The following is a 57,671-nucleotide window of genomic DNA, read 5'->3' as shown; positions in this document are numbered from 1 at the left end:
ACGGCGCGACGGTGCGCGTCTACGGCAACGACCCGCGCGGCAGCGTTTTCGAAGTGACGTTTCCGCTTGCATAAGCTTTTCAGGGCCGGTTTCATGCCGGCCTTTTTCATGTTCGGCGTGCCACATCGCGTCTCGAACCGTCGATCTTTACGAAATGGCCGATGCCTGCCGACGCGTTGCTTTCGGTTGTGATATACACTTGCGCCTAAGTTCCATCCGCAGGGGTGTTTCGCGGGGCGCGGAGCTTGGCGGCGGCATGGGGCGAAAGACAGTTCGAGGAAAGGCGGGGCAGGGTGAAGCTTTTAGAGGAACGCATCGCGCGCGACGGCGTGGTCAAGGCCGAAGGCGTTTTGAAGGTCGATAGCTTTTTGAACCATCAGATGGATATCGATCTGTTCAACGAGATGGGCGCCGAGTTCAAGAGGCTGTTCGCCGACGCTCCCATCAACAAGATCTTGACCATCGAGGCATCGGGCATCGGCATCGCCGCCATCGCGGCGCAGCATTTCGGCGTGCCCGTGGTGTTCGCCAAGAAATCGCAGAGCATCAACCTGGACGGCGATATGTATTCCACGCGCATCCAGAGCTTCACGCACGGCAAGGTGTTCAACGTGATCGTGTCGAAGAAGTTCATCGGGCCGGACGACCGCGTGCTGATCATCGACGATTTTTTGGCCAACGGCTGTGCGCTGGACGGCCTGATCGAAATCGTCGAATCGGCGGGCGCCGCGGTGGAAGGCATCGGCATCGCGATCGAGAAGGGCTTCCAGCCTGGCGGCAAGAACCTGCGCGAGCGCGGCTACCGTCTGGAATCGCTGGCCATCGTGGAGTCGATGGATCCCGGCACGGGAACGCTGACGTTTCGCGACCAGTGGCCGAGCGAAGGCGACGCGCAGGTCTTCGGCGTGGTCGAGACCATCGAGGCATAGCAGCCCATGAAGCAATTCGATCACGCGGAGCTCTATAAGCTCGACGGCGACGTACCCCTGCTTCGTTCCGTTCCCTACGGCGTCCAGCATATCCTGGCGATGTTCGTGGCCAACCTCGCTCCGATTTTCATCGTGGCGGGCGTCGCGGGCCTCGACGGCGGCATGACGGGTTCGCTCGTCCAAAGCGCCATGCTGATCGCCGGCGTCGGCACGCTGATCCAGCTGTTCCCTCTGTGGAGGCTGGGTAGCGGCCTGCCGATCGTCATGGGCATCAGCTTCACGTTCGTTACGGTGCTGTGCGGCATCGCGGCCACGTACGGCTACAACGCCGCCATCGGCGCCATCATGGCGGGCGGCATCGTCGAAGGCGTGCTGGGCCTGTTCGCCAAGTATTGGCGGCGCATCATCTCGCCGATCGTGGCTGCCGTGGTGGTGACCGCCATCGGATTCTCGCTGCTCAACGTGGGTGCCGCATCGTTCGGCGGCGGCAACGGCGCGCCCGATTTCGGCTCGCCGCAGAATATCGCCCTGGGCAGCATCGCGCTGGTGTCGTGTCTGGTGTTCCAGGTTGCGGCGAAGGGTAAGACCAAACAGCTTTCGGTGCTGTTCGGCCTGGTGGTCGGCTATATCGCCGCGCTGCTCATGGGCGCGGTCGACTTGAGCGGGTTCGCGCAGGCCAAGCCCTTGGCGCTGCCGCAGTTCATGCCGTTCACGCCCGAGTTCGAGCCCTCGGCCATCATCGCGGTCACGCTGATCTTCCTGGTGTCTGCCACCGAGACGATCGGCGACACGTCGGCGATCTCGATGGTGGGCCTGCGCCGCGAAGTGCGCGAGAAAGAGCTTTCCGGCTCGATCGCCTGCGACGGCTTCGTCAGTTCGCTTTCGGCGTGCTTCGGCTGCCTGCCGATCACGTCGTTCAGCCAGAACGTCGGCCTGGTGGCCATGACGAAGGTGGTCAATCGCAAAGCCATCGCCACAGGCGCCGTCATCATGATCGCGGCGGGCTTTCTGCCGATCATCGGCGTGGCGTTCTCGTCGCTGCCCGAGGCTGTGCTGGGCGGCTGCACCATCATGATGTTCGGCAACATCATCGTGAGCGGCTTCCAGATGATCGCCCGCGCAGGGTTCACGCAGCGCAACATTCTGATCGCGGCGCTTTCGCTGTCGATCGGCATCGGCTTCACCCAGGTATCCGACATCTTCGTCCTGCTGCCCGAAATGCTGCGCAACGTTTTCGCGGACAACTGCGTGGCCGTGGTGTTCCTGGTGGCTGTCGTGGCCAACCTCGCGCTTCCGAAAACCATCTCGATCGACGGCGCCGAGCTTGCAGGCGAAGCCGCGCAGCAGCAGGCGGACGAGTCGGCCGAAGCCGCCGGCGGGCATTCGCCTGCTGCCGAAAGCGTGCCCGATGCCGTATGCGCTGCGCCCGCCGGCAAGGATCGCGGCTCGTCGGTCTAGCCGTTTCGCGCGCTATGCACGTCCGCCGGCAACGTGTCGGGCGGTTCGCTCTTTCCTTGTCGCCGGCCGTCGGCGTTTCGGCGCGCCGAAACGTTCGGGGGTGCCGAGGCGGAGGCGAGGCCTTCGGCCGTCTGGAGCTTCGCGCATGGAAAAAGCCCGCCGGGGTTTCTGGCGGGCTTTCGTTCGTTTGAACGTATGCGTGTCGGGGACGTGCAGTCCGATTCTTCGAACCGAGGCCGTCTCTGGATTTTTGTGTGCAAACGGTTACGTGCCGGCAATCAAACGGTGGAAAATTCGGGACGATCGGATACCCGTCTGTAGAATAAGGCGTTACGTCTTGATAGGAAAAACGCTTTTCAACAGGGGGTAACGTATGAGTTTCATGGGCCTTGCCCGCAACGACCTGGTCATCGTATCGGTGCTTCTTGCCGGCACGCTGCTCGCGGTTTTGAACCAGACGCTTCTTTCGCCGGCCTTGCCCGCCATCATGAGCGGCCTGCAGGTCGATGCGACCACCGTGCAGTGGCTCACATCGGGCTATTCGCTGGTCGAGGCCGTGGTCATTCCGCTTGCGGCGTTCCTTATCGGCCGTTTCACCACCAGGCAGCTGTTCATCACGGGCTTGAGCCTGTTCACGGCGGGAAGCTTCCTCGCGGCCATCGCGCCGCATTTCAGCGTGCTGCTGCTCGGCCGCGTGCTGCAGGCGGCGTGCACGGGTATGGTCATGCCTATGGTCATGACCGTCATCCTGCTGGTCATCCCGCGCGAGAAGCGCGGCCAGGCCATGGGCGTCATCGGCCTGATCATCGGCTTCGCGCCCGCCGTCGGCCCGTCCGTCGCGGGCATGCTGGTCGATTCGGTGGGCTGGCGCGCCCTGTTCGTGATCGTCACCGTGCTTTCGGTGTTCGTGTTGCTGCTTGCGATCAGGGTGCTGCGCAACTATGGCAGCTTCGAGCGTTCGAAGTTCGACGTCGTGTCGGTGCTGCTTTCCTCGGTGGGCCTGGTGTGTCTGCTCTACGGTCTCTCCACGTTCTCTTCGAGCGACAACCTGCTGGTCACGGGCTTGCTGGTGGCTGTGGGTCTCGTGGTCACGGGCCTGTACGTCCGCCGTCAGTTCACGCTGCCCGAGCCCATGCTCAAGATCGATATCCTGAAAACCCGCAAGTACGCGATCACCGTTTCCATTGTGGTGCTCATCCAGGTTTCGCTTGTCGGCGTCGGCGTGATCACGCCGCTGTATATCCAGGGCGTCTGCGGATATTCGGCCACCGCATCGGGCGTCGCCATGCTGCCCGGCGCCTTGATCGGCGCGGCGCTCGGCTTGGTCGCAGGTCGCCTGTTCGATCGCTGCGGCGTGCGCCGCGTGGCCATTCCCGGATTCGTCGTCACGATGCTCGGCGCGGCCGGCCTGGTGCTGTTGGGAATGGATAGCGATATCGTCGTCATCACCGTGGTGTATACGGTGCTGACCGCCGGCCTCCAGTTCGCCATGACGCCGATCAACACCTGGGGCCTCAATTCGCTCGATAACGGCGTGCTGCAGCATGCGCAGGGCCTGTCGAACACGCTCAACCAGGTGGCGGCTTCGTTCGGCACGGCGTTGCTCGTGTCTGTTTCCGCGTTCGGCCCGGCCGTCGCTCCCGCGGCAGAGCCGCAGGCTCAGGCGTTCGCCGGATACCATCTGGCGTTTTGCACCACGGCGTCGTTGCTCGCGGTGGCGTTCGTTGTGGTGATTTTCTTCGTGCGCGGCGACAAGAAGCGCGCCGCCGCGCCGGCCGCCGACCAGGCCGCTGTTTCCGAACCCACGTGGGAAACCGCCCATGTGGGCCATGTGAAGTCAACCGCCGCCTGGCGCGATGCCGCGGCACAGGTCGATTACAAAGACCTGGAGGTCCGTCACGCCATGACCACCGATCCGGCGTATGTGACGGTCGAGGCCTCGATGCGCGACGTGGTGCGTCTGCTGGCCGCTACCGAGACGAGCGGCGTGCCCGTGGTGGACGAATCGCATCGCGTGGTCGGCTTCGTGTCCGACGGCGACGTGGCGTCGTATCTGGGCCGCAATGAATCCTCGCTGTTCGACGCGGCGCTCAATCTGTACCGCTTCGCCGACGACGACGAGCCGCAGCTGCGTCTTGCGCGCATGCTCGACCTGAACGTTATGGATATGGCCGCGCGCCACGTCGTGGCCGTGGAGCCGGGCGATTCGCTTGACGAGGCGTGCCATATGCTGGCGGCCAAGCGCATCAAGAAGATGCCCGTCGTGGAGAACGGCGTGCTGGTCGGCTCGCTTTCGCGTCGCAACATCGTGCAGGCCGTCGCCGCAGGCCTGTAGGCTTCGGCCCCCGCGGCCTTCGTTCGAACGCACGGAGGCCGCGGGGGTTGCGATCCGGGCGCGCCTGCGGTTTCGTCGGGCTGTTTGCTTTTTCCCAGCCGTTGTCCATCGGCATTTCGACGCGACGAACCGCGCGGGACGCTGAGACGGAGGCGAAGCCCCGGCCGTCCGGAGCTTCGCGCATAGAAAAAGCCCGCCGGGGGTTCCGGCGGGCTTTCGTTCGTTCGGGCGTATGCGCGTCGCGCGCCTTCGCGCTATTCGCTCAGCGTGGTGAGGTCGATTTCCATCAGGCGCTTGAGCGTCAGAATGTAGGTGCGCATGGCGCGCTTGAGGGTTTCCTCGGAAATTCCCTCGTCGGCGCCGTGCATCGGGCCGACCCACGCGGGGTAGTCGTCGTGCGGGTCTTCGGGGCCGAAGCTCGCCGCGCACGGGAACTCGCGGGCGTAGGTGCCGCCGCCGATGGTGAAGGGCTCGCCGTCGAGGCCGGTGGCTTCGCGATAGGATTCGGCGAGCACCTGGATGGCGGGGCTGTCGGGCTTCATCAGGAACGGCTCCATGAGCAGCGTGTTCTCGATCGTGGCCTCGCCTTCCTCGGCGACGGGCGTAAGCTTGGCCATCAGGTCGTCGCGGCTCGTGGAGGTGGGGAAGCGGATGTCGATCGTCAGCTTCAGGCGGCCTTCCTCGAAGTGGATGGTGCCTGCGATGCAGGTCAGCGGGTCGAAGAAGCCGTCGCAGGTGTCGATGCCGACGGAGCTGCCGTCGGTGGAGTCCATGATGCGGCCGATCATGCGCAGGAAGACGTTCTCGTCCTCAGTGCACAGGTCGTTGGCCAGGGCGTATTTCACCAGCATGTCGATGGCGTTCACGGTGCCCTCGGGCATGGAGGCGTGGCCGCCGCGGCCGGTGGAGACCAGGCGCGCGTAGTCGCCTTCGGCGGAGATGTCGATGCCGGGGGCTGCGGGCAGCTCGGCGGCGTCGGCGCGCACGACGAGCGTGGCCTGGCTGGGCACGGCGTTGGTGGAGGCGTCGCCGGTGGTGAAGTCGATGATGTTGCCGCCGACGAACTGCTTCGAGGTGATCAGGCCGTCGAAGCCGCCCTTTTCGCCGTAGCAGACGGGGAACATGTCGTCGGGCGTGAACAGGAATGCGGGCGCGGGATAGTTCTCGAGGTAGTAGGCCACGTCGCGCATGGTGCCGGTTTCCTCGTTGGTGCCGATGAGCATGCGCAGCGTGTAGGGGAGCTTCCAGTTCTTCTCCTTGAAGAACTTCATGCAGTACAGCGAAACGACGAGCGGGCCCTTGTCGTCCAGGGTGCCGCGGCCGAGCAGGAAGCCGTCTTTGCGCAGAAGCGTCCACGGATCGAGCGTCCAGCCGACGCCCGGCGAAACCACGTCGGAGTGGCAGATCATGGCGAGCAGGGTATCGGTTTCGCCCTTCAGGTCGGCGATGCCGATTTCGCCCTTGTCGTCGAAGGCGTCGAAGCCCAGGCGGTCGGCCAGGTCGACGGCGGCGCGCAGGCCGTCGTGAGCCTCAGGGCCGCTGGGGTCTTCGGGCGTGGCGCGGTCGAAGTCGACCACGCTGGGAATGGCGATGAGTTTGCCGATCTCGTCGACGATTTCCTCCCAGTTCTCGTCGATGAACTCGTCGACCTCTTTCAGGAATTCGGTGTTAGACATGCGATCCCCTATCCTCTCTCTTGCATCGGGGATGGTACGGGCCTATTCTACTACAGCGTTTCCGCAGGAAAGGGCCCGTTGTCCGTTCGTTGCGCGCTTGGTCGGCGGCGGTGCGCGCGCCTTGCGTTTCGTCCGCTTGCGGCGGCGAAAACGCCGAGAACGCATTCTTGGCAGGACGGCTTCGTTCGTTTATAATGCACCTCTGCGCCCGAGTGACGGAATGGCAGACGTGGCGGTCTCAAAAACCGTTGTTGAAAGACGTGCGAGTTCGAATCTCGCCTCGGGCACCATCCGATTCATCAAGGCGCGCAAGCGCCTTTCTTTATATGCGAATACTTTTTTAGAATCTCATTGACCGCGATGCCCTTCGCAGGTAGAATACTTACCTGCGCAATCGCGCATATCATGAAGTGGGCCGTTAGCTCAGCTGGTAGAGCAGGGGACTTTTAATCCCAAGGCCGCGGGTTCGACTCCCTCACGGCCCACCATGCATGATTTTCGGAAGGCCGGGCACTGCCCGCCTTTTTTGTAGCGGCGCATTGGGCCATGGTGTAATGGCAGCACAAGGGTTTTTGGTGCCTTTAGTCTAGGTTCGAGTCCTGGTGGCCCAGCCAGTCCCGTCATGCGGCTTGTTTTGTCGGAGCACGAACATCGATTTCTCCGAAAATTCGAGATGTGCTGGACGAAACGGCAACAACCCGCTATAATTCTCACTCGCATTTACAAAATGCAGTGTGCCGATGTGGCTCAGTTGGTAGAGCAACGCACTCGTAATGCGTAGGTCAGCGGTTCGAGTCCGCTCATCGGCTCCACGAAATATCAGGTCGTCGCCTTCGGGCGGCGGCCTTTTTCGTTTTTCCGGGGCGGTCGAGGCCATTTTTGCGCGGTTTGGCACGAATTCGGCGTTATGCACGGCTGAATGCTTGGGTCGTGGGCGCATGTCCTTGCGTTTTCCCAGGTGGGCGCCGCTCGTCTTGCCCTTTGGCCACGTGAGCCGTGCCAAACCGGCAAAAAATCGGCACGCCAAGGCCCTAAAATACAAGGATGCTTTTACGAGTGCATAATTGTTGGATACTTTCGTTCATATTTGCAAATAAGCGCATATATGAAGAAAACGAGGGGTGCGGGCGCCTTCGGGGCCGTGTGAAGGAGGGGCTGTGTGCCATCGGTTCACCATGCTGACGTATGAAGAAACGCAGGACGTGGTTCGGGCGCTTTCCTGCGGCACGCATCCCGCCTGGAAGCCCGATTGGCCGGCATCGGCGCCCCGCGTCGATGCGTTTCCCGGCTCGCGTGTCGGCATCATCGTGCCGAATGCTTCGGGCGGCGTCGAGACGGTCGAAGCGACCTGGGGATTCGCGGCGCCTTGGGCGAAGCGCCCCGTGTTCAACGCGCGGATCGAAACGGCGTTGTCGCCCGAAAGCGGCATGTGGGGCCGCGCTCTGGCGCAGGGGCGCTGCATCGTGCCGGCCGTGCGTTTTTTCGAAGCGCAGAACCGGCCCGACGTCGCGGGTGTTTCGGACGGCGCTGCGAAGGGGCGCCGTCGCAGCCTGTATTCGTTCGGCATGCCCGACGGCGATCCGGTGCTGTTGGCGGGCATGCGCCAGGATGGGTGCTTCTCGGTGGTCACCACGCAGCCCAATGCAAGCGTCGCACCTGTTCACGACCGCATGCCGCTCGTGCTTTCGTGGTATGAGGCATGGCGGTGGCTCGGCGACGGATTCGCATCGCTGGCCGATCGGGGCGCCGTCGTTCTGGACTCGCGCCTCGAACAGCAACCCGCCCGCCGCTCTCGCGCCGTGGTCGACGGTCAAATGAGTCTGTTCTGAGCTGCGATGCCCGCGATTGCGTCGGGTGCGCGCCGACAAGCGCGAGGCTTTTCGGGCCGGGCGGTTTTCCCGATGGCCTGCGTCGTTCTTTCGGGCCTTGCGGCGGCTTCCGTTTTTCATGACACGGAATCGCTGACCGGGCCTTGTCTGACCGAAGCGGCCGGGCGGGCAAGGGGCTTCGGGTCCGGTGTCGGGCGCCCGGCCGTGGCTCCGTGCGAGGCGCAGGCCGCCGCGGCCGGGCGCGCCGCTGAAACGCGGAAAGGACGCCTCGGCGTCCTTTCCGTTCGTTCGCTATGCGTGGGGTGTCGCGGCGCTAGTCTTTCTTGATCCAGCTGAACATGGAGCGGATCTTCTCGCCGGTCTGCTCGATCTCGTGGCCGTTGATGGCCTCGCGCTGCTCGAGCAGCCACTTGTGGCCGTTCTCGCAGTCGGCCACGAACTCGCGGGCGAACTCGCCGTTCTGGATGCGCTCAAGGATGAGTTTCATGGCCTCGCGGCTCTGCTCGTTGATGACTTTGGGGCCCGCGTAGTACTCGCCGTACTCGGCGGTGTTGGAGATGGAGTAGTTCATGAAGTGGATGCCGCTCTCGTACATGAGGTCGACGATCATCTTCATCTCGTGATAGCACTCGAAGTAGGCCAGCTCCGGCGGATAGCCCGCCTCGGTCAGGGTCTCGAAGCCGGCCTTCACCAGCTCGACCAAACCGCCGCAGAGTACGGCCTGCTCGCCGAAGAGGTCTTCTTCGGTCTCTTCCTTGAAGGTGGCCTTGATGATGCCGGAGCGGGCTCCGCCCACGCCCCAGGCGTAGGACAGGGCCAGATCCCAAGCGGTGCCGGTGGCATCCTGGGCGACGCAGGCCAGGCAGGGAACGCCGGAGCCTTCGGTGTACTGGCGACGCACGATGTGGCCGGGGCCCTTCGGCGCGCACATGATCACGTTCACGCCTTCGGGGGCGACGATGTAGCCGTAATGGATGTTGAAGCCGTGCGCGAATGCGAGCGTGTTGCCCGGCTTCAGGTGGGCCTCGATATGCGCCTTGTAGATCTTGGGCTGCAGCTCGTCGGGAACGAGCATCATGATGAGGTCGGCCTCTTCGGCGGCCTCATCCATCGTGGTCACCTTGAGGCCCGCCTCTTCGGCTTTGGCCCACGAAGACGAACCTTCGCGCAGGCCGACGCGCACGTCGACGCCGGAGTCCATGAGGTTCAGCGCATGCGCATGGCCCTGGGAGCCGTAGCCGATGACGGCGACCTTGGCGTTCTGGATGATCGAGGAATCGCAATCCTGCTCGTAATAGATAGTGACGGCCATTGTGAAATCTCCTTCTCTTATATCTTCGGCGCCTGGTCAAGCCCCGAAAAATCCTTGTTGCACGCTGCGGCCGAAGGGTCGGGCGCAGCGCTGCCCGGCGCGCGTTTCGCCGTGGGGCGGGTTCGCAGGTCGGGCGTCGTTGCGGGCGGCGCGCCTGCTTCTTGCCTGGCGCGCCGCCCGATTCGCGAACGGCGGCTTTACGCTCCGCGCGACATGGCGATCTTGCCGGTGCGCGTGAGCTGCTTGATGCCGTAGGCGCGGAACAGGTCTTCCAGCGCGCCCAGCTTGTTTTCGTCGCCGGTTGCTTCGATCGTGAGCGTGGCTCTGCCCACGTCGACGATCTTGGCGCGGAACAGGTTCGCGACCTCGATCACCTCGTGGCGCTTCTCGGCGGGGGCGCACACCTTGAACAGCACGAGCTCGCGCTCGATCGCGTCTTCGTCGGTGAGGTCGCTGATCTTGTAGACGCTCACCAGCTTGTGCAGCTGCTTGGTGATCTGCTCGAAACCCGTTTCGTCGGCGTTGACGATGACGGTCATGCGCGACATGGTGACGTCTTCGGTCGGCGCCACGGTGAGCGACTCGATGTTGAATCCGCGTCGCGAGATGAGTCCGGTGACGCGCGAGAGCACGCCCGGCTTGTTTTCCACCAAGACGGAGAGGATGTGCTTCATTACTCTTCGCCTCCTTCGGCGTCGGGTTCGGCGGTCTGGGCGTCTGCGCCCTTCTGGGTGACGCGCACGCCGCCGACGGTCAGGTCGATCGCGCCGATGATGTCGTCGAGCGCGGCGCCCGGGGCCACCATGGGATAGACGTTCTGCTCGGGCGAGATGGCCACGTCGAGCAGGTAGGGTCCGTCGCTTGCGAGCATGCGGTCGATCGCGGCGCCCACTTCGGCGGGGTCTTCCACGCGTTCGCCCTGCCAGCCGTAGGCGTCGGCCAGCTTCACGAAATCGGGGTTCGCGTCGAGCAGCGTGGACGAGTAGCGCTCGTGGTAGAACAGCTTCTGCCACTGGTGCACCATGCCCAGCGCGCGGTTGTCCAGGATGAGCACCTTCACGGGCGCGCCGTTGATGGCGGCCGTGGCCATTTCCTGGCTGTTCATCTGGAAGCTGCCGTCGCCCGCGACGCAGACGACCTGCGCGTCGGGGTAGGCGATCTGCGCGCCCACCGCGGCGGGGAAGCCGAAGCCCATCGTGCCCAGGCCGCCGCTCGAAAGGAACGTGCGCGGATGGTTGCGCTTGATGTGCTGGTGCGCCCACATCTGGTGCTGGCCGACCTCGGTGGTGACGATCGAGTTGTCGGGGTCGAGCTTCGCCGAAAGCGTGTCGAGCACGACTTCGGGGATGATCTGGCCCGGGAAGTCTTCGAAGTCGTCGTGGTAGAACGGCCAGCGGCGGCGCCATTCGTCGCAGCGGGCGAACCATTCCTCGCCCACGGGGGCCAGCTGCATCTTCTCGATCAGCGCGTTCATGCCTGCCAGGATGCCCTGGGCATCGCCGACGATCGGCACCTTCGGGTCGCGGATCTTGCCGATTTCGGCCGGGTCGATGTCGATATGGACCACGGTGGCGTGCGGGGCGAACTCGGAGAGCTTGCCGGTCACGCGGTCGGAGAAGCGCGCGCCCACGCAGATGAGCAGGTCGCATTCGGTCATGGCCATGTTGGCGTATTTGGAGCCGTGCATGCCCACGGGGCCCAGGTTCAGCTCGTCGGCGGCGGGGAAGGCGCCCTTCGCCATGAGCGTGGTGACCACGGGGATCTTCATGGAGTGCGCCAGCTCTGCCAGCTCGGCGCAGGCGTGCGAGGCCACCACGCCGCCGCCCACGTAGAGCAGCGGGCGCTTCGACTGCTCGATCAGCGAAACGGCCTGCTTGACCTGCTTGACGTTGCCGCGGTAGGTGGGGCGGTAGCTGGGCAGGTTCACGCTGTCGGGGTATTCGAACACCATTTCGGTGCTGGCCAGGTCGCTCGGAATGTCGATGAGCACCGGGCCCGGGCGTCCGGTGGACGCGATATAGAAGGCCTCGCGGAAGGTGCGGGTGAGGTCGTCGGTGGACTGCAGCAGGAAGCTGTGCTTGACCACGGGCATGGTGATGCCCACGATGTCGGATTCCTGGAACGCGTCGGTGCCGATCACGCCGCGGGTCACCTGGCCCGTGATGATCACCATGGGCACGCTGTCCATGCAGGCGGTGGCGATGCCCGTGACCGTGTTCGTGGCGCCGGGACCGCTGGTCACCAGCACGACGCCCACTTTGCCCGTGGCGCGCGCGTAGCCGTCGGCCATATGCGTGGCGCCCTGTTCGTGGCGCGCCAGCACGTGGCGGATCTTCTTGGAATCGTAAAGCGCGTCGTAGATTTTGATGGCCTGCCCGCCCGGGTAGCCGAAGATGGTGTCGACGCCTTCGGCCTCAAGCGATGCGATGATCGCCTGCGCGCCCGTCATGGTCTTGCCTTGTTTTTCCGTGGCGCTGCCCGGGCCGAAGGGTTGCCCCTCTACGGCGCGCTCTTTGCGGGCAAGCTGCGTTTCGCGGTTGTCGATCATGCCAGATACGCCCCCTTGTCTGCGCTCGTCACGAGTTTTGCATAGCGGGAAAGCACGCCGGTCGTGTACTTCGGCGCCGGCGGCTGCCAAGCCGCGCGACGGCGTGCGAGTTCCTCTTCTTCTACCTTCAGATCGAGGGTTCCTGCCTCGATGTCGATAGCGATGACGTCGCCTTCCTGCACGAGGGCGATCGGTCCGCCCGCGGCCGCCTCGGGGCTGACGTGCCCGATGGCGGGGCCCTTCGTGGCGCCGCTGAAGCGGCCGTCGGTGATCAGCGCCACCGACTTCGCCAGGCCCATGCCGCAGATGGCGCTGGTGGGTGTGAGCATTTCGCGCATGCCCGGGCCGCCTGCGGGGCCTTCGTAGCGGATGACCACCACGTCGCCTGGCTTGATTTCTCCGCCGAAGATGGCCTCGCAGGCCTCTTCCTCGCTTTCGAAGACGCGGGCGGGGCCGACATGGCGGTACATGTCCGGATCGACGGCGCTCTTCTTCACGACGCCGCAATCGGGCGCCAGGTTGCCGCGCAGCACCTTCAGGCCGCCCGTGGCGCTGTAGGCGTCTTCGACGCGGCGCACGACCGTGCCGTCGACGGCGGGGCATTCCTCGAGCCATTCGGCCATGGTGCCGTGGCAGGTGAGGGCCTGCGTGTCGAGCAGGCCTGCGCGGCCCAGCTCGCCGAGGATCGCGGGAATGCCGCCCGCGGCGTCGAGGTCTTCGATGTGCAGCGGGCCCGCGGGGGCGATGCGGGTGAGGTTGGGGGTTTTCGCGGAGACGTCGTCCCAGTCGTCCATGCTCACGGGGCAGCCCGCCGCCTGGGCGATGGCCGTCAGGTGCAGCATGGTGTTGGTGGAGCCGCCGAAGGCCATGTCGAGCGCCATGCCGTTACGGATGGAATGCTCGTTGATGATGTCGAGAGCCGTGGTTCCCGATTCGAGCAGCTCCATGACCTTCATGCCCGTGCGCTTGGCCAGGCGGATGCGCTCGGAGTACACGGCGGGAACGGTGCCGTTGCCGGGCAGCGCGATGCCGAGCGCCTCGGACAGGCAGCAGATGGAGTTGGCGGTGAACATGCCCGAGCAGCTGCCGCAGGTGGGGCAGGCGGTGTTCTCGAGCCAGTCGCATTCTTCCTGCGTCATGGTGCCGGCGGTCACCTGGCCCACGGCGTCGAAGAGCGTGTTGAGGTCGGTCTGGTTGCCGTTTTTGTCGCGGCCGGCCAGCATGGGGCCGCCCGAGACCAGCATGGTGGGAAGGTCGAGGCGGCAGGCCGCGATCAGCATGCCGGGGACGATCTTGTCGCAGGCGGGGATCAGCACAACGGCGTCGAACTGATGGCCCTGGACGGCGCACTCGACGCTGTCGGCGATCACTTCGCGGCTGGTGAGCGAGTAGTGCATGCCGTCGTGGTTCATGGCGATGCCGTCGCACACGCCGATGGTGTTCATCTGCATCGGGGTGCCGCCGGCCATGCGGATGCCTGCCTTGACGGCGTCGGCGATGGTCTGGAGATGCACGTGCCCGGGAATGACTTCGTTCTGGGCGGAAATGACCGCGACGAGCGGGCGGTCGAGTTCTTCGTCGGTCAGGCCGTCTGCCTTCAGAAGGCTGCGGTGCGGCGCACGTGCCAGGCCCTTCTTGATGGCATCGCTTCGGTGGTTCATCGCATGTCTCGCTTTCCCTCGTCGGTGCTGCGACTCAAGGTATGCGAGCGAGGATTCCCCGTCGATGCCCTGTTACGGAAGGCGTCCGGCGAAACGTACCCGGCGAACCGCGCCGACGGGGGTCGCCCGCGTGCGCGATGAGCGTTCTGCTTCGCTGCTCGAGGGGGTTTCGAGGCCCGTCCACCACAGGCTCGCATGGCCGCCTGCTTGCTGGAGATGGATTCGTCCTCACTCGCCCTGTCGTCGCATTTGTTGAGTACCCTGGATTATAGGCATCGTCGACGGGGGTTCAAGACGCTATCGCACTTTATTTCGGTAAAGTAATGAGATTTTACATTTTGGACATACTGACGGTATTCGTGGCGTATTGCGGGGGCTCTCTGTTGCGAAAAAGTAAAGGCCGCCTCCATCGCTCAGGGCGGAGGCGGCCTTCGGAGGCGTCCGGCGAAGCCCGTTTATTAGACCAGCTTACGGGGGTATTGAAGCATTTCGTCCATGGTGACGAAGCGGAAGCCCTGCTCTTTGAGGTAGGGGAGGGCGGTCTTGAGCGCTTCGGCCGTCTGCGAGCGGTCGCCGCCGCCGTCATGCATCAGGATGATGTCGCCGGGCGTGGCGGCCTTGATCTGGGACGCGATCTTCTCGGCTCCGGGGCGCTTCCAGTCGAGCGTGTCGATATCCCAGCCGATGTCGGCGTCCACCAGGTCTTCCACGTTGCGCCACACTTCCAGGGGGAAGTTGCCGCCTGGCGCGCGGATCACGCGGCTCGCTTCGGCGCCCGTTGCGTCGGAGATGGCTTTGAGGCCCTGCTCTATCTCGGCGCGCTGCTCGTCGACGCTCATGAACGAAAGGTTCACGCCCTGGCCGCTGCCGGCAGCATGGTCCCAGCTGTGCGTGCACACCTGGTGGCCTTCGTCATGTTCGCGTTTCACCAAGTCGACGCAGGGGCCGACGATGCGGTTGCCCACGGTGAAAAAGGTCGCCGCGGCGCCGTTGTCGCGCAGGATATCCAAGATTTTCGCGGTGCTGTCTTCCCAGGGGCCGTCGTCGAAGGTGAGCGCGACCACCGCTTCGCCGCCCGTGTCGGGGTAGGAGCGCAGGTAGACGCGGTCTTCGGCGGGCTGCTTCACCTCGAGCACGATTTCTTTGCCGGAGGTCTCGCCCGTCTTCACGGTGGACAGGCCCTCGTTGCCTTGCGCGCCGATGGCGTGGATCGGGCCGTAGCCGCTTTCTATGGGGTTGGGGCCGACCGCCTTGTCTTCGGTGACGGAGGGCTCTTCGACGTCGGCGCCGTCAGCGAATGCGAGCACGTCGCCATCGGAGACGTCTGCTTCGCCGTCGGCCTCCTGGCCGTTGATCGTGGCCCTGTAGGGGCTGCCTCCGCCTTCGGTTATGACCTGGCCTTCTACGTCCACGAGGTTGCCGGGGACCATCTGAAGGCCGCTTTTCTCGTATGCGGCGTGCAGGGTCTTTTTGCCCGACAGCTCGACTTTCTGGCCGTTCGCGGTGACCGAGATGGGCATGAGCGCGCGCACGGCGGGTACGCCGAACACCAGAAGCGCCGCCGCGGCCGCCGCGCCGCCTGCGATGAAGAGGCGTCGCGTGAGGCGCGGGTTCAAAAGCGGCCGGTCGTCCCAAAGCGGCACGAACGATTGCTGCTGGGACGGGGCCTTCTGCTGCTGATCGGCGCGCGCGGTCCCGCCCGCGTTTCGGGCGGGCGCCATGCTGCGGTCGGCGGGCTTGTCTTTGCGCGGATGGGGCAGGCGCGTGCCCGGCTGTTCGTTTTCGGCGCGGCGGACGTTGGAAGCTTCGGCGCCTGCCTGGACGGACGGGCGGTGCGCGTCGTTTTGGGCGACGGGACGCATGGAGCCCGTGGGCTGCGCGACGCGGCCGCGGTCGGCCGTTCCGCGCACGCGGCGGCTGCCCGCTACCGACGGACGGCTTGCGGGGCGGGGTTCGATATGCGGGAAAGAAGACGACGAGCCTGCACGGCCGCCGGTGCGGGGGTCGGGCGCGTTGTCGTTGTTCTGGGTGTTCATGGATGCCTCTCGTGTGCGTTTCAAGTGGGTCGGACATCGTTACGCGCAAGTCTAACCCGTGCTGCCGGTTTCTGAGGGACGATTTCAGGAATCGACACATCATCGGCGGTTTCTTCGCGAATCGGCCGTCGCCGCGTGCATGGCGGCGCCGCCCGCGTCTGGTGCGCGCCGCGCGGTTTCGGCGTTTTTCCCGAATGCGTAGGGTTTTGCATCCCAACTGCGGCGAATCGGGCATAATGCGTTGTATGAAGAAACAGAAGAACACTCAAAACGTCGAGCAGCCCGCGGAGTCCAACGCGGGCGTCGCCATCGTTCCCCTGGGGTTCGCCCCTACGGTTCCCGCGAAGGCGTCGGTCCATGCCTATTCGCGCGATGCCTATGTTTCGCGCAAGCCCAAGAGGCGCCGCGGCGCCAAGATCGCTTTGGCGGTGGTGCTGGTGCTGCTGCTTGCGGTAGGCGGCGTGGCATTCGGCGGCGTGATGTACGTGAATTCCATCACCGACAAGCTGCATAAGAACGTCGACCAGAATCTCATGCAGGCCCTTTCGGTCGAAAAGGCCGCGCCAGGCGAGCCTTTCTATATGCTGGTGATGGGCGTCGATCGCTCCGAGGAGCGGGTGGCGGCGGGCGATATGGACACCTTCCGCAGCGATTCCATGATCCTCGCGCGCATCGACCCGCAGCAGAAAAACGTCTCGCTCGTCTCGATCGAGCGCGATACGTACGTCTCGATCGAGGGCTACGGCCCCGACAAGATCAACGCCTCGGCGGCGCTGGGCGGGTCGGCTTTGGTGGTCGACACCATTTCCAAGTTCGCGGGCGTGCCGATCGACCATTACGTTGAAATCGACTTCGACGGATTCAAGGCTGCGGTCGATTCCCTAGGCGGCATCGAGGTGGATGTTCCCATCACGATCGACGACCCCATGGCGGGCGGCCGCGTGGAGGAGGGCCTGCAGACGCTCAACGGCGACCAGGCGCTCATCTTGTGTCGAAGCCGCCATTCCTATGACGATTACGGCAGCGGGGACTACTACCGCATGGCCAACCAGCGCATGGTGATGGGCGCGATCGCCAAGAAGATCCTGTCGTCCGACGTGGTCACCATGGCGAACACCATCAACGCCATGGCCGACTACATCACCACCGACATGGACGTTCAGACCATCGTGGAGGTGGCCACCGAGATGCGCGGCATGAACGCCGACGAAGACATCTACTCGGCCATGAACCCCACCGTGCCTACCTATGTCAACGACGTGTGGTACGAGTACTGCGACCTTGAGGCATGGCGCACGATGATGGGACGCGTCGACGCAGGCCTTCCGCCGTATGCCGACGATCGCCGCAATCTCAACGACGGCGGCACGCTCGACGGCACGATCACGGGCGTCCAGGAGCTCGGCGTGGAAGGCGCGGCGCCTGCGGGCGGGGCGTTGCTGCCCGACGCTGCGGCCCCCATGGGCGTCGACCCTAACGCGCCCGTTTCGTACTAGGCGTTTTCTCGACGATACGGCGGCCTCCGGATGGAGGCCGCTTTTCTGTTCCAGGAGGTTGCAATGCGGCCCGCAGCGCCTGTTTGGAGACGTATTGCCCGGGTTCCTGATGAAGATTCGCCGCTCGCGCCCTGTTCACGCGCGTGTGGCGATAGGATGGCGCATATTCAGATAGATGCGTCGGATGGGCGCGCTCGCTCCGGCCGCTTCGGGCGGGCGGATTTTTTTCGACGCCGCATCGTATTCGACGCATAGACCTGCCGCGCTGCGAGCATTCGTAGCTCGTGCCGGAGAGCAAGGAGATTTCCTTATGGCATCTCGTAGACCGAGTTCTCGCGATTCGCATCCTACGGGCGATTCCTCGCGACGGCCTTGCGCGCCGTACGGCAACGGCGCTCCGCGGCCGCGCAACAGCCGCGACGTGTCGTCGTATTCCCGCAGCTCGTATGCGCGCGGCAACGGCGTTCCGCGCCAGGCGGCGCCTTCGCCGTATTCCCGCCAATCCACGCAGGGCGAATACGCCCGCGCCCGCGCGAAGAAGAAGCGCAGGAACAAGGTCGTCGGCGTCGTGCTGGCGGCGCTTGCCGCGTTGACGGTCGGCGTCGGCGCGGCGGCGCTCGCGTACGTCGGCGTGCTCAACGGCAAGCTGACGGGTGATGTAGGCGCCGACCTCAGGGGCGTTCTGGCCGATGCGAAGGCTCCCACCGAGCCGTTCTATATCTTGCTGATGGGCGTCGACAAATCGCAGGAGCGCACCGAAAGCGCCGAATACGAAGGCGACAACTTCCGCAGCGACTCCATGATTCTCGCGCGCGTCGATCCCAAAGACAAAAAGCTCACGCTCATCTCGATCGTCCGCGATACGTACGTGGATATCGAAGGCTACGGCAAGAATAAGATCAACGCTGCGCACGCGCTGGGCGGCCCGGCGCTCACGGTGAAGACCGTTTCGAAGTTCGCTGGCGTTCCCATCTCGCATTATGCCGAAATCGATTTCGACGGATTCAAGGCTGCGGTGGACGCGCTAGGCGGCATCGACGTGAACGTTCCCGTTGAAATCGACGATCCTATGGCGGGCGGCTATGTGCCTGCCGGCGAGCAGACGCTCAATGGCGACCAGGCTCTCATCCTGTGCCGCGCCCGCCATGCCTATGACGAAATAGGCGCGGGCGATTTCTATCGCGCTGCCAATCAGCGTATGGTCATGGGCGCCGTAGCCAAGAAGCTGCTGGCTTCCGATGTGGGCACGATCGCCTCTACGGTCACGTCTCTGTGCGATTACATCGATACCGATATGAATGTGACCGACATCATTTCCGTGGCGTCGGCTATGCGCGGCATGGACACCGCCGCCAACATCTACTCCAGCATGAATCCAACCATTTCGACGTACGAGAACGGCGTGTGGTACGAGTACAGCAACAACGAGGCGTGGAGGGCTATGATGAAGCGCGTCGACGCGGGCGAGACCCCCACGGTGGACGCGGCCGATTCGGCCAACGACGGCGGCGTGATCGACGGCTCGATCAGCGGCGAATATGTCGCGCAGAGCGTTTTGAGCGGCGGAGGGTCCGAGTCGCATGCCGATGTCGAGATCGAGGTGCGCAACGGCAGCGGCATCGGCGGCGTGGCGGCCGAGGCGTCGAGCGTGCTTACCAACAGCGGCTACAACGTGACTACGGTGGGCGATGCGGAGTCGTACGACTACGCCACCACGCTCGTGGTCTACGACGCCGACGGCAATGCGGATACCGCTCAGGCCATCGCGAAGGCGATCGGCGGCGCGAAGGTCGTCCGCAACGACGGCACGTACAGCGTCGACGGAACTTACCTGGTGGTTGTGGGCTCGGATTACTAGGACGCCCTTTTCTCCATGAAACGCCATGCGGCGGCCGTGCTTTTCGCGAGGTGCGGCCGCCGTTTCTACGTCTGGGGGCGTATTCTGGGCCGCTGTCGTGCCAGGTTGCTGTTTCGCAAGCGTTACCAGGTGCGATGTGCATGCGGCGGGTATAATGGCCGAAACGTAAACCTCTTCGAATCGAGGACGAAATGAGCGATACCATCAATCCTTCGGGCGCCCCCCAGGTTCCTTCCGAGCCGCCCGCGAGCAGCTCGGTCCAGCCGACCGTCGCGCCGACAGCGCCCGTGCCGCCTGCGCCTCAGCCCGCCCAGGCGCCTGCCGTCGAACCCGGTTCTGCCGCGGGCTATGCGCCCCCTGCGGCCGCCGTGCCGCCCACGGGCCAGGTTCCTCCTGCGGGAGCCGTTCCGCCGCCGCCCGGCCAGATGCCGCCGTTTCAGGCCCAGCCTGAAATGCCGCAGAACATTCCAGGCATGCCGCTGTTCCAGCTGACGGGCGGCATGAAGTTCGGATGGGCCGCGCTCGGCTTGATCATGGGCCCTGTGGCCATTCTGATCGCATGGCTGACGAACGCGCATAATTTCCCCGAGGCGAAAAACGCCGCTGTGAAGTTCGCGCTGTTCGGTTTCTTGACCCAGCTGCTTTTGGGCGTCGCGCTTGCCAGCCTTGTGGGCTGCGCCACCTGCGCGGCGATGACCGGCATCTCCGGCTACTGCTACTACTAGGTTTCAGGCCGCCGGGCGCCCGCCGCGCCGCGGCGTCGCGGCCGATCGACCCAGACGCGTCCGACTATCGGGCGCGTCTATTCGTTTCGGGTGGGGGAGGTCCGGCGCCGGAGTTGCGAGCGCGGCTGCAATCGTGTTTTTCAAGGGCGCGTTGCCGTATCGTTGAGCGGCCGTTCGTCCAGAGTGCTAAACTGCATCACCGATACGCGAATCGAAGAAGGGCCATTATGACCGAGCAGAACACCGTTCTCGCCGCCGGCGAACGCGACCGGTACTTCGGCGACGACGACATCAAGGAAATTCTTTATACGCAGGAAGAGCTGAGCCGTCGCGTGCGCGAGATCGGCCGCAGCATCACCGAGGACTATCGCGATCGCGCCTCCGAGCGCGCGAGCGACGGGGCGCCGGGCCTGGTGGTCATCAGCGTTCTGCGCGGCGCTGCCATCTATATGAGCGACCTGGTGCGTGAAATCGACCTTCCTCTGGAAATGGACTATATGGCCGTTTCTTCGTACGGGTCCGGCACGAAGAGCTCTGGCGTCGTGCGCATTCTGAAAGACCTTTCGTCGCAGATCGAAGGTCGCCACGTGATCATCGCCGAAGACATCCTGGATTCCGGCCTCACGCTGAAATACCTGATGGGCGTGCTCGAATCGCGCAATCCGGCTTCGATCGAAATTGCCACGCTGTTGCGTAAACGCACCGAGCGTCAGGTCGACATCGATTGCAAATACGTCGGCTTCGAGTGCCCCGACGAGTTCATCGTCGGATACGGCCTCGATTATGCCGAGCACTATCGCAACCTTCCCTATATCGGCATTCTGAAACCCGAGATCTACCAAGGAAAATAATGAGCGACACTCCCAAAACCAACGATCGTCCGCTCGAGGATTCTCAGGCGCCTGCGCCCGAACCCGTTCCCGAGCCGACTGCCGCGCCCGCGCAGCCGGGCGATGCCGCCAAGGCGCCCGAGCCCCCCGCGGCTCCGAATGCTGCGAAGGACGAAGGTCCGCGCGGCCCTCGTTTGCCGTACGCGCCCAAGGCGCCCCGCGGCGCCGATCCGTCGGCTTACGAGGTCGACCCCAAGACCGGCAAGCCTGCCATGCCCAAGCCGCCGCAGCGAATCAGCGTGATTTCGGCCATCCTGCTTCTGCTGGTGGCCTTCTTCGTCGGCAGCCAGATGATCAACATGATGAATGCGAAGGAGACCGACGCGCTCATCACGTCCGAGTTCGTGCAGGCCGTCGAGCAGGATCGCGTGGTCGATGTGGTCTACGATGCGGGCGAATACACGGTCACGGGCACCTATTACCCCGCCGCCACCGCGGGCTCTACCGCAGGTGACGCCTATAACTCCGCGTTCGAGGCTCTCGACGCCAAGGCCGAATCGGTCATCGGCACCGACGCGCCGCAGGTTTCCACCACCGAAATCGACGAGCAGACCATCGGTGCCGAGCGCAAGTACACCTCCACGTACGTGGGCCAGGATTCGCTCATGCAGCTGCTTTCTGATCATCCTGGCATCCAGTACCAGGTGAAACTGCCTGATTCTTTCTTCCAGGCCCTGCTCAGCCTGCTGCCCATGCTGCTTCTGGCCGGTCTCATGATCTTCTTCTTCGTCCAGATGAATAAGGCGAACAACTCCCAGATGTCGTTCGGCAAGGCGAAGGCGAAAAAGACCGTCGAAGAGCGTCCCGACGTGCGCTTCGACGACGTGGCGGGCGAGGACGAGGCCGTCGAAGAGCTCCAGGAGATCAAGGACTTCCTGGTCAACCCCGAGAAATACCGCACGCTCGGCGCCAAGATCCCCCGCGGCTGCCTGCTGGTGGGCCCTCCGGGCACCGGCAAGACGCTGCTCGCACGCGCCGTTGCGGGCGAGGCGAACGTCCCGTTCTTCAGCATTTCCGGCTCCGAGTTCGTCGAGATGTTCGTCGGTGTGGGCGCGAGCCGCGTGCGCAGCTTGTTCGAGCAGGCCAAGGAGTCGGCCCCGTCGATTATTTTCATCGACGAGATCGACGCCGTGGGCCGTCAGCGCGGCACGGGCCTCGGCGGCGGCCACGACGAGCGCGAGCAGACGCTCAACCAGCTGCTCGTCGAAATGGACGGCTTCGAGAAGAACGACGCCGTCGTGCTGATCGCCGCCACCAACCGCGTCGACGTGCTCGACCCGGCGCTGCTACGCCCCGGCCGCTTCGACCGTCAGATCGTGGTGGACGCCCCCGACGTGCGCGGCCGCGAGAAGATCTTGGAAGTGCATGCTAAGAACAAGCCGATCGGTTCCGACGTCGACCTGCCTCGTATCGCGAAGCTGACGAGTGGCATGACCGGCGCCGATCTTATGAACCTCATGAACGAGGCCGCTCTGCTGACCGCTCGCCGCAACAAGCCCCAGATCGGCATGGCCGAGGTGAACGAGTCCATGGAGCGCTTGATGGCAGGCCCCGAGCGCAAGAACCGCGTCATGAATGAGAAGACGCGTCGCGTCATCGCCTACCACGAGTCGGGCCACGCCCTTGTCGGACACCTGCTGCCTAACGCCGATCCCGTGCATAAGATCACGATCGTGCCGCGCGGCATGGCGCTCGGCTACACCATGTCCATCCCCGACGAGGACAAGTTCCTGGTAAGCCGCAACGAGATGTACGATGATCTAGCCGTGTTCATGGGCGGTCGCGTGGCGGAAGAAATCTTCTGCGGCGACATCACCACGGGCGCGAGCAACGACCTCGAGCGCGCCACCAAGCAGGCTCGTAAGATGGTCACGAGCTACGGCATGTCCGACGCCTTGGGCCAGCAGACTTTCGGCCAGCCCAACCACGAGGTGTTCTTGGGCCGCGATATGGGCAACACCCAGGACTATTCGCCTGAAACCGCCCAGCGCATCGACGAAGAGGTCGCCCGCCTGATGAAGCAGGCGCACGATCTTGCCTACATGATCTTGTCCGAGCGCAAGGAGCAGATGCACCTGATGGCAAGCGTACTGCTCGAGCGCGAGACGGTGGACGGCGAGGCGTGCGAGGCCTTGCTGAACAACGAGTGGGACGCCTATCTCGAGCGCGAGCAGGAGGCCAAGAAGGCCGACACCAAGGCCAAGGCGAAGGCCTTGATGGTCGCTCCTTCCACGATGCCCGCATCGGGCGACGTGGTGATCAGCGGCGATCTGCCGAAAGACCCCGCCGGCGCCGACGACTCGTCGCGCGACATGGTGTCGTTCGACAACCCCAACGCCGTGGCGCGCCAGCGCGAAGCGGTTTCGTTCACCGACCCTGCCGCGGAAGACATCCCCATGCCCTCCGTCGGCCGCGAAACGACAGATGGCTTTTCTGAAGAAAGGAAGGACCACAACTAAATGATGTGGAACTGCTCTTCATACCGTTTCGATTCGAGGATGCCCGTTGTTATGGGCATCCTTAACGTTACGCCCGATTCTTTCTCCGACGGAGGAATGCATAACGGATACGAGGCCGCCTTGGCCCATGCCCGCGCCATGGTGGATGCGGGCGCTCAGATCATCGACGTGGGCGGAGAATCCACCCGCCCCGGTGCCGCTACGGTGTCGATCGAGGAGGAGCTCGCGCGCACCGTCGAGGTGGTGCGCGCCCTCGCCGCCGACGGTATCTGCGTGAGCATCGACACGCGGCACGCCGAGGTGGCCCGCGCGTGCGTCGAGGCCGGCGCGGCGATCATCAACGACGTGTCGGGCTTCCGCGACCCGGCTATGGTGGAGGCGGCCGTGTCGTGCGACGCCGGCTGCGTGGTCATGCATATGAAGGGCGAGCCCGCCACCATGCAGGACAACCCGGTCTATGACGACGTGGTGGCCGAGGTGCGCGATTACCTGGCGGGCCAGGCGGCGATGCTTGAAGCCGCGGGCGTGGCTCCCGAGCGCATCTGCATCGACCCGGGCCCGGGCTTCGGCAAGACGCCTTCCCAGACCATGGAGCTCATGCGCAATTTCCACGAGTTCTCGCGCCTGGGATATCCCACCATGTGCGCCGTGTCGCGCAAGCGCTACATCGGCGAGGCCTACGGCATCCCCGAGGCCCTGCAGCGCGACGAGGCCTCGGCGACCGAGGCCTTGATGGCGTGCGAGCTCGGCGCATCGGTGGTGCGCGCCCACAACGTGGAGGCCACCGTGAAGGCGCTTGCGGACCTGCGTCCGTACGTGCTGATCGCGCTCGGCTCCAACGTTGCGCTCGTTGCCAACCCCGGCGAAGAGACCGAAGGCAAGATCGCCAACCTGCAGCAGGCGATCACGGGCCTGTGCTCCATCCCCGACACGCAGATCATCGACATCTCGAGCTTCTACGAAAGCGAGCCCGCCTATTACGAAGACCAGGACACCTTCGTCAACGCGGTGCTTCTGGCCCGCACGGGCGTGCCGCCGAAGGAGCTTCTGCGCTACCTGCACGCGATCGAGAACAGCCTCGGCCGCGTCCGCGAGATCGAGAACGGCCCGCGCACGCTCGACCTGGACATCGTGGACTACCAGATGTATGTGGGCGAAAGCGATGAGCTGACCCTGCCGCATCCGCGCGCGACGGAGCGCGATTTCGTCGTGAAGCCTCTTCTCGAGCTTCTGCCGAACCACGTGCTGGCCGACGGCACGCCCGTGATGCTCGACAAGGCGGTCTATGGTGAGGCCCATGCGCTTTAGCGTGATTACGAAAGACGTCACGGGGTCGACCAACGACGACGTGTGGGAACTTGCCGCACAAGGCGCTCCTGCCGGGATCGTGGTGGCCGCCCGACGCCAGCGAACGGGACGCGGCCAGTGGGGTCGCGTGTGGATGAGCCCTGAAGGCGGCCTGTATTTCTCGGTGCTTATGCGTCCCGGCACGCCCGAGCGCACCTGGCCCGCATACAGCAAGGCCTTCGCCGAGGCCGTGGCCGCGGTGCTGCGCGCGGAATGCGGCGTGGACTCCGACGTCATTCGCGTGAAGGCCCCCAACGACGTGGTGTGCGACGCGGGCAAGTTGTGCGGCATCTCGCTCGAATCGCGCAACGGTGCGATCGTGGTGGGCGTGGGCGTGAACGTGTTCCATTCCGCGCGCCCCATCGTGACCGACGGCCGCAACGAGCCCGCCTACGTGTGCGACATCGCCGCCGACTACATTGCCCCTTCGGAGCGCGCCCTCGACGACCTGCTCGGGCGCCTGCTCGATTCCTTTGCGGTTGTTATGGAGGGGCCGGTCGAGTAGATGCGCGCCGCCTCGCCTCGACGCTACAATAAATTGTTTGCGTCGAATGAACGAAGGCGAGAAGGCGGTTTGAGCATATGAAACATGAAACTGAAGAGAACTGCGGCGCGCCCGGCGGAGAAAACGAATCCTCCTCGGGCGCGTCGGTGCGCCATGCCTCGAAGCAGGGCGAAAATCGCGCGATGGCCGATCGCGTGGGCAGGATGGGCACGGCGAGCATTCCTAAGCTTGCCGTGGAATTCGCTATTCCCGCCATTCTGGGCATGGTGGTCAACGGCGCCTACAACCTGATCGACTCGGTGTTTTTGGGTCATGGAGCGGGCGAGATCGGCCTGTCCGCCATCACGGTGGCTTCTCCCACCATGACGATCTTTCTGGCGTTGGCCATGCTGATCGGCGCGGGCGGCAATGCGCTATGCGCGCTGCGCCTGGGCGAGGGAAAGCATGACGAAGCCGAACATATCCTGGGCAACACGGCCATGATGGCCGTGCTGGTCAGCGCGGTGCTAGCCGTGTTGGCCCATATTCCGTTCATCGTGGAGCCCGTGCTCACGCTTTCTTCGGCCACCGACACGGTGCGCCCCTATGCGCGCGAATTCATTCAGATCGTCAGCCTGGGCTGCATTTTCCAGATCGTGGGCATGGGCCTGAACAACTTCATTCGCACGGCGGGCGCCCCGAACCGCGCGCTGGTCACCATGCTGATCGGCGCCATCGGCTGCACCGTTTTCAACGCGGTGTTCGTGCTGTGGTGGGGCTGGGGCGTGGCCGGCAGCGCATGGGCAACCGTGTGCGGCCAGGCCATCAGCTGCGCGACGGTGATCTGGTATTTCACGAAGACCCCGGGCGTGCCGCTGCGTTTGCGCCGCCGTTATTTCCCGGTCAAGGCCAAGCTCGCCCGCGGCATCCTGTCGCTGGGCGCGGCGTCGTTCGCCGTGCAGGCCGCAGGCGCCGTGGTGAACTTCTTCATCAACTTCATGCTTGTGAAATACGGCGCGCTCGACCCGATCGGCGCCGACGATGCGCTGGCGTCGGTCGGCGTGGTGCAGCGCATCGGCATGTTCGTCATTCTGCCGCTGATCGGCGTTTCGATCGCCATCCAGCCGCTGCTTGGCTTCAACTACGGCGCGAAGCTGTGGGACCGCGTGAAGACCACGCTCAAGGTGGGCTCGGTGGGCGCCACCGTCATGGGCACGGTCATGTGGGTGGCCATCATGGTTTTCGCCCCGCAGATCGTGGGGTTCTTCGGCATCAAGGAGCAGACGCTCGTCGATTTCACGGCGTTCGCCCTGCGCGTCGATCTGATTTTCCTGCCGCTGATCGGCTTTCAGATCGTGGGCGCGAACTACTTCCAGGCCACCGGCCAGCCGGCGAAAAGCATCATCCTTTCGCTCACGCGTCAGATCCTGTTCTTGCTGCCGCTGCTGTTCGTGCTGCCTGAAACCCTGCCGACGATCGCCCCGATGCTCGATTCGCTCGACGCCGTGTACTTCGCGGTGCCCCTGGCCGACTTCCTGGCCGTGTTCACCGTGCTGATTTTCGTGGGCATGGAGGTGCGTGAACTCAAGCGCCGTTCCGCCGAAGCGAAGGCGGCCGTGGCCGTGAAAGGGGCGAAAGCGCATGCATAGACACGACGCTTCCGACTGCGTGCCGAAGCTCGAGCTGCGCGCGGTGCGGCAGCGCTACCGCGGCTCGCGTGGCGAGACGCTCGCCTTGGACCGCATGGATTTGGCGGTGGCGCCGGGCGAATCGGTGGCCGTTCTGGGGCCTTCGGGTTGCGGGAAGTCGACGAGCCTTCTGGCGGCGTGCGGGCTGCAGCGCCCGACCGAAGGAGAAGTGCTGGTGGACGGCGCGCCGCTTGCCGGCCCGCGTCTCGAAACCGCGCTGATCCTGCAAGATTTCGGCTTGATGCCGTGGAAGACGGTCGAGCAGAACGCAGCGCTCGGCCTGCAGGTGCGCAGGATGCCCAAGAAAGAGCGCATGAGCCGTGCCCATGACGCGCTGCGTCAGGTGGGGCTCGACGAGTTCGCCAAGGCGTATCCCTCCGAGTTGTCGGGCGGCATGCGCCAGCGCCTTGCCATGGCCCGCGCCCTGGCGTGCGATATCGATTTGCTGCTGATGGATGAGCCGCTTTCGGCGCTTGATGCGCTGCTGCGCGAGGAGATGCAGAACATGCTGAAGCGCTGCTGGCGCGAAGAGGGCTACGCCCAGGTGCTCGTGACGCATTCGATCGAGGAGGCCGTCTTTCTGGGGCAGCGCATCGTGGTGATGACGCCGCGCCCGGGCCGCGTGGCCAAGGTGGTCGACAACGCGGAGATGGTCGCCGACGATTGGCGCGATACCCCGCTGTTCTTCGAGCGGTGCCGCCTGCTGCGCGACCTGCTGCGCGCCGAGGCGCAGGCCGGGCCTGCTGAAAAACCCGCCGCGCAGGAAGGAGCGAGCCATGCGTAACGGCCTTGTTCGCAAAATCGCCGGCTACGTGTTCGCCATCGCGATCATCGTGGCGGGCTGGCAGCTCACGGCCCTCGCCGTGGACAACCCCGTGCTGCCCGGCCCCTTCGACGCCATTCCCATGGTGGGAACGTATTTCTCCGACCTGTGGCCCGCGCTGCTCGTGAGCCTGTATCGCGTGGTGGCCGCCATGGCGATCGGTACCGTGCTGGCCATCCCGCTCGGCCTGATGTGCGGGCGTTCCCCGCGTGTCGACGCGGTGTTCGCGCCGGTGCTGTACTTCCTGTATCCGCTGCCGAAGGTGGTCCTGCTGCCCGTGCTGGTGGTGCTCATGGGCCTGGCCGACGCGCCGAAGATCGTCCTGATCGCGCTGACCGCGTTCTTCCAGGTGCTCGTCACCGTGCGCGACGCCGCGCAAAGCGTGCCCGAGGAAAGCGTGATGTCCATGCGCTCGCTCGGCGCCGGGCGCTGGGATATCTATCGCCACGTGATCGTGCCCGCCACGCTGCCCGAGCTGTTCACCGCGCTGCGCATTTCGAGCGGCACGGCGGTGGCGATCCTGTTCTTCGCCGAAAGTCTGGCCGGATCGACCGGCCTGGGCTACTTCATCGTGGACGCGTGGGCGCTGCTCGCGTATCCGAAAATGTTCGCGGGCATCATCGCCATGGCGGTTCTGGGCGTGGTGCTCTACGAGCTGTTCGACGTGGCCGAACGCCGTCTGACGCGCTGGAAGGCGCGCGGCGCGCGCTCCGAACTGTAGAAAGGATGCGGCGGCGCAGGCGCGTTTCCCGCGAAACGGAAAGCCCCTATCCTTCGGGCCGGAAGGATAGGGGCTTTTTCTATGGCTTCGTCCTGAGGATGCGCCCGCGCCGCCCGTGGCGGACGGCGCGGTTATGCGATGCGGGGTTCGCCCGCCATGCGTTCGATGCAGGCGCAGGGTGTGCTTTGCCGGGGTCGTGCGCAGAGCATCGGGCGCGCCACGGCAAAGCGCGCGTCCGGCGCGGCCTTAGTGCTTCTTGCCGCCTTCGCGCAGCTCGCTCATGGGGCGGATCAGGGTGTGCGTGAGGCCGAAGGCGAGTCTGTCGATCGCCATGGCGTAGCGGGCGGGGTTCTCGGGCTTTTCGCCGTCGATCAAGATCTCGAACAGGTCGCCGTCTTTGAAGCCGTAGCCGGTAGGCGTGAAGCCGTTCTTCAGATAGAACGCGCGGCGCGCCTCGCGCTGCTTGGCGTTGTCGGCGTTGCGCTTGCGCGACTCGATGTCGAGCGCCACGGGCATGCCGGGATGGCTCTGCTTGATAAGCTCGAGAACCTGGCTGCCGTAGCCGCGGCCGCGCAGCTCGGGGTCGACGGCCAGGTAGTAGATGTAGACCATGTCGTCGGTGACCACCTGGCACGAGAAGCCGCAGAACGTCCCCTCGTCGCTGTACGATACGATTTCCATGCCGTTCATGCCGGCGCGCAGCCTGAGCGCCCAGAAGGGGATGCGCTGCTCGACGGGGAAGGCCGATTCATAGAGCTTTTTGACGCGGCGCGTCGTGGCTCCGAACAGAGAAACGTGTTTTGCTTCAAGCATGGTTCGTACTCCTTGGATGTCGTTTCGATAAAGGCGGTGCGATTCATCGCGTCGGGACGAAGCGGAGCGTCGTTTCTCCCCGGCGCGATGAATCGAGGGGTATACGGCCGTCGGTCAGGCGCGGCGCGCCTTCTTCGTCGCGGCGATGCGCACGGCGGCCGTGGCGGCGAAGACGAATGCGGCGAGCGAGCAGAGCACCGGCAGCGAGAACGCCGCCTGAAAGCCCGCTTCCTCCACGGCGAGGCCCGCGAAGAAGGCGCCCGCCGAAACGCCGACGCTTGTGGCCGTGTTGAGCCACGAGAACATTTCCGCCTGGCGCTCCTCTGGCGCGAGCGTGCCGCTGATCTGGTAATACAGGTTGTCGCATGGCGCGCCTGCCATGCCGATGGCGAACATGACCAGGCACATCGCGCCGAACCCGTCGGCCATGGGCGTCATCAGCGTCACGGCGAAAAACACCGCGGCGAACACCGGCAGCTGCTTATGCACGGCTAAAGTGCGCGGCGAAGGCTGCAGGCGGTTGAAAAGCACCACGCCCGCTGCCGCGCCGATGGACCAGGCCGAAATGGCCGCCGAACCTAGAATCGCCGCTCCCTGGTCGGAATAGAACAGGGGGATGAGCGCTTCCATCCAGCCTGAATAGCACATCTTGCCCAGGCAGGTCAGCAGCACCAGCGCCACGGCGACCGTCAGCAGGGCGGGGCGGGGCAGCGGCGCGGCCGATTCCTTGCGCGTCAGCGTGCGCTTTCGGTTGCGCAGCGCATGGCTTTTCACCGGTTCGAGCGATGCGAGCGCGAGCGATCCTGCCGTGCACCCTGCGGTGGCGGCGATCAGGCCCCATTCGGGCGCGCCGAACGCGATGAATACGCCTGCCAGAAGCGGACCCATCACGTAGAGCAGGTCGACCACCAGCACCTCGAAGTTGTAGGCGGTCGAAACCAGGCCTATGTCGAGCATCACGGGCCATAGCGACCGGGTGACGCCCGCGATGGGCGGCGTGAGCGCGCCCGCCGCGAACGAGCATGCCGCGACCAGCGCCGGGTGCACGCCCGCTTCGACTGCGCCCACTAGGCAGACGATCGAGACGAGTTCGGCCACGCCGAGCGTGCGCAGCGCGGCGGGCCCGTGCCCCCTATCTACCAGGCGTCCGAACACCGGGCCGAAGCAGGCCATGCCCGCCGTGAAGGCCGCCGTGGCGATGCCCGACACGGCGGCGCCGTAATGCATGCTGACGAAGAGCACCAAGATCAGCGTGACCACGCCCATGGGCAGGCGTGCAAGGGTCATGGAGACGACGATGCCCGGAACATGACGCGTGGAAAGAAAGGCCCGATAGCCCGTTTCGCGCATGGCCGCCCCTCCTGCCTTCGATTCATTCATATCGAAGAGCCATTATAGAAGCGCCGCGAACGCCGCATCATCCCTATCTCTGGGGTATTTCGCGGCTAAATGGGCGATGTCGCCCGTCCGGCACGAGAACCGCTCGGTCCCGGACGCCGAGCAAGAAGCGCGCGGCCTAGTGCATGTGCTCGTGGATGCTGGGAAGCGCCACGATGAACGCCGCGCCGCCTTCGGCGCGATTGAAGGCCTCGATCGTACCGTCGTGCGCGTCCACGACGCTTTTCGCGATGGCCAGGCCCAGGCCCGTGCCGCCGGTGTTGCGTGCGCGGGAGTTGTCGCCGCGATAGAAGCGCGTGAAAAGCATCTTTGGGTCGACGTTGCCGAAGCCGGGACCGTCGTCGAGCACGCTGACGACGGAGCGGTCGGCCAGGCCTTCGAGCTTGACCACGATATGCCCCCCTTCGCCGATGAAACGCGAGGCGTTGGCTACCAGGTTGTAGATGACCTGCTGCAGGCGGTCGGGGATGCCCAGCACGTCGGGGGCTTCGCCCGTGACTTCGAGCGTGCCGCCGCGTTCTTCGATGAGCGGGCCGAGCGCGTCGGCCACGTCTTCGGCGATCGCGTGCAGGTTCACGCGCTGCATCATGACCTGGTCGGTTCCTTCTTCGATGTGCTGCAGGGTCAAAAGCTCGTTGGCCATGCGCGAGAGGCGCTCCGACTCGCTGATGATGGTGTGGCAGAAGCGCTCGCGCAGCTCTTGCGGCATGTCGGGGTCCATGAGCGTTTCGGCGTTGCCGCGGATGGCGGTCAACGGCGTGCGCAGCTCGTGGGCCACGTCGCTGATGAAGCGGGTCTGGCGCTTCTGCTGCACGGCCAGGTCGCTCATCTTGGTCTTGGTCTGCTCGCTTAGGGCGATGAAGTCGTCGGCCAGCAGGTCGGCTTCGTAGAGCTTGCCGTCGGGTTCGATCGTGACGCGCGTGTCGCCTTCGAGCACGGCTTTCGCCTTGCGGTGCAGGCTGGAAAGCGGGTCGGCCATGTAGTGGCCGATCACCAGGCTCAAGACGAAGGTGAACGTGCAGCCCATGAAGACGCACCAGACCAGGAAGGCGGGATGGTCGAATCCCGCGAACGCGATGATGAAAAGCATCGCCAGGGCGGATGCCATGGCGAAGATGGCCGTCAATACTGAGAAGTATGTTTGGAGTCGTTTCAAGGGAGGCGTTCCTCGGTCGTACATTTGGGTCGTGCGGCGCGTCCGGCCCGATGCGTCGGGCCGCGCCGGCCGGCATGGCTTCGTTCGCATGCCGCTATAAAGACGAAGCGCCCATGGCGGGCGCTTCCGTCGAAATTACGCGCGCAGGCGGTAGCCGTAGCCGCGGACCGTCTCGATGATGCCGGGGTCGAAGCCCGCGGCGGATATCTTGTCGCGCAGGCGCTTGATATGGGTGTCGACGGTCTTGGTCTCGGTGATGTATTCCCAGCCCCAGGCCTCGCGCAGCAGGTCTTCGCGCGTGACTACCTTGCCGGCGTCCTTCATAAGGGCGGCAAGCAATTCGAATTCGCGCGGGGTCAGGTCGATTGGGCCGCTTTCGCCTTCGGCGATGTGGCGGTCTTCGTCGAGGGTGATGCCCGCCGCGGTGAGGATGCTCGAATCGGCCGCGGCGTCGATCGAGCCGCGGCGCAGCAGGGCGCGCACGCGCGCGATCAGCTCGCGCACGCCGAAGGGCTTGGCCAAGTAGTCGTCGCCGCCGATTTCCAGGCCGACTACCTTGTCGAGCTCGGTGTCGCGGGCGGACAGGAACAGCACGGGCGCGCTCGTGCGCGCGCGCAAGCGGCGGCACAGCTCGTAGCCGTCCATGCCTGGCAGCATGATGTCGAGCACGAAAAGGTCGTAGTGCTTGCGCGTGGCCGCCTCGAGGCCCGCTTCGCCGTTCGAGGCGACGTCTACCTTGAAGCCTTCTTTCATGAGGCTGTAGGAAACGAAGTCGGTGATGGACTGTTCGTCGTCGACGACCAGGATGGATTCTGCTTCTTCGTTCACGGTCGTTCCTTTCGTCGAATGCCGCCCCGATGCCGTGCCGTGCGCATCGGGCGCCGATGCTTCGCGCATCGATTCGGTGGATTTCATCATATCACGCAGGAGAATAGACGCCGCGCCGTAGCCGAACAGTTGCCTTCGCGTTGCATGGGCGTTGCCGTTTCGCCGCCTGCCGTTCGCCGGCGTTCGGAGTGCCGGTTCTGGAGAGGATGGGGGCGTTCGTCAATGCCCGGCCGTTCCACGCGTCCGGGCGGTTAGAATGGCGGTATTTCAATTCCCATCGAGCAGGAAAGGAAGGGCCCGACGTGTTGACCGACATTGAAATTGCCCAGTCCGTGACCCCCGAGCATATCTCTGCCATCGCCGAGCGTGCCGGAGTTCCCGAGAAGTATCTTGAGCTTTACGGAAGCCATAAGGCGAAAGTCGACTACAACCTGCTGCTCGATGAGCCGCACACGCCCGGCAAGCTGGTTCTGGTGACCGCCATCAACCCCACGCCTGCAGGCGAGGGCAAGACCACCACGACGGTCGGCTTGGCCGACGGCATGCGCAAGATCGGCAAGAACGTGGTCGTGGCGCTGCGCGAGCCTTCGCTCGGCCCGGTGTTCGGCATCAAGGGCGGCGCCGCAGGCGGCGGCTATGCCCAGGTCGTTCCCATGGAAGACATCAACCTGCACTTCACGGGCGACTTCCATGCCATCGGCGCGGCGAACAACCTGCTGGCCGCGATGATCGACAACCATATCCACCAGGGCAACGCGCTCGGCTTCGACGTGCGCCGCATCACCTGGAAGCGCGTGGTCGACATGAACGACCGCCAGCTGCGCAACATCGTGTGCGGCATCGGCGGCAAGGTGTGCGGCGTGCCGCGCGAGGACGGCTTCGACATCACCGTGGCCTCCGAGATCATGGCCATCTTCTGCCTGGCCACCAGCATCACCGACCTCAAAGAGCGCCTGGCCCGCATCGTCGTGGGCTACACGCGCGACGACCAGCCCATCACCGCCGGCCAGCTCAACGCCCAGGGCGCCATGTGCGCGCTGCTCAAGGACGCCCTCAAGCCCAACCTGGTGCAGACCCTCGAAGGCACGCCCGCGTTCGTGCATGGCGGTCCCTTCGCCAACATTGCACACGGTTGCAACTCCATCATGGCCACCAACATGGCCATGGCGCTGGGCGATTACTGCATCACCGAGGCGGGCTTCGGCGCCGACCTGGGCGCCGAGAAGTTCCTCGACATCAAGTGCCGCCTTGCGGGCCTCAAGCCCGACGCGGTGGTCGTGGTTGCCACGGTGCGCGCCCTTAAGAACCACGGCGGCGTTCCCAAGGCCGAGCTCAACGAGGAGAACCTCGAAGCGCTCGAAGCCGGCCTGCCCAATCTGCTGCAGCATGTCGAAAACATCACCAAGGTCTACAAGCTTCCCTGCGTCGTGGCCATCAACGCCTTCCCGACCGACACCGAGGCCGAGCTCGACCTGGTCGAGGCCAAGTGCAAGGAACTCGGCGTGAACGTGGCCCTGTCCGAGGTGTGGGCCAAGGGCGGCGAGGGCGGCAAGGCCCTGGCCGAAGAGGTGGTCCGCCTGTGCGAAGAGCCCAACGAGTTCGAGTTCTGCTATGAGGACGAGGCCGGCCTGGCCGAGAAAATCGAGGCCATCGCCAAGCGCATCTATCATGCCGACGGCGTCGACTTCACGCCCGCCGCGAAGAAGGAGATCAGGCAGCTCGAGGACCTGGGCTTCGGCTCCATGCCCGTCTGCATGGCGAAGACCCAGTACAGCTTCTCCGACGACCAGACCAAGCTGGGCGCTCCGCGCGGCTTCCGCATCACGGTGCGCAACGTCAAGGTTTCCGCAGGCGCCGGCTTCGTGGTGGCGCTCACGGGCAATATCATGACCATGCCCGGTCTGCCTAAGAAGCCTGCGGCCGAAAACATCGACGTCGACGAGACCGGCCGCATCACGGGCCTGTTCTAGGATGGGCCGGCGCCGCATGCGGGGGTCCGCCCTCGCGTCAGGGCGCCGCGCCGCGGGGCCGCTTCGAAGTGCGGCCGCGAAGATCCGTCCGAGCGCTTCGGGCGCCGGTCGTTTCGAACGATCGGGCATGCGGCCTTCGATGGCTCCGGCCGCGGCGCGAAGCGGCATTTCGATCGTGCGCAAGGGGTTCGCTGCGGCGAGCCCCTTGTTTTTTGGAAAAAATCGCCCTCTCAAGTCGAAAAATCGTCGTTTTGGCACGAAAACGCGTGCGCCCCGCCTGTACGGTTTTCGCTGAGCTGGTCAAACGCGAGCGTTGTCGCTTTCAAAGGGCGCATAACGCGCGTTTTCGTCCCGTTTTCGTGCCAATCCTCGAAAAAATCGGCCTGAGACGCATGGATTCGTTGGAAAAGGGGAAGTTCCGATGCAGAAGGAGAGATACATGGTTGATACGACGTTTACCGACGCGCTTGCCAGCAAGGCGCCCACGCCGGGCGGCGGCGGCGCTTCGGCTATGGCGGGCGCGCTCGCGGCGGCCCTCGGTTCTATGGTTGCCCATTTGACCATCGGAAAGAAGAAGTTCCTCGACCGCGACGCCGAGCTGAAAGAGGCCCTGGCCGACTTCGAGGCATGCCGTGCGGAACTGCTGGCGTTGATCGACGCCGACGCCGAGGCGTTCGCGGCTTTGGCCGCCACGTGGAAGATGCCCAGGGAAACCGAAGATGAACAGGCCGTCCGCCACGCTGCGGAGCAGCAGGCGCTTCATGCGGCGTGCGATGTGCCCTTGCGCATCATGCGCGCGTGCGCCCGCGTGGTGGAAATCGATACCTACATGGCGCACAACGGATCGCATCTGGCGCTTTCCGATGCGGGCGCTGCGGCCGTGCTCGCGAAAGCGGCGCTCGAGGCCGCTTCGCTCAACGTGTACATCAACACGAGCCTCATGGACGACGAAGCCGCGGCGTGTGCGCTGGAGGAAGAGTCCGACGCCCTGATCGCCGAGGCGGGCCGCGCGGCAGACGAAGTGGCGGCGTTCGTCCGCTCGCAGATCAGGCGCTAGGTCGCGCGCGGCGCCTCGTCGCGTTCCGGGCGCGTCGGTTCCGTCGGCCCTCTTGACCGGCTCTTTATGCAGAAAAGGCCTGCGACATCGATGTGTCGCAGGCCTTCGTCGTTTCAGAAGCGCGCGTGCGGCGCTCGCTGTGTACGCGCTACTCGGTGAAGTAGCTCACGCCGCCCTCGATGAGGGGCTGGAACGTGTCGCCGGGAACGTTTTTGTACAGGCCGTAGCCGTTGCGCTCGGTGTGGCCCATCTTGCCCAGGACGCGGCCGTCCGGGCTGGTGATGCCTTCGATGGCCATGATGGAACCGTTGGGGTTCACGCTCAGGTCCATGGAGGGCATGCCGGCCTCGTCGACGTACTGCGTGGCGATCTGGCCGTTCTTGGCAAGCTCGGCCGCAAGCTCGGGGCTGGCGACGAAGCGGCCCTCGCCGTGGCTGATGGCCACGGTGTGAACGTCGCCCACTTCGCACTTGCTGAACCAAGGCGAGAGGTTGGACGCCACGCGGGTGCGCACGAGGCGGCTCTGGTGACGGCCGATCTCGTTGAAGGTCAGCGTGGGGCAGTCGGCATCCATCGGGCGAATGTCGCCGTAGGGAACCAGGCCCAGCTTCACGAGCGCCTGGAAGCCGTTGCAGATGCCCAGCATCAGGCCGTCGCGGTTCTGCAGCAGGTCGCGTACGGCCTCGGTGACCTCGGGGGCGCGGAAGAACGCGGTGATGAACTTCGCGGAGCCGTCGGGCTCGTCGCCGCCGGAGAAGCCGCCGGGCAGCATGACGATCTGGCTGTTGCGAATGGCCTCGACCAGGGCCTTGGTGCTTTCGGCGACCGCGGCGGGGGTGAGGTTGTTGATCACGAGCGTCTGGGCCACGGCGCCGGCGCGCTCGAAGGCGTGCGCGGTGTCGAACTCGCAGTTCGTGCCGGGGAACACCGGAATGATCACGCGCGGCTTGGCGATGGCGCCGCAGTAGGTCAGGGGCAGGGCGTCGGCGTAGCTGACGGCCTCGACCTTCGGCGCGGCTGCGCGCTCGGCCTCGGTGCTGCGGTACGGGAACACGCCCTCGATGCCGCTCTCCCAGGCTTCCTGGAGCTCGGCCATGTCGAGGGTCTCGCCTGCGGCGACGAACGCGTATTCCTCGGTGGTGCGGCCGATTTCCATGACGGAAAGCAGCTCGCCGTCTTCGGGAAGCTCGGCGTCGTCGGCAAGCTCGACGACGAAGGCGCCGTAGTTCAGCTCGAATAGCGAATCGGCCGCGAGGTTCTCGTCGAGCTCGATGCCGATGCCGTTGCCGACGCACATCTTGAACAGCGCCTCGGCAAGGCCGCCGAAGCCGGGCGTGGAAATGGCGAGCGCCTTGCCCTCGTCGACGAGGCCTTCGACCACATCGACGGCGTCGAGGAAGCCCTCGGCCTCAGGCATGGCGGTGCCCTGCTTGTAAGCGGGCTCGATCAGCACGACGCGGCTGCCCGCCTTCTTGAACTCGGGCGAGGTGACGCGGTCGACCTGGCCCACGGCGGTCGCGAAGCTGACCAGCGTGGGAGGAACGTCGAGGCTCTCGAAGCTGCCGGACATGGAGTCCTTGCCGCCGATGGCGCCCACGCCCAGTTCGACCTGGGCCTTCAGCGCGCCCAGAACAGCCGCTGCGGGCTTGCCCCAGCGCTGCGCCTCGTCGCGCAGGCGCTCGAAGTATTCCTGGAAGGTGAGGTAGGCGTTCTCACGCTCGAAGCCGGCGGCCACGAGCTTCGCCACGCTTTCGACGACGGCCACATAGGCGCCCTCGAACTGGTTGGCGGAGGACAGGTAGGGGTTGAAGCCCCAGGCCATGCCCGAGCACGTGGTGGTCTCGCCGTCGACGGGAAGCTTGGCCGCCATGGCCATGGCGGGGGTGAGCTGGTTCTTGCCGCCGAAGGGCATGAGCACGGTGGCCGCGCCGATGGTGGAGTCGAAGCGCTCGGAAAGGCCCTTGTTGGAGCACACGTTCAGGTCGCCCACCAGGCCGCGCATGCGCTCGGCCAGGGTGTCGCCCTTCCATTCGGGCACGTAGCTGCCGCCCTTTTCGATGTGGACGTCCTGGTGCTTGGGCGCGCCGTTGGATGCCAGGAAGTCGCGGCTGATGTCCACGATGTCGTCGCCGTTCCAGTTCATGCGAACGCGCGCCTCTTCGGTGACCTCGGCGATCGGGGTGGCCTCGAGGTTTTCCTCATGGGCCAGCTCGATGAACTTCTCGACGTCTTCGGCCGCCAGCGCCACAGCCATGCGCTCCTGGCTCTCGGAGATGGCCAGCTCGGTGCCGTCCAGGCCGTCGTACTTCTTGGGGATGCGGTTGAGGTCGATGGACAGGCCGTCGGCCAGCTCGCCCACGGCGACGGACACGCCGCCCGCGCCGAAGTCGTTGCAGCGCTTGATCATTTCGCAAGCGTCCTTGCGGCGGAACAGGCGCTGGATCTTACGCTCGACGGGAGCGTTGCCCTTCTGCACCTCGGCGCCGCAGGTCTCGATGCTGTCCAGGTTGTGGGCCTTGGAAGAGCCCGTCGCGCCGCCGATGCCGTCGCGGCCGGTGCGGCCGCCCAGCAGGACCACCACGTCGCCCGGAGCGGGAGTCTCGCGGCGCACGTGGTCGGCCGGGGTGGCGCCCACCACAGCGCCGATTTCCATGCGCTTGGCGGCGTAGCCCGGATGATACAGCTCGTTGACCTGGCCCGTTGCAAGGCCGATCTGATTGCCGTAGGAGGAATAGCCCGCAGCGGCGGTGGTGACCAGCTTGCGCTGCGGAAGCTTGCCTTCGAGGGTCTCGGACACGGGGGCCGTGGGGTCGGCCGCGCCGGTCAGGCGCATGGCCTGATAGACGTAGCTGCGGCCCGACAAGGGGTCGCGGATCGCGCCGCCCACGCAGGTGGCCGCGCCGCCGAAGGGCTCGATCTCGGTGGGGTGGTTGTGCGTTTCGTTCTTGAACAGATAGAGCCAGTCCTGCTCCTCGCCGTTCACGTCGCACTTGATCTTGACGGTGCAGGCGTTGATTTCCTCGGACTCGTCGAGGTTTTTCAGGATGCCCTTGGCCTTAAGCCACTTCGCGCCGATGGTGCCCATGTCCATGAGGCAGACGGGCTTCTCATCGCGGCCGAGCTCGTGGCGCATGGCCAGGTACTGCTCGAAGGCGGCCTTCACGGCCTCGTCGTCGATCTGCACGTTCTCGAGCACGGTGCCGAACGTGGTGTGGCGGCAGTGGTCGGACCAGTACGTGTCGATCATCTTGATTTCGGTGATGGTGGGGTCGCGCTGCTCGTCTTCGGCGAAGTACTTCTGGCAGAAGGCGATGTCGGCCTCGTCCATGGCCAGGCCGCGCTCGGCGATGAAGGCGGCAAGGCCGGCCTCGTCGAGCGCGCGGAAGCCGTCGATGACCTCGACGGCGCCGGGGGTGGGCTGGGCCATCTTCAGCGTGTCGCGCGCCTCGAGCGACGCCTCGCGCGCCTCGATGGGGTTGATGACGTAGTGCTTGATGGCGTCCACGTCGGCCTGGGACAGCTCGCCTTCCAGCATGTACACCTTGGCACTGGCCACCTCGGGGCGCTCGCCCTGGCTGATCAGCTGGATGCACTCGCTGGCCGATGCCGCGCGCTGGTCGAACTGGCCGGGCAGAGGCTCCACGGCAAAGACCACGGCGCCGTCCTCGACGGGCAGCTCGGCGAAAGCGTCGTCAGATTGGGGCTCGCTGAACACGGTGGGCACGCACTGCTGGAACAGCTCGTCGCTGGCGCCCTCCACGTCGTAGCGGTTGATGAGACGGATGCCCTTCAGGCCGTCGATGCCGAGGGTGCCGCGCAGCTCGTGCAAAAGCTGCTGCGCCTCGACGTCGAAGCCGGGCTTCTTCTCAACATAGATGCGAGAAACCATGGGTTTCCTACCTTCCCGGGAGTCTTGGTAGAAGTCGGTCGGTTGCGTCGTCCCGCGCGCCTGCGATCGGCCGATCGAGCCGCCGCGGGGTGAAAACGCGTATCAAACCTATCATAAAGCCTATGCCTGCGCATCGTGCGCATTTCTTGCATACAACGGGGAATCTATAGGAGCTGCTTTATTTCCAAAGCTGTCTTTCGTCTATTTTTATGCTCTTTAGCTTCGCTTCGATTTCAGGCAAGGAATGGACCTCGAGCTTGGTATGGATGCTGCGGATGTGTGCTCTTACGGTGTGGACCGATATGACGAGCTCTTCCGCGATGGCGGAGGGAGTTTTTCCTTGAGATAAGGCAAGTAAGATTCCGCTTTCTCGCGGAGTGAGCCCGTACTGCTCGGATGCGGTCTCGCATCGCTGGCGAAGCGATTTGTCGTAGAGGTATTTAGGGTCCAGTTTTTTGCGGAGACCCCATACCTTGTCGATGTCTTGGTCGGAGCCGACCCAGAACGTGGCTACGGCAAGAAGCCCTACGACAAGAACGGCCATGTTGAGATGCATGGCGCCAACGAGAAGGCGGCCTCCTTCAAGTCCTGTTATGGAGAAGAGACCCCCGAGGAATGCTCCGATGTTTTTCAGGAGAATTCCCTTGGCAACGATTGCAAAGGGCCGGGCCGAACTGATGCGCATGAGGATGAGACATGCGTGGACGAATACCATATCGTAAAGCAGCTCGGCTGAAGATATGGCCGTTGAAGCCGCGTTGCTGCTCAATGATGCGGGAACGAGCAGAAATCCTATTATCGTCAAAGGAAAGACAACGGCTCGAATTGTCTCCCATACCTTCCAGCGTCGTCCTTTTTTCATGAATAGATGCGAGAAGGCGACGCATATGGTCACCGATGCGAAAAGCGCAAAGGCGAAATCGGCGGTCGACCAGCTTTCGACGACGCCGCCGATCATATGGAGCATGCCGAATACGAATCCGTAAAGGACGAGATGCGATGCAAGGGGAAGCGGGAATTTCGCATGCAGGCGCCTCTCGGGCGCCGGGTTCTTTCTCATTTCTGCGTTCGATAGGGCTGATCTTTCGATGATTGTGAAGCTTGCGACCAGCGGAATGCAAAGGATGCAGCCCCGAATGGCGAGGGCGAGCATCGACGTGGTGTGGGCGGGGACGCTCTTTTCGACGAATACGGCAAGCGAGGCGACGAGAACGCAGCATACGATGGCGCTTGCCCCGAACTCGTATCCGAAGGGTTCGATCTTCCTTAAAAAGAGGCACGCTAGGATGGATGTGCAGAACGAGGTTGAGAACTGCACGGCAAACGCAATGGTCCAGCGGGCGTCGAACAGGCAAATCCCCAGCCATGAAACCACATGCGCGACGAGCTGGAGGAGGAAGATCGCACGGATGCTTCTGGTGGTGAAAAGCGAGCCGCTACGATTCATAGAGGCTATGGCGGCAAGTGCTCCTATGACAAATCCTGCGGGGCGAGCAAGGCAGACGAGTTGCGAATAGAGAAGGCCGTCTGCTTTCGAGGAGTACGAATCGAGGGCGACGAGCCACGGATAGGTATCGTGGATCGAGCCGAACCACACGACGTACAAACACATCGCGACGAGGAGAGGCATCGCGTGGGCCGGTAGGGATTTCAGGAAAGAGAAGTCTTTGCTCAACGCGGGCTCCTTCGACGTCAGGCGGGTTTATCGATGATATGCCGCCCTATGGATAATCGCCTAGTCAATCTTTGGGTAAATTGGCTTTCACTAGGGATTTCGTTCGATTTTTTAAACGAAGGAAACCTGCACGTATACCCAATGCATGACGATTCGGAAACGGGTGATTTCGCTAAACTCGAATTATCGGGCTCGATCGGGGAAAAGGAAACGAGCCTCTGGAAAAGGAAAGGAGGGGAAGGGTATGAGCGATAAGGGCGGCAAAACCGCAAGCCACAAGTCACGCACCTTGCGTCTTGTAATCGTTGTTTCGTGTGTCATGGCGATTGCTTTCGCGCTGTGCCTGGCCGCATGTGCCCCACAGGAAAACGAGGTCGTTCAAAAGGACGGCAAGCAGGAGGTGACGCAGCAGGACGGCAGCGAGTTCTCTGCGGTGAACGCGAAGGACTTCACGGTCAATGATGCGGGCGTCTTTACCGACACGTGGTATAACCGTGAGATTCTCAACGCAGGAAACCGCGGATGCGGTTCGTGCCATGAGAGCATGTACCAGACCATTCATAATTTGACCGCGGGCGATTACGTGCATGTCGTCGGGCAGCCTGGCTACGGCAAGGATTACACGTATCGCGACTGCACCGTTTGCCACTTCGGCTTCGACATGATGGCGACGGGCCCCAATCTCAAGGACTCGCTCCACTCGATACATATGTCTTCCCAGGAATTCAAAGACAACGGCAACTGCATGAGCTGCCATGCTCACAACCTTGCTGGTGATATGGTTCTTTGGGACGATTACAAGTATCAGGCTGAGATTAGCGGCTATGCCGATATCCGCAAGGAGATTTCCATGAAGATGGATAGCATCGGCATCGGCAACAGCAACCTTGCCGACGTCGTCTGGGACGATTCGTTCGTTCTCCAGGACATTGCTTTCGATCAGCCCATTTCGACGTTCGAAGACGGAACCCCGTATTTCTTCCATGCCGTGAATCTGGGCTTGCCCGAATACACTGAAGAGGAAATCGCCAACTGGACCGTCGAGGTTTCGGGCGTCAAGGGCAAAAATGTCTGGACGCTTGACGAAATCAAAGCCTTGCCTACCACCGAGAAGTTGCTCACGCAGAATTGCGACGGCAACATCAACAACGGCCCGTTGATTTCCACATGGGTTGCCAAGGGCGTTTCCTTCAAGGACTTCATCGACGCATGTGGCGGGCTTGAAGACGGCATGAAGGCTGTTCAGGCGGATACGTACGACGGCTGGAATTGCTTCGGCTTCAGTTTTGATGTCGAAACCATGCTCGAAGACGAGGCGATTCTCGCATATGAGTACAACGATGAGCAGCTCACCGAGGCTCAGGGCTATCCGCTCGTTCTTCTGCATCCCGGCGTCGGCGGCGCATACATGCCCAAGTACGTCACCGGCTTGCACTTCAATGACAGCGCCGAGGGTTTTGCCGACAACTGGCTTCCTGGCGCGACTAATTCTGCCGATAAGACCGCCGGTTGGATGTATCTAGAAGACGGCGCAGAGTTCAAGGTCGGAGAGACGGTCGATCTGAAGGGCTATGTGTACGAGCACATGGCAAAGGGACACAAGGTTTCCCAGGTCGCCTTCAGCGCGGACTACGGTCACACCTGGAACACCATCGATGTTCCTGCCGACCACGACCCTGCTGTTTGGCTGACGTTCGAAGGAACATGGACTCCCGAGAAAGCAGGCACGTACGTGCTCAAGGTGAAGGCGATCGACAACCTCGATCCCGCGCTTGAAACCACCGATGCTGCTGGGTTCCCGGATGAATGCGCGAACGTCATCGTCAAGGTGACCGAATAGAGGTGAAATCATGAGCGTTGTTAAAATGACGGGTTCCGTCATCGGGTCGGCTATCTTGTTGGGCGGTATCGCTGTGGCGCCCGCACTTGCCGAGTCGCCGGTCGACGTCGAACCTACGGCGGATTGCTCCATGTGGGAGGAATCCAGCAAGCAATCCGAATCTGCCGCGGCGATCGTGCAGGGAGAATTTTCGTACACTCAGGATGCCATTACGGCAAATGAGGCCATCAGGGGTGTATTCGCCAAGGCATCTTCGGCCGTGTGCGCATCGCTTCCTGCGTATGACCTGTCGCATATGGGCTTGAAGACGATCGTGAAAAACGGTTCGGCTGAGATGATCGCCTGTATAGAAGACATGCTTGACGGCAAGCCTTCGACCAAGATCGTTGGATGCGCCTGTTCGTCCAACATTGCTGGAGGTGGGGCGGTTGCCAATGCTGAGGTCTCCGGAATGAGCATTAAGTCCATGGCCGTCATGATGGGTGTCGAATAGGCGAACACCTTGTTTGAATCCAGGATGCAGCAGTCTGGATTTACGAAGGAGCGATGATGGCTGAAGGGAAAACGAACACATCGGTCGATGCTTCTTGCGACTATGTTGAAGGCGGAAAGAGGCCTGTTTCTAGGAAGATGGGTGTTGCGATCATCGTCGCGGTCGTTGTTGCGATTGCAGCGGGGTCGGGTCTTTGGGCTTGGCATGAACAGCCGAATTTCTGCGCGGCAATATGCCATGTTCCCATGGATGGATATCTGGCGACATACGAGCAAGAGCCCGGCGTTGGAGGTGTCGACAAGTATGGCGAGACGGTTGAAAACACGTCATCGATGCTTGCGGTATCGCATAGGCAGGCCAGTGGCACCACGTGTCTTGAATGTCACGTGCCTACGCTGACCGAGCAGATCGCCGAAGGCGTCGGCTGGATTGCAGGCAATTACAAATTCCCGCTCGACGAGACCTCTCTGGAAGACCTTGTCGAGGCGAGGGGAGGGCCTTCCGATTCATTCTGTATGAATGAGGATTGCCATGGATATGGCCGCGAAGGCCTTGTTTCAAAGACCGACGAATACGAAATCAATCCCCATGATTCGACGCAGCACGGAGAACTGCAATGTAGTGAATGCCATAAGGCCCATAGGGCTTCGGTTATGTTTTGCGCGAAATGCCACGATAACGCCGTTGTGCCCGAAGGCTGGGTTGTCGACTAAATTGTGGCGTCGAAAACCGATGCGACCCGGGGAATATCCCGGGTCTCTCACAAGGCCGTGGCCCGGCTTCGGGTCGCGGCCTTTTATGCAGGGGGCCTTGATGAGGAGGATTCGGATGAAGAAAAACGTTGTCTTGTTCACCTGTGCGGACGGGCGAGAAGAGAGGTTCTCTCTCAAGATGCTGATCGAGCGCGGGGCCATTGTCGTCAACAAGGTCAACGGGGAAGACGTTGCGGGCGTGATGGGCGGCGCGAACCAGCTCTGGATTCCAGGTCTGCCAGCAAAGTACTTTTTGAGGGATATTGTGCGAATCGAGTTCTTGTCAGAGCAGGAAGAGCCGGTTTTGCCCGATTTCGTCGATGATGGTCGTGATTACCAGAACAGGCCCAACGTTTCGGCGGTATGCGATTGCGAGGGGTGCGTGGGGCTTCCGTCGAGAATAGAGGGATGGGCGGATGATTTCGACAGAGCGATCTCGGGCATTGAGTTTTCCGTCGACGGCGGCGTATCGTGGAGCTTTTACGAAACTCCCCAGTCGGTACCGGGTAAAATCACCACGTGGTCGTTTTCGTGGACGCCTTTGGAGCCCGGTGATGTTGCAATGATGGTGAGGGCCGTCAATGAGGACGGAGTGCATTCGCCCGTGGCGGCGATCTGCAAAACGTATATTTCTGGTTAAGACGAGCGGCTTTTGCCGATGCGTACCGTCGTGGTCTTCTATTTCGTTCGCTATTATGGATTGCGAAGTTGGGAAAGCGAAGAGGAGGATATATGGCCGATCGCGAAGAGCGCAAGATCGAGGCTTCCAAGCACAGCGCGTTGATGAAGGGCGCTTTGGGCGAGGAGACGCAGGCGTCCGTCGAGGCGACCGTCATCTACGAAGAGGGCCAGGGCCGCGAGCTGCCGGTGCCCGAGCCGTCGTTCGACGCCACTGAGACCATCGTGACCGGCGCGTTCGAGCCCATGGCCATGTACCGCCATGCGTCCGGCAAGACCGTCGTGGTGGATCCGGCGTCGTTCGCCCGTCCGGGCGGCGCTTACGAAGACGGCGCGTTCGGCCCCGAGCAGATCCTGTGCTCGGAAAGCAATCTCTATCAGATTCTGTGCGGCATCGAGGACGTCTATCACGGCCGGAACCGCGATTATCGCCGCGGCGGCCTGTTCACCGACCGCGTGGCATACATGCCGGGCGTGGTGTTTCCGCACGACGGCTCCATGCGCACGGCCGACGTGATGGCGGTGGCCGAGCCCATGCGTGTCAAAGCGCTCGAGAACCACCGCAGCGAGCGCGAATGCGACGCGGCGCTTGTCGGCCGCATCGAGGCGATTATGCGCATCGCCGCCGCCAACGAGTGCGAGACGCTTGTGTGCAACGCCTTCGCCTGCGGACGTCTCGGTTACGATCCGTCGCAGGTCATCGGTCTGTTCAAGGCATGGATCGAAGCGCATCCAGGCGTGATCGGCCGCGTGGTGTTCGCCGTGCCGCGCACGCATCTCGATGCCTTCGACGCCGCATTCGCCGCTCCCGCAGTCGAGGAGGCGCCTGCGGTGGAGGAGAAGCCCGAAGAAGACGAGTTCGATCTTGCGAGCATCGAGCTTCCCGATGGCGTGACGCTGCGCGCGTAGGCGTTTCGCGGCGCGATCGAATCCCATGGCCTGAGCGGGCGGCCGAGGCGGAGGTTCTCCGTTTCGGCCGCCCGTTTTTTCGTGCACAGGCAGCACGCGTGGCTTAGAGGACAAAAATGCGTCCGGGGCGCTTATTCAGTCGAATACGGATGCGCGGCACGCGTGAAAAAACGAAGCCCGCTCCATGACGGAACGGGCTTCGCTGTTTTCGAGATGCGGTTTCGCTTAGGCGAAGAACAGCTCGGAGAGCGTCATCGGGTCGATGTACTCGCCGTCTTTGTAGACGCGCATGTTGCCGGAGGCGATCTCGTCGATCAGGATGACGTCGCCGTTGGCGTCGTAGCCGAACTCGAACTTGATGTCGTAGAGCACGAGGCCCTTCTCCTTCAGGTCGTCGGCGACGATCTGGGTGATCTTCTGGGTCATGTCCTTGAGCTGGTCGTACTGCTCGGCGGTCATGACGCCCAGGACCACCAGGCCGTCCTTGGTGACCAGCGGGTCGCCCAGCTCGTCGTTCTTGAAGGTGGTCTCGACGTAGGCGGGCAGGTCGGCGCCTTCTTCGACGTACTGCTTATAGCGGCGGTAGAACGAGCCCACGGCCTTGTGGCGGCAGATGACCTCGAGGCCCTCGCCGAACACCTTGGCAGGCAGAACCTCCATGGTGGTGTTCTCGAGGTCGGCGTTCACGTAGTGGGTCTTGATGCCGGCGGCGTTGATCTTCTCGAAGAAGTAGATGGACATGCGCAGGTTCACGTCGCCCACGCCCTCGATGGTCAGACCGACGGAATTCTCGCCCGGATCGAAAACACCGTCTTTGCCCGTGCAGTCATCCTTGAACTTCAGCAGATAGTTGCCGTTTTCGAGGGCGAAGACGTCCTTGGTCTTGCCGGAGTACACGAGTTCGTTAGCCATGAGGGTCCTTCCTATGCTATTGGCTTTGTCGGTACGTACTTTCGGGTACGTATTTCATACAGGTGCAGTGTAGCGTCATGACGTGCTCGGCGATGATTTATTTTCATCATGCACACTCGATTAACGCTTATTTAACATACGTTATCGGTCGGCATCTTCGTCGCGAGACGTCCGGAGTCGCGGGACGAGGGCTTAGAATCGGGCGATTCGATGCTTCTCGATATAGGCGGGCACGTCGGCTTCGGCGATGTCCAGCGCGGCGGAAAGCTCGCTTGCGGCCTGGTGCTCGGCCTGGTCGAGCAGGCGGGTGTACATCGAAGAAGGAAGGTGCTTGCGGCTTTCCTGCTCGGTGATGCGCGCTTTCATGGTTTTGACCACGCACACGGCGGTGGCGCAGTCGCAGCGGCGCAGCAGCTTTTTGAAATGGTCTTCCACCGTGCGCGAATTGCTGTCGGCGAAGTCGTCCGTCTCGATGTCGTCGTAGTGTTCGACCAGCTCGATCGCTTCGGAGCGGTTCATGATGGGGCGCATCAGCTCTTCGTGGTCGGCCGGCACATAGACCGTGCCTCCGCGGTCGCGCGTCGGCAGCAGCACGTAGTACGTGCGCTCGACGCCGCCCATCGACATGCGGGCATCGGTTTCCGATACGGTGCATACGCCGTAATTTGCATACACCACTTTATCGTCCCTGTAGAACATGGGTCGCTCCTTACGCGAAGTAAAAAATATATTTGAACTGGGTTTTAGAACTGTTGACCAGCATACCACGCAAAGAGTGCCATTTCACGGAATATCGATAAAACACGCCGTTCACCTGCGATGATAATAGTATCACCGTCAGGCTTCCTTCGAATCCCATGATTTTTCAAAAGTGAATCAAATTGAAAATATATGCAATAAAGTTATATTTTTAGCCCCAAAAGACCCATTCGGCGACGAAATGGGCTCAGCACGGCTTCCGATTGCCAAGAACAAGGCGAAGACCAGGTATTATGCATATCGCTTCCGTATGTATTCGCGGGCGCGGGGCGCTTGCGCCGCCCGTCATGCCGCTTCGACGCAGAAAAGCCGCCGAGGCGGCGGGCGGCTCGGCGGCTTTCAAGAGGTCGCGATCGTGCGACAGGTGCGCTCGATAAGGCTGTTAGCGTTCGATCATGACGGGGCATTCGGCGTTGCGCAGAACCGCGTAGCTGACCGAGCCCAGCATGCCGGCCACGGCGTTCAGGCCGCGCGAACCCATGACGATCAAGTCGACGCGATGGCTGTGCGCGTATTCGAGGATCGCCTTGCTGGGCTTGCCCTGGCCGATGGCGAAATCGAGGGAGTCTCCTGCCATCTGGACGAATTCGCCCAGCTCGCTTTCCAGCTGCTCGCGGTGGAACTGCAGATAGCGCTCCTGCATCTCGGCGGCTTCGGCGGCGCTGAGCGGCCTCGACCCGCTGATGTGCTCGGCGATCTTGAAGTCCTGCGTTTCGAACTGGGGGACGGGCGCGGCGAAGAAGGCGGTCGTCTTGCCGCCGATGCCCAGGTCGACGTATTCGAGCGCCGTCGACAAAGCCTTCTTGGAGGAATCCGATCCGTCGTAAGGAACCAGGATGTTCTCGTATTTCATGAAAGCTCCCTTCTTTTCGGAGATGCGCTTTTCGCGGAAAATGTAACACGACGAAACGCCGTATTCCACCCGTTTGCCAGGCGGGTTTCCTTATTTTCGGCGGCTCGCGTTCTCAAGGCCGCCGTGCGCCTGGAAATGCCGCTTCGTTCGTGCGTGCCGTCGCGTTTCCAGGCTCTGTGGGCCCTTAGATGGCGGCGGCGATCAGGTCGCCCATTTCGGAGCAGGAAAGCGCCCTTTCGCCGGTTTTCGCGATGTCGCCCGTGCGATGCCCCGCCTCGAGCACGCTGTTCACTGCGGCTTCGACGGCATCGGCCTCGGAGGCCAGATCGAAGCTGTAGCGCAGCATCATGGCTACGGAAAGGACGGTGGCGATGGGGTTCGCGATGTTTTTGCCTGCGATGTCGGGCGCGCTGCCGTGGATGGGCTCGTACATGCCCAGGTTCGTCTCGCCGATCGAGGCGGAGGGCAGCATGCCGATCGAGCCCGTGATGCAGCTCGCCTCGTCGGAGAGGATGTCGCCGAACAGGTTGCCCGTGAGCATCACGTCGAACTGCCCGGGGTTGGTGACCAGCTGCATGGCGGCGTTGTCTACATACATATAGTCGACGGCCACATCGGGGTAGTCGGCCGCCACGCGTTCGACGGTTTCGCGCCACACGCGGCTGGTTTCAAGCACGTTTGCTTTATCGACGCTGGTCACGTGGTTGCGGCGCTGGCGGGCCATCTGGAAGGCGCGATGCGCGATGCGCTCCACCTCGGCGATGGAGTAGTTCATGTCGTCGTGCCCCGTGCCGTCTTCGTCGCGATGCTTCGCGCCGAAATACACGTCGCCCGTCAGCTCGCGGCACACCATGAGGTCGAGCCCGTCGGCGATGCGCTCAGGCTTGAGCGGGCAGGCGTCGGCCAAGGGCGCATAGAGCTTCGCCGGCCGCAGATTGACGAACAGGCCTAGCGCCTTGCGAATGCCGAGCAGGCCTTTTTCGGGGCGCTTCTCGGAGGGCAGGCCGTCCCATTTCGGCCCGCCTACGGCGCCCAGGATCACGCTGTCGGAGGCCAGGCAGGCGTCGATCGTTTCTTGCGGCAGCGGAGTGCCGGCCGCATCGATCGCCGCGCCGCCGATGAGCACCTCGTCGTACACGAACTCATGGCCGAATTTCTCGCCCACCTTATCGAGGCATTTCAGCGCCTCGTCGACGATTTCCGGTCCTATTCCGTCGCCTTTCATCACGGCGATGTCGAATTTCATAGCTGTCTCCTTCTGTCGATCCGCCGCCGAAGAGCGAGCGGTTCAAGCGTCGTATTTCGTGTTCGGCGAATGGGGATGGGAGGGGAAAATTCCCAGGGGGCCGGCGGCGTGCCGCGCGCAGTTCCGCACGAGCCGAAAGCCACATTATGCGGCTTTCGAGCGAGCCCGGGACTGTTTGAGCACGGCATGCCCCCGGCCCCGCCGCCGCCCAGCTAAACCCCGCGAGCCTTAAGGCTGTTCAACAACCCTTCGTTGTCGATGATTCCTTGGATGAACTCGGGGAAGGGCAGGGCCTGGAAGGTTTCGCCCGTTGTGATGTCTCGGATTTCGCCAGTGCCGAAATCGACGGCCACTTCATCGCCCGCCTCGATCGCCGCGGCGGCTTCGGCGCATTCCAAGATGGGCAGGCCGATATTGATGGCGTTGCGGTAGAAGATGCGCGCGAAGCTGGCGGCGATCACGCAGGCCACGCCGTTGTCTTTGATGACGCGCGGGGCGTGCTCGCGCGACGATCCGCAGCCGAAGTTCTTTTCGGCCACCATGATGTCGCCCGGCTTCACGTTCTTCACGAAGTCGGCGTCGATGTCTTCCATGGCATGGCTCGCCAGCTCCTGCGGGTCGGCGATGTTGAGGTAGCGGGCGGGAATGATGACGTCGGTATCGACGTTGTCGCCGTATTTGAATGCGGCGCCTTGGGCGTGCATGTTCATGAGAGGGTCCTTTCCGACGGTGCGAAAGCGTCGAGGGCGCGCCGCCGCGTCGCATCGCGGCGGCGCGCCGGTATCGGCGATGTTACAGGGAGGCGGGGTCGCAGATGACGCCCGTCACGGCGCTTGCCGCGGCCACGGCGGGGCTGGCCAGGTATACCTCGGAGTCCACATGGCCCATGCGGCCGACGAAGTTGCGGTTCGTCGTGGCGATCGCGCGCTCGCCTGCGGCCAGGATGCCCATGTGGCCGCCCAGGCAGGGGCCGCAGGTCGGGGTGGACATGATGGCGCCCGCTTCGATGAAGATTTCGGCCAGGCCTTCGCGGATGCACTGTAGATAGACTTCCTGCGTGGCGGGGATCACGATCGTGCGCACGCCGTCGGCCACGTGGCGGCCGCGCATGATTTCGGCCGCGGCGCGCATGTCTTCGATGCGGCCGTTCGTGCAGCTGCCGATCACGCTCTGCTGCACGGGAATGCCCGCCAGCTCGCCGACCGGTTTGGTGTTCTCGGGCAGATGGGGCGCGGCCACCGTGGGCTGGATCGCGCTCAGGTCGATGGCGATCACGCGCTCGTAGGCCGCGTCTTCGTCGGCGGCGAATTCGACGGGTTCGTGGCGCGCGCGGTCTTTCATGTAGGCGCGCGTGGCGTCGTCGACGGGGAAGATGCCGTTTTTGGCGCCCGCTTCGATGGCCATGTTGCAGATGGCGAAGCGGTCGTCCATCGACAGGCTCGCCACGCCGTCGCCTGCGAATTCCATGCTCTGATACAGCGCGCCGTCCACGCCGATCATACCGATGATGTGCAAGATCACGTCTTTGCCCGAAACCCACGGGGCCAAAGATCCGGTCAGGTCGAACTTGATGGCCGAAGGAACGCGGAACCACGCCTTGCCCGTGGCCATGCCCGCCGCCACGTCGGTCGAGCCCACGCCGGTGGAAAACGCGCTCAGCGCGCCGTAGGTGCAGGTGTGGCTGTCGGCGCCGATCACCAGATCGCCCGCGGCCACGATGCCTTGCTCGGGCAGCAGCGCGTGCTCGATGCCCATGTTGCCCACGTCGAAGAAGTTCGTCAGGTCGTGCTTCTTCGCGAACTCGCGGCATTCTTTGCACTGCTCGGCGCTCTTGATGTCTTTGTTCGGGGTGAAGTGGTCCATCACCAGGGCCACTTTCTCGCGGTCGAATACTTTGTCCATGCCGGCTTTGGCAAGCTCGCGGATCGCCACCGGGCCGGTGATGTCGTTTGCCAAGGCCAGGTCGATGTCGGCCTCGATCAGCTGGCCCGGCACGACGGAATCGAGACCGGCGTGCGCTGCCAGGATTTTCTGGGTCATGGTCATGCCCATGGTGAACCTGCCGTTCTGTCGAGGGCGAAGCGGTCTGCATTCGGGCGCAGCCGCGCCCTGCGCGCCGCTGTTGCGCCCGGTCGCGCTCGGGGCGTCTGCGCGCCTGCGCTTTCGCCGTCCGAACGCGCTTCGATGCGCCCGCTTCGCCCGTTCCTGCTTTTCGCGATTACGCCTGTGCCCTGTTGACGGCCGAAATCAGGCCCAGGATCGAGGCGGTGATGATGTCGTGGTGCTCGCCTGCGCCCCAGACGATGCCGCCGTCGGCGCCGTCGATGCCCACATAGGCTGCGGCGCGGCTGTCGGATCCGCGCTCGAGCGCGTGCTCGCTGTAGGTGGCTATGCGCGCTTTCACGCCCAGCTTGGCCAGCGCGTCGCATACCGCATCGAGGCGACCGTTGCCGTTGCCCGCCGCGTCTTGCTCCACGCCGTCGAGCTTCACGGTCAGAAACGCCTTGAACGACGCGTTGTCGGATGCGGGCGCGAAGTGGAAATCGAGCAGCTGCAGGCGTCCGTCATGGTTGACGAACGTGTCGTGGAACACCGCGTTGACCTCTTCGGGAGCGAGTTCTTTATGCGCGTGGTCGGAGACGTCCTTCGACGCGTAACTGAGCTCTTCGCGCATCTTGGGGGGCAGCACGTAGCCGTAATTCTTCTCCAGGATGTAGCCGATGCCGCCCTTGCCGCTTTGGCTGTTGATGCGGATGACGTCGGTTTCGTAGCGGCGTCCCACGTCGGCCGGGTCGATGGGCAGATACGGGCAGGTCCAATGCTCGGGGTCGTGCTCGTCGCGCCAGGCCAGGCCCTTGGCGATGGCGTCTTGGTGGCTGCCCGAGAAGGCCGCGAACACCAGCTGGCCGGCGTAGGGGGAGCGCGGGTTCACTTCCATGCGCGTTACGCGCTCGTACATTTCCACGATGCTCGGCATGTCGCTGAAGTCGAGCAGGGGGTCGACGCCGTGCGAGAACAGATTGCCCGCCATGGTGACCAGGTCGACGTTGCCCGTGCGCTCGCCGTTGCCGAACAGGGTGCCTTCGACGCGGTCGGCACCCGCCAAAACGCCCAGCTCGGCGCAGGCGACGCCCGTGCCGCGGTCGTTGTGCGGATGCAGGCTCACTTCCACGGCCTCGCGGTAGCGCAGGTTCTTGCTCATGTATTCGACCTGGCTCGCGTAGACGTGCGGCGAGCTCATTTCGACGGTGGCGGGCAGATTGATGACGGCCTTGTGCTCGGGCGTGGGCTGCCATACGTCCAGGACGGCGTTGCAGACTTCCAACGCGTACTCGGGCTCGGTGCCCGTGAAGCTTTCGGGGCTGTATTCGAAGCGGTAGTTGTCGCGGCCTGCCGATTCGGTGAGCTCTTTGAGCAGCTTCGCGCCTTCGACGGCGATCCGTTTGATTTGCTCTTTGTCTTTTTTAAACACCTGCTCGCGCTGGGCGACGCTCGTGGAGTTGTAGACGTGGATGATGACCGGGGTGGTGCAGCCCTCCAGGGCGTCGAAGGTTTTCTTGATGATGTGCTCGCGCGCCTGGGTGAGCACCTGGATGGTCACGTCTTCGGGGATCATGTCGTTTTCGATCAGCGTGCGCGCCAACTCGAATTCGGTCTCGCTCGCGGCGGGAAAGCCGATTTCGATTTCCTTGAAGCCCAGGCCGACGAGCTTCTTGAAGAATTCGAGCTTCTCATCGAGGCTCATGGGGATCACGAGCGCCTGGTTGCCGTCGCGCAGGTCGACGCTGCACCATTTCGGCGCGGCGTCGATGTATTCCTTGCGCACCCAGTCGAAGCAGGGCTCGGGCGGCATGTGGTATCCGCGCATGTATTTGACGTGGTCGGGCATTCCTGAGGTCATGGGAGCCACCTTTCGTGAAGGCCGATTCGCATGGTGCGAACGGTGTGCCGGAAGAAAGGCTGCCTCGCGTTAATCCGGTCGTCTTCCGCACGAGGAGCCGATGCGGGCGCGAAGCCCGCCCCGAGATGAGACGATGGATTTATAAGGCGCAGACCCGTAGGCGCCGCGGCGGCGACCCCTAAAGGTGCGCCTGGATAAGCTTGGGCTTGAAGCCGCCCGACTGCAGGGCGTTGACGATCTGATGCTTGTGGTCGGTTCCGAACGCTTCGATCGTGACGCGCAGCTCCACGGCGGCGTTACGATTCGTGCTGACGAACTGGTTGTGGTCGAGCCTGATGACGTTGCCGCTGTTCTCGGCGATGATGCTGGCCACGCGCACCAATTCGCCCGGGCGGTCGGGCAGAAGCACCGACACGGTGAACACGCGGTCACGCATGATCAGACCGTGCTGGATGACCGACGACATGGTGATGACGTCCATGTTGCCGCCCGACAGGATGGCGACGACCTTCTTGTTCTCGGCAGGCAGGTGCTTGAGTGCCGCCACGGTCAGCAGCCCCGAGTTCTCGACGACCATCTTATGGTTCTCGACCATGTCGAGGAAGGCCACGATCAGCTCGTCGTCGTCGATCGTAATGATGTCATCGATGTTTTCTTGGATGTAGGGGAAGATCTTGTCGCCGGGCTGCTGGACTGCGGTGCCGTCGGCGATGGTGCTCACGTGGGGCAGCTTCACCACGTGGCCCGCCTTCAGCGACGCCTTCATGCACGCCGCATTGGCGGGTTCGACGCCGATGACCTTGATGTGGGGGTTGAGCAGCTTGGCCAGCGTGGACACGCCCGTCGCCAATCCGCCGCCGCCGATCGGAACCAAAATGGTGTCGACCAGAGGCAGCTCCTGCACGATTTCCATGGCGATCGTGCCCTGGCCGGTGGCCACGGCGGGGTCGTTGAATGGATGGATGAAGGTGTAGCCTTCTTCTTCGGCCAGCTGAAGGGCCTTTTCGCAGGCTTCGTCGTAGACGTCGCCGTGCAGCACCACTTCGGCGCCGTAATGCTTCGTGCGTTCGACTTTGATGAGCGGGGTGGTGGTGGGCATGACGACTACCGATTTCACGCCGCAGCGCGAGGCGGCGAAGGCGACGCCTTGGGCGTGGTTGCCCGCCGAAGCGGTAATCAATCCGCGAGCGCGCTCCTCGTCGGTCAAGGTGCTGATCTTATAATATGCTCCACGGACTTTGTAGGCTCCGGTGCGTTGCATGTTCTCGGGCTTGAAGAATACTTTATTGCCGGTCTGCGCGCTGAAATGCGGGCTCTCGACGAGTTCGGTTTTCAGAGTGACCTCGCGAACTTTCGCGGCGGCCTCTTCGAATGTGTCCAACGTGAGCATGGGCGGTTCCTCTTCGCTGCTTTAACGATTTAGTGTAGTAAAGTAGTATAGCCATTCAGACGGCCGAATGGCAGGGGATTATCACGTCGCGTGCGAAACTTTCGGGTCTTGTAACAAAGCGTCCGGCAGCAGAAGCGACTCGAGGCCGTCTCTTTCTCGAAAGGAGCAATCATGAAGACCATTGCAACCGATAAGGCGCCTGCGGCCATCGGGCCGTACGTGCAGGGCAACATCGTCGGCGACCTTTTGTTCGCGTCGGGCCAGATCGCGCTCGACCCGCAGACGGGCGCGCTTGTCGGCGCGACGATCGAAGAGCAAGTGGCCCAGGTCATGAAGAATGTCGGCGCGTTGCTCGAAGCTGCGGGAACCGATTTCGACCACGTGGTGAAAACCACCTGCTTCCTGGACGATATGGACGATTTCGCGGCGTTCAACGAGGTGTACGCGCGTTCGTTCTCCGGCCATCTTCCCGCCCGCTCGGCGGTTGCCGTCGATAAGCTTCCCAAGGGCGCGCTCGTCGAGGTCGAAGTCATCGCTGTCGTCGGCGCGTAGCCATGGGTCCGTGCGATTCCGAAGCCGGCCGCTGCGCCGCCGCGGTCGACCGTTCGCTGCTGTTCGAGCTTCATGACGCCACGGTGATGCGCGCGGGATCTGTCATTCTGCATGTGGATGATTTCGTGCTTGCCGAAGGGGAACATGTGGCGCTGCTCGGCCCGAACGGCGCGGGCAAATCGACCTTCATCAAGCTTTTGACACGCGAGGTCATGCCGCTGTACCGCGACCGGGCGCCGGTGGTGTTTCGCGGCAACGAGCGCCCGACGCTCGCCGATGTCAAAGCCTGCTTCGGCGTGGTGAGCGCATCGATGCATGCGCAGATAGGCGTGCATCTTCCCGCCATTGACATCGTGTGCGGCGGGTTCTTCGGAACGCTCGGCTTGCCGCGCGGCGTGCAGGCGAGCGAGGATATGCGAGATAAGGCGCGCGAGGCGCTTGCGAGGCTCGGCATGGCCGAGTTTGCGTCGCGCGACGTCTTGACCCTTTCGACGGGCCAGGTCAGACGCGTGTTGGTCGCGCGCGAACTGGTGCACGACCCGCAGGTGCTCGTATTCGACGAGCCGTGCACGGGCCTCGATCCCGAGGGCATGTATCGGATTCGCGGCGCTATGCGCTCGCTTGCGGACGAAGGCCGTTCGATCGTGCTGGTCACGCATTATCCTGAAGACATCGTGCCCGCGGTCGGGCGCGTCGTCCTTGTCAAGGACGCGGCCGTCGTCGCCGACGGCCCTAAGGAAAACCTTCTGACCGACGGCATCATGTCGGGGCTTTTCGAGGTGCCGCTGCATGTCGAAGAGCGAAACGGATGGTATGCCCTTCGGGGCGTGTTCTAGGGGCGCCGCGCCGCATGCTCGGCCGCGTCAGGAAGGAGCGATATGGCCAGGATAGCTATCGTCGGGTTCGATTTCCCCGATATCGAAACGGAGCGTGCTCTGTGCGAAGGGGAAGGGCATGAGCTGACGGTGTGCGAAGGACGTACGCCCGAGTTCATCGTCGAGCATGCGCGCGGCGCCGATGCCGTCATCTCGTCGTATGGCGTTTTCACGCGCGAGGTGTTCGAGGCGCTGGCTCCGACGCTGCGCATCGTGAGCCGCACGGGAACAGGCTATGACGAAATCGACGTGCGCGCAGCCACCGAGCATGGCGTGGCGGTCTGCAACGTTCCCGGTTATGGGACCGAGGTGGTAAGCGATCATGCCATCGCGCTGGCGCTGGCGTGTTTGCGCCGCATCAATGAACAAGATGCCGCGTTGCGTCGTGGGCAGTGGGATTATTCCACCACTCGCCCGTTGGGGCAGTGCAATGGGCGCAGGTTCGGCGTCGTCGGCATGGGCGCGATCGGCTCGGCCGCAGCGCGCAAGGCGGCGGGTCTCGGTTTCGAGACGGTGTGCTGGTCGCGCTCGCTTCGGGGCGAAAGGCGCTCGCCCGACGGATTCGAAGTGCTGCCGCTTTCTGAGCTCATCGCGACGAGCGACGTGATCAGCCTGCATACGGCCCTGACCGATGATACCTTCCATCTGATCGACGCCGCCGCCATCGCAACGATGAAGCCGGGCGCGATCGTGGTCAACACGGCGCGCGGAGCCGCCGTCGACACCGAGGCCCTTGCGTGCGCGCTGCGCGAAGGAAGGCTTTGGGGCGCGGGCCTCGATGTGTTCGAAGGCGAGCCGCTCGCTTCCGACGACCCCATTCTGACCGCGCCGCATACCGTGCTTACGCCGCATGCGGCGTATTGGTCCGAGGAGAGCGGCGTCGAGCTGCGCACGCGGGCGTGTCGAGCGGTCCTCGACCTGTTGGCGGGAAGGCATCCCGTCGATTGCCTGAATCCCGAAGTGCTCGCATAGGCCGGTTGGCTGGCTGGCACGACAGCGGCCCAGCCAGCCAACCAACCGCTAATCCTCCGTGTTCCCTTTGCACCTTTCTTTCTATATAGAAATGCATTCGCTGCAGCTTATTCCGCAGCGCATTCCTTATCTATATATAGGTATATGCAATAGATGCATGCACCGCGCGCCGTCATGCATTCCATAGGCGGGGGCGTTTCGCGGGCCTCCGCGACAAGAGGGAGAGGCTCCGCCCGCGGCGCCTCTCCTGCGCCCGCATGGAGGGAAACGGGGCTCGCCCTCCCTCCCCTTACGGGGCTTCTGCCCCGTTTGTGAAGGAATCGTGGAGCAGGAAAAAGGGGCTTGCGCCGCCCGGGGGACGGGCGTAATATACATCCTCGCCGCTTGACGCGGCACCCCCTCGGAGACGAGGCGGGGGACCTTGAAAACCGGATACTGGAATACGGAATTTGAAGAGGACCCGAGAGGGTCCCAGCCA

At 63.6% G+C, this 57,671-nt stretch carries 45 protein-coding genes and 4 tRNA genes (1 of these 49 running past the window's edge); 29 read left to right on the top strand and 20 right to left on the bottom strand.

Annotation, left to right across the window (positions count from 1 at the left end):
• The 4 genes from DMP07_RS06945 to DMP07_RS06930 form a co-directional block, all read left to right on the top strand.
• On the top strand, nt 1–74 hold the 3' end of the coding sequence (locus DMP07_RS06945) for a sensor histidine kinase (protein ID WP_123198423.1). 1,384 nt of this gene lie to the left of the window's left edge; 74 of the gene's 1,458 nt are visible here — the last part of the coding sequence; its start codon lies beyond the left edge, outside the window; it ends in the stop codon at nt 72–74.
• A 219-nt stretch (nt 75–293) separates the two neighbouring features.
• Entirely contained in the window at nt 294–929 is a 636-nt protein-coding gene (locus tag DMP07_RS06940; protein WP_123198422.1) for a xanthine phosphoribosyltransferase, read from the top strand.
• A 6-nt stretch (nt 930–935) separates the two neighbouring features.
• The gene (locus tag DMP07_RS06935) at nt 936–2,387 is read left to right on the top strand and encodes a uracil-xanthine permease family protein (protein ID WP_123198421.1); all 1,452 of its coding nucleotides are present in this window, start codon (nt 936–938) and stop codon (nt 2,385–2,387) included.
• A gap of 373 nt (nt 2,388–2,760) precedes the next feature.
• Nucleotides 2,761–4,722 (top strand): MDR family MFS transporter, encoded by a 1,962-nt coding sequence (locus DMP07_RS06930; RefSeq protein ID WP_244594911.1) that lies wholly within the window; start codon nt 2,761–2,763, stop codon nt 4,720–4,722.
• 254 nt (nt 4,723–4,976) lie between these two features.
• On the opposite strand, the gene DMP07_RS06925 is transcribed toward DMP07_RS06930, so the two are convergent.
• Nucleotides 4,977–6,398 carry a Sapep family Mn(2+)-dependent dipeptidase gene (locus DMP07_RS06925; RefSeq protein WP_123198420.1) on the bottom strand — a complete coding sequence of 474 codons (1,422 nt, stop codon included), beginning with the start codon at nt 6,396–6,398 and terminating at the stop codon, nt 4,977–4,979.
• A 206-nt stretch (nt 6,399–6,604) separates the two neighbouring features.
• Between DMP07_RS06925 and DMP07_RS06920 the strand changes: the two genes are divergently transcribed.
• The 5 genes from DMP07_RS06920 to DMP07_RS06900 all read left to right on the top strand — a co-directional run bounded on the left by DMP07_RS06920 (nt 6,605) and on the right by DMP07_RS06900 (nt 8,227).
• Nucleotides 6,605–6,688: transfer RNA gene (locus DMP07_RS06920), tRNA-Leu, on the top strand.
• Nucleotides 6,689–6,810: 122 nt separating this feature from the next.
• A tRNA-Lys gene (locus DMP07_RS06915) sits at nt 6,811–6,886 on the top strand.
• A 52-nt stretch (nt 6,887–6,938) separates the two neighbouring features.
• Nucleotides 6,939–7,012 (top strand) — tRNA-Gln (locus DMP07_RS06910).
• 122 nt (nt 7,013–7,134) lie between these two features.
• Nucleotides 7,135–7,210 (top strand) — tRNA-Thr (locus tag DMP07_RS06905).
• A 345-nt stretch (nt 7,211–7,555) separates the two neighbouring features.
• Complete coding sequence (locus DMP07_RS06900; protein ID WP_123198419.1) at nt 7,556–8,227, top strand: SOS response-associated peptidase; 672 nt, start codon at nt 7,556–7,558, stop codon at nt 8,225–8,227.
• Nucleotides 8,228–8,540: 313 nt separating this feature from the next.
• Here the strand turns inward: DMP07_RS06900 and ilvC are convergent, their stop codons facing one another.
• The 5 genes from ilvC to DMP07_RS06875 form a co-directional block, all read right to left on the bottom strand.
• On the bottom strand, nt 8,541–9,539 hold the full coding sequence (gene ilvC / locus DMP07_RS06895) for a ketol-acid reductoisomerase (RefSeq protein WP_123198418.1): 999 nt from the start codon (nt 9,537–9,539) through the stop codon (nt 8,541–8,543).
• Between the two features lie 197 nt (nt 9,540–9,736).
• Nucleotides 9,737–10,213: an acetolactate synthase small subunit gene (gene ilvN, locus DMP07_RS06890; RefSeq protein ID WP_123198417.1), complete on the bottom strand. Its 477-nt coding sequence runs from the start codon at nt 10,211–10,213 to the stop codon at nt 9,737–9,739.
• Nucleotides 10,213–12,087: a biosynthetic-type acetolactate synthase large subunit gene (gene ilvB, locus DMP07_RS06885; RefSeq protein ID WP_123198416.1), complete on the bottom strand. Its 1,875-nt coding sequence runs from the start codon at nt 12,085–12,087 to the stop codon at nt 10,213–10,215. Before ilvB ends, ilvN begins: the two co-directional genes overlap by 1 nt.
• A complete protein-coding gene (gene ilvD, locus DMP07_RS06880) occupies nt 12,084–13,748 on the bottom strand; it encodes a dihydroxy-acid dehydratase (RefSeq protein WP_123198415.1) in 1,665 nt (554 codons plus the stop codon). Before ilvD ends, ilvB begins: the two co-directional genes overlap by 4 nt.
• A 458-nt stretch (nt 13,749–14,206) precedes the next feature.
• Nucleotides 14,207–15,784: a polysaccharide deacetylase family protein gene (locus tag DMP07_RS06875; protein ID WP_244594910.1), complete on the bottom strand. Its 1,578-nt coding sequence runs from the start codon at nt 15,782–15,784 to the stop codon at nt 14,207–14,209.
• A gap of 245 nt (nt 15,785–16,029) precedes the next feature.
• On the opposite strand from DMP07_RS06875, the gene DMP07_RS06870 reads away from it, so the two are divergent.
• The 10 genes from DMP07_RS06870 to DMP07_RS06825 all read left to right on the top strand — a co-directional run bounded on the left by DMP07_RS06870 (nt 16,030) and on the right by DMP07_RS06825 (nt 28,275).
• Nucleotides 16,030–17,280 (top strand): LCP family protein, encoded by a 1,251-nt coding sequence (locus DMP07_RS06870; RefSeq protein WP_244594909.1) that lies wholly within the window; start codon nt 16,030–16,032, stop codon nt 17,278–17,280.
• Nucleotides 17,281–17,590: 310 nt separating this feature from the next.
• Nucleotides 17,591–19,138 (top strand): LCP family protein, encoded by a 1,548-nt coding sequence (locus DMP07_RS06865; protein ID WP_123198414.1) that lies wholly within the window; start codon nt 17,591–17,593, stop codon nt 19,136–19,138.
• 191 nt (nt 19,139–19,329) lie between these two features.
• On the top strand, nt 19,330–19,863 hold the full coding sequence (locus DMP07_RS06860) for a spore coat protein SP96 (protein WP_123198413.1): 534 nt from the start codon (nt 19,330–19,332) through the stop codon (nt 19,861–19,863).
• Between the two features lie 227 nt (nt 19,864–20,090).
• Nucleotides 20,091–20,714 carry a hypoxanthine phosphoribosyltransferase gene (gene hpt / locus DMP07_RS06855; RefSeq protein ID WP_123198412.1) on the top strand — a complete coding sequence of 208 codons (624 nt, stop codon included), beginning with the start codon at nt 20,091–20,093 and terminating at the stop codon, nt 20,712–20,714.
• 251 nt (nt 20,715–20,965) lie between these two features.
• The gene (gene ftsH, locus DMP07_RS06850) at nt 20,966–23,212 is read left to right on the top strand and encodes an ATP-dependent zinc metalloprotease FtsH (RefSeq protein WP_244594922.1); all 2,247 of its coding nucleotides are present in this window, start codon (nt 20,966–20,968) and stop codon (nt 23,210–23,212) included.
• Nucleotides 23,213–24,520, top strand: a complete 1,308-nt coding sequence (gene folP, locus DMP07_RS06845; RefSeq protein ID WP_123198411.1) for a dihydropteroate synthase — start codon at nt 23,213–23,215, stop codon at nt 24,518–24,520. It abuts the gene before it with no gap.
• A 1-nt stretch (nt 24,521) separates the two neighbouring features.
• On the top strand, nt 24,522–25,064 hold the full coding sequence (locus tag DMP07_RS06840; RefSeq protein WP_244594908.1) for a biotin--[acetyl-CoA-carboxylase] ligase: 543 nt from the start codon (nt 24,522–24,524) through the stop codon (nt 25,062–25,064).
• 77 nt (nt 25,065–25,141) lie between these two features.
• Nucleotides 25,142–26,692, top strand: coding sequence for an MATE family efflux transporter (locus DMP07_RS06835; protein WP_123198410.1), 1,551 nt, complete (start codon nt 25,142–25,144; stop codon nt 26,690–26,692).
• Nucleotides 26,685–27,515 carry an ABC transporter ATP-binding protein gene (locus tag DMP07_RS06830; RefSeq protein ID WP_123198409.1) on the top strand — a complete coding sequence of 277 codons (831 nt, stop codon included), beginning with the start codon at nt 26,685–26,687 and terminating at the stop codon, nt 27,513–27,515. The genes DMP07_RS06835 and DMP07_RS06830 overlap by 8 nt, the downstream gene beginning before the upstream one ends.
• On the top strand, nt 27,508–28,275 hold the full coding sequence (locus DMP07_RS06825; RefSeq protein ID WP_123198408.1) for an ABC transporter permease: 768 nt from the start codon (nt 27,508–27,510) through the stop codon (nt 28,273–28,275). Before DMP07_RS06830 ends, DMP07_RS06825 begins: the two co-directional genes overlap by 8 nt.
• A 246-nt stretch (nt 28,276–28,521) precedes the next feature.
• On the opposite strand, the gene DMP07_RS06820 is transcribed toward DMP07_RS06825, so the two are convergent.
• The 4 genes from DMP07_RS06820 to DMP07_RS06805 all read right to left on the bottom strand — a co-directional run bounded on the left by DMP07_RS06820 (nt 28,522) and on the right by DMP07_RS06805 (nt 32,470).
• Nucleotides 28,522–29,088 carry a GNAT family N-acetyltransferase gene (locus tag DMP07_RS06820; protein ID WP_123198407.1) on the bottom strand — a complete coding sequence of 189 codons (567 nt, stop codon included), beginning with the start codon at nt 29,086–29,088 and terminating at the stop codon, nt 28,522–28,524.
• Between the two features lie 114 nt (nt 29,089–29,202).
• Complete coding sequence (locus DMP07_RS06815) at nt 29,203–30,468, bottom strand: MFS transporter (protein ID WP_123198406.1); 1,266 nt, start codon at nt 30,466–30,468, stop codon at nt 29,203–29,205.
• 136 nt (nt 30,469–30,604) lie between these two features.
• Nucleotides 30,605–31,612 carry a sensor histidine kinase gene (locus tag DMP07_RS06810; protein ID WP_244594907.1) on the bottom strand — a complete coding sequence of 336 codons (1,008 nt, stop codon included), beginning with the start codon at nt 31,610–31,612 and terminating at the stop codon, nt 30,605–30,607.
• 165 nt (nt 31,613–31,777) lie between these two features.
• Nucleotides 31,778–32,470: a response regulator transcription factor gene (locus tag DMP07_RS06805; RefSeq protein WP_123198404.1), complete on the bottom strand. Its 693-nt coding sequence runs from the start codon at nt 32,468–32,470 to the stop codon at nt 31,778–31,780.
• A 302-nt stretch (nt 32,471–32,772) separates the two neighbouring features.
• On the opposite strand from DMP07_RS06805, the gene DMP07_RS06800 reads away from it, so the two are divergent.
• Both DMP07_RS06800 and DMP07_RS06795 read left to right on the top strand, forming a co-directional pair.
• Nucleotides 32,773–34,440 carry a formate--tetrahydrofolate ligase gene (locus tag DMP07_RS06800; RefSeq protein WP_123198403.1) on the top strand — a complete coding sequence of 556 codons (1,668 nt, stop codon included), beginning with the start codon at nt 32,773–32,775 and terminating at the stop codon, nt 34,438–34,440.
• A 439-nt stretch (nt 34,441–34,879) separates the two neighbouring features.
• Nucleotides 34,880–35,497 carry a cyclodeaminase/cyclohydrolase family protein gene (locus DMP07_RS06795; protein ID WP_123198402.1) on the top strand — a complete coding sequence of 206 codons (618 nt, stop codon included), beginning with the start codon at nt 34,880–34,882 and terminating at the stop codon, nt 35,495–35,497.
• Between the two features lie 148 nt (nt 35,498–35,645).
• Here DMP07_RS06795 and DMP07_RS06790 read toward each other — a convergent pair whose 3' ends face one another.
• Together DMP07_RS06790 and DMP07_RS06785 are read right to left on the bottom strand one after the other, a co-directional pair.
• A complete protein-coding gene (locus DMP07_RS06790; protein ID WP_123198401.1) occupies nt 35,646–39,386 on the bottom strand; it encodes a phosphoribosylformylglycinamidine synthase in 3,741 nt (1,246 codons plus the stop codon).
• 178 nt (nt 39,387–39,564) lie between these two features.
• Nucleotides 39,565–41,061, bottom strand: a complete 1,497-nt coding sequence (locus tag DMP07_RS06785; protein WP_123198400.1) for a helix-turn-helix transcriptional regulator — start codon at nt 41,059–41,061, stop codon at nt 39,565–39,567.
• Between the two features lie 319 nt (nt 41,062–41,380).
• Between DMP07_RS06785 and DMP07_RS06780 the strand changes: the two genes are divergently transcribed.
• From DMP07_RS06780 to DMP07_RS06760, 5 genes are all read left to right on the top strand, one after another.
• Nucleotides 41,381–42,901, top strand: coding sequence for a molybdopterin-dependent oxidoreductase (locus tag DMP07_RS06780; RefSeq protein WP_211324535.1), 1,521 nt, complete (start codon nt 41,381–41,383; stop codon nt 42,899–42,901).
• Between the two features lie 10 nt (nt 42,902–42,911).
• Nucleotides 42,912–43,394, top strand: coding sequence for a hypothetical protein (locus tag DMP07_RS06775; RefSeq protein ID WP_123198398.1), 483 nt, complete (start codon nt 42,912–42,914; stop codon nt 43,392–43,394).
• 56 nt (nt 43,395–43,450) lie between these two features.
• Nucleotides 43,451–44,107 carry a cytochrome c3 family protein gene (locus DMP07_RS06770; RefSeq protein WP_244594906.1) on the top strand — a complete coding sequence of 219 codons (657 nt, stop codon included), beginning with the start codon at nt 43,451–43,453 and terminating at the stop codon, nt 44,105–44,107.
• 115 nt (nt 44,108–44,222) lie between these two features.
• On the top strand, nt 44,223–44,786 hold the full coding sequence (locus DMP07_RS06765; protein ID WP_123198396.1) for a molybdopterin-binding protein: 564 nt from the start codon (nt 44,223–44,225) through the stop codon (nt 44,784–44,786).
• Nucleotides 44,787–44,878: 92 nt separating this feature from the next.
• Nucleotides 44,879–45,733 carry a TIGR02452 family protein gene (locus DMP07_RS06760; protein ID WP_123198395.1) on the top strand — a complete coding sequence of 285 codons (855 nt, stop codon included), beginning with the start codon at nt 44,879–44,881 and terminating at the stop codon, nt 45,731–45,733.
• A 225-nt stretch (nt 45,734–45,958) separates the two neighbouring features.
• On the opposite strand, the gene DMP07_RS06755 is transcribed toward DMP07_RS06760, so the two are convergent.
• From DMP07_RS06755 to ilvA, 8 genes are all read right to left on the bottom strand, one after another.
• On the bottom strand, nt 45,959–46,645 hold the full coding sequence (locus DMP07_RS06755) for a phosphoribosylaminoimidazolesuccinocarboxamide synthase (RefSeq protein ID WP_123198394.1): 687 nt from the start codon (nt 46,643–46,645) through the stop codon (nt 45,959–45,961).
• A gap of 192 nt (nt 46,646–46,837) precedes the next feature.
• Nucleotides 46,838–47,344, bottom strand: coding sequence for a CarD family transcriptional regulator (locus tag DMP07_RS06750; RefSeq protein WP_123198393.1), 507 nt, complete (start codon nt 47,342–47,344; stop codon nt 46,838–46,840).
• A gap of 442 nt (nt 47,345–47,786) precedes the next feature.
• Nucleotides 47,787–48,257: a universal stress protein gene (locus tag DMP07_RS06745; RefSeq protein WP_123198477.1), complete on the bottom strand. Its 471-nt coding sequence runs from the start codon at nt 48,255–48,257 to the stop codon at nt 47,787–47,789.
• Between the two features lie 184 nt (nt 48,258–48,441).
• Complete coding sequence (gene leuB / locus DMP07_RS06740; protein ID WP_123198392.1) at nt 48,442–49,503, bottom strand: 3-isopropylmalate dehydrogenase; 1,062 nt, start codon at nt 49,501–49,503, stop codon at nt 48,442–48,444.
• A 212-nt stretch (nt 49,504–49,715) separates the two neighbouring features.
• Nucleotides 49,716–50,213: a 3-isopropylmalate dehydratase small subunit gene (locus tag DMP07_RS06735; protein WP_425303987.1), complete on the bottom strand. Its 498-nt coding sequence runs from the start codon at nt 50,211–50,213 to the stop codon at nt 49,716–49,718.
• 82 nt (nt 50,214–50,295) lie between these two features.
• Nucleotides 50,296–51,555 (bottom strand): 3-isopropylmalate dehydratase large subunit, encoded by a 1,260-nt coding sequence (leuC, locus tag DMP07_RS06730; RefSeq protein WP_123198391.1) that lies wholly within the window; start codon nt 51,553–51,555, stop codon nt 50,296–50,298.
• 166 nt (nt 51,556–51,721) lie between these two features.
• Nucleotides 51,722–53,404 carry a 2-isopropylmalate synthase gene (locus DMP07_RS06725; protein ID WP_211324534.1) on the bottom strand — a complete coding sequence of 561 codons (1,683 nt, stop codon included), beginning with the start codon at nt 53,402–53,404 and terminating at the stop codon, nt 51,722–51,724.
• A gap of 178 nt (nt 53,405–53,582) precedes the next feature.
• A complete protein-coding gene (gene ilvA, locus DMP07_RS06720; protein WP_123198389.1) occupies nt 53,583–54,794 on the bottom strand; it encodes a threonine ammonia-lyase in 1,212 nt (403 codons plus the stop codon).
• Nucleotides 54,795–54,965: 171 nt separating this feature from the next.
• On the opposite strand from ilvA, the gene DMP07_RS06715 reads away from it, so the two are divergent.
• The 3 genes from DMP07_RS06715 to DMP07_RS06705 are packed head-to-tail and all read left to right on the top strand — an operon-like array spanning nt 54,966 to nt 57,193.
• Nucleotides 54,966–55,346, top strand: a complete 381-nt coding sequence (locus DMP07_RS06715) for a RidA family protein (protein ID WP_123198388.1) — start codon at nt 54,966–54,968, stop codon at nt 55,344–55,346.
• 2 nt (nt 55,347–55,348) lie between these two features.
• Nucleotides 55,349–56,182 (top strand): ABC transporter ATP-binding protein, encoded by an 834-nt coding sequence (locus DMP07_RS06710; protein WP_123198387.1) that lies wholly within the window; start codon nt 55,349–55,351, stop codon nt 56,180–56,182.
• 42 nt (nt 56,183–56,224) lie between these two features.
• Nucleotides 56,225–57,193, top strand: a complete 969-nt coding sequence (locus tag DMP07_RS06705; RefSeq protein ID WP_123198386.1) for a C-terminal binding protein — start codon at nt 56,225–56,227, stop codon at nt 57,191–57,193.
• The last annotated feature ends 478 nt before the right edge of the window (nt 57,194–57,671 follow it).

This window comes from Slackia faecicanis, assembly GCF_003725295.1.
In the GTDB taxonomy this organism is placed as follows: domain Bacteria; phylum Actinomycetota; class Coriobacteriia; order Coriobacteriales; family Eggerthellaceae; genus Slackia; species Slackia faecicanis.
The sequence above is the reverse complement of the archived record's forward strand: the minus strand, read 5'-3'. Positions and strand labels throughout refer to the sequence as shown.

Bases quoted from the DNA above. Each gene is read 5' to 3' on its own strand.
- DMP07_RS06865 (WP_123198414.1), top strand. From the start codon at position 17,591: ATGGCATCTCGTAGACCGAGTTCTCGCGATTCGCATCCTACGGGCGAT.
- DMP07_RS06870 (WP_244594909.1), top strand. From the start codon at position 16,030: ATGAAGAAACAGAAGAACACTCAAAACGTCGAGCAGCCCGCGGAGTCC.
- DMP07_RS06815 (WP_123198406.1), bottom strand. From the start codon at position 30,468: ATGAATGAATCGAAGGCAGGAGGGGCGGCCATGCGCGAAACGGGCTAT.
- ilvC (WP_123198418.1), bottom strand. From the start codon at position 9,539: ATGGCCGTCACTATCTATTACGAGCAGGATTGCGATTCCTCGATCATC.
- DMP07_RS06715 (WP_123198388.1), top strand. From the start codon at position 54,966: ATGAAGACCATTGCAACCGATAAGGCGCCTGCGGCCATCGGGCCGTAC.
- DMP07_RS06935 (WP_123198421.1), top strand. From the start codon at position 936: ATGAAGCAATTCGATCACGCGGAGCTCTATAAGCTCGACGGCGACGTA.
- DMP07_RS06825 (WP_123198408.1), top strand. From the start codon at position 27,508: ATGCGTAACGGCCTTGTTCGCAAAATCGCCGGCTACGTGTTCGCCATC.
- ilvB (WP_123198416.1), bottom strand. From the start codon at position 12,087: ATGATCGACAACCGCGAAACGCAGCTTGCCCGCAAAGAGCGCGCCGTA.
- DMP07_RS06760 (WP_123198395.1), top strand. From the start codon at position 44,879: ATGGCCGATCGCGAAGAGCGCAAGATCGAGGCTTCCAAGCACAGCGCG.
- DMP07_RS06735 (WP_425303987.1), bottom strand. From the start codon at position 50,213: ATGAACATGCACGCCCAAGGCGCCGCATTCAAATACGGCGACAACGTC.
- DMP07_RS06745 (WP_123198477.1), bottom strand. From the start codon at position 48,257: ATGAAATACGAGAACATCCTGGTTCCTTACGACGGATCGGATTCCTCC.
- DMP07_RS06705 (WP_123198386.1), top strand. From the start codon at position 56,225: ATGGCCAGGATAGCTATCGTCGGGTTCGATTTCCCCGATATCGAAACG.
- DMP07_RS06790 (WP_123198401.1), bottom strand. From the start codon at position 39,386: ATGGTTTCTCGCATCTATGTTGAGAAGAAGCCCGGCTTCGACGTCGAG.
- DMP07_RS06860 (WP_123198413.1), top strand. From the start codon at position 19,330: ATGAGCGATACCATCAATCCTTCGGGCGCCCCCCAGGTTCCTTCCGAG.
- DMP07_RS06750 (WP_123198393.1), bottom strand. From the start codon at position 47,344: ATGTTCTACAGGGACGATAAAGTGGTGTATGCAAATTACGGCGTATGC.
- DMP07_RS06780 (WP_211324535.1), top strand. From the start codon at position 41,381: ATGGCGATTGCTTTCGCGCTGTGCCTGGCCGCATGTGCCCCACAGGAA.
- DMP07_RS06765 (WP_123198396.1), top strand. From the start codon at position 44,223: ATGAAGAAAAACGTTGTCTTGTTCACCTGTGCGGACGGGCGAGAAGAG.
- DMP07_RS06875 (WP_244594910.1), bottom strand. From the start codon at position 15,784: ATGAACACCCAGAACAACGACAACGCGCCCGACCCCCGCACCGGCGGC.
- ftsH (WP_244594922.1), top strand. From the start codon at position 20,966: ATGCCCAAGCCGCCGCAGCGAATCAGCGTGATTTCGGCCATCCTGCTT.
- DMP07_RS06775 (WP_123198398.1), top strand. From the start codon at position 42,912: ATGAGCGTTGTTAAAATGACGGGTTCCGTCATCGGGTCGGCTATCTTG.
- DMP07_RS06795 (WP_123198402.1), top strand. From the start codon at position 34,880: ATGGTTGATACGACGTTTACCGACGCGCTTGCCAGCAAGGCGCCCACG.
- leuC (WP_123198391.1), bottom strand. From the start codon at position 51,555: ATGGGCATGACCATGACCCAGAAAATCCTGGCAGCGCACGCCGGTCTC.
- folP (WP_123198411.1), top strand. From the start codon at position 23,213: ATGATGTGGAACTGCTCTTCATACCGTTTCGATTCGAGGATGCCCGTT.
- ilvD (WP_123198415.1), bottom strand. From the start codon at position 13,748: ATGAACCACCGAAGCGATGCCATCAAGAAGGGCCTGGCACGTGCGCCG.
- hpt (WP_123198412.1), top strand. From the start codon at position 20,091: ATGACCGAGCAGAACACCGTTCTCGCCGCCGGCGAACGCGACCGGTAC.
- DMP07_RS06820 (WP_123198407.1), bottom strand. From the start codon at position 29,088: ATGCTTGAAGCAAAACACGTTTCTCTGTTCGGAGCCACGACGCGCCGC.
- DMP07_RS06835 (WP_123198410.1), top strand. From the start codon at position 25,142: ATGAAACATGAAACTGAAGAGAACTGCGGCGCGCCCGGCGGAGAAAAC.
- DMP07_RS06755 (WP_123198394.1), bottom strand. From the start codon at position 46,645: ATGGCTAACGAACTCGTGTACTCCGGCAAGACCAAGGACGTCTTCGCC.
- DMP07_RS06725 (WP_211324534.1), bottom strand. From the start codon at position 53,404: ATGACCTCAGGAATGCCCGACCACGTCAAATACATGCGCGGATACCAC.
- DMP07_RS06710 (WP_123198387.1), top strand. From the start codon at position 55,349: ATGGGTCCGTGCGATTCCGAAGCCGGCCGCTGCGCCGCCGCGGTCGAC.
- DMP07_RS06830 (WP_123198409.1), top strand. From the start codon at position 26,685: ATGCATAGACACGACGCTTCCGACTGCGTGCCGAAGCTCGAGCTGCGC.
- ilvN (WP_123198417.1), bottom strand. From the start codon at position 10,213: ATGAAGCACATCCTCTCCGTCTTGGTGGAAAACAAGCCGGGCGTGCTC.
- ilvA (WP_123198389.1), bottom strand. From the start codon at position 54,794: ATGCTCACGTTGGACACATTCGAAGAGGCCGCCGCGAAAGTTCGCGAG.
- DMP07_RS06925 (WP_123198420.1), bottom strand. From the start codon at position 6,398: ATGTCTAACACCGAATTCCTGAAAGAGGTCGACGAGTTCATCGACGAG.
- leuB (WP_123198392.1), bottom strand. From the start codon at position 49,503: ATGAAATTCGACATCGCCGTGATGAAAGGCGACGGAATAGGACCGGAA.
- DMP07_RS06930 (WP_244594911.1), top strand. From the start codon at position 2,761: ATGAGTTTCATGGGCCTTGCCCGCAACGACCTGGTCATCGTATCGGTG.
- DMP07_RS06770 (WP_244594906.1), top strand. From the start codon at position 43,451: ATGGCTGAAGGGAAAACGAACACATCGGTCGATGCTTCTTGCGACTAT.